Origin of the sequence: Pseudoalteromonas sp. JC3 (assembly GCF_030291895.1) — a bacterium.
Lineage (GTDB): Bacteria > Pseudomonadota > Gammaproteobacteria > Enterobacterales > Alteromonadaceae > Pseudoalteromonas.
The window spans coordinates 749730-807400 of record NZ_CP127856.1 but is presented as its reverse complement, the minus strand read 5'-3'; the positions used below and the strand labels follow the sequence as shown (position 1 = coordinate 807400).

At 44.4% G+C, this 57671-nt stretch carries 32 protein-coding genes (2 of these 32 cut by a window edge); 23 read left to right on the top strand and 9 right to left on the bottom strand.

The window, feature by feature from the left end; genetic code table 11:
- From QSH61_RS22125 to QSH61_RS22115, 3 genes are all read right to left on the bottom strand, one after another.
- Positions 1-605 carry the 5' portion of a phytanoyl-CoA dioxygenase family protein gene (locus tag QSH61_RS22125; protein WP_174169645.1) on the bottom strand. It extends 142 nt beyond the left edge of the window, so only the first 605 of its 747 coding nucleotides appear in the window; it begins with the start codon at positions 603-605; its stop codon lies beyond the left edge, outside the window.
- A 280-nt stretch (positions 606-885) separates the two neighbouring features.
- On the bottom strand, positions 886-1359 hold the full coding sequence (locus QSH61_RS22120; RefSeq protein WP_102058276.1) for a peroxiredoxin: 474 nt from the start codon (positions 1357-1359) through the stop codon (positions 886-888).
- A 68-nt stretch (positions 1360-1427) separates the two neighbouring features.
- Complete coding sequence (locus tag QSH61_RS22115) at positions 1428-3485, bottom strand: winged helix-turn-helix domain-containing protein (protein ID WP_248298673.1); 2058 nt, start codon at positions 3483-3485, stop codon at positions 1428-1430.
- Positions 3486-3821: 336 nt separating this feature from the next.
- Between QSH61_RS22115 and QSH61_RS22110 the strand changes: the two genes are divergently transcribed.
- Positions 3822-6857, top strand: coding sequence for a TonB-dependent receptor domain-containing protein (locus tag QSH61_RS22110; protein WP_174169648.1), 3036 nt, complete (start codon positions 3822-3824; stop codon positions 6855-6857).
- A 46-nt stretch (positions 6858-6903) separates the two neighbouring features.
- Here the strand turns inward: QSH61_RS22110 and QSH61_RS22105 are convergent, their stop codons facing one another.
- Entirely contained in the window at positions 6904-8061 is a 1158-nt protein-coding gene (locus tag QSH61_RS22105; protein WP_102058273.1) for a serine hydrolase domain-containing protein, read from the bottom strand.
- 246 nt (positions 8062-8307) lie between these two features.
- Between QSH61_RS22105 and QSH61_RS22100 the strand changes: the two genes are divergently transcribed.
- From QSH61_RS22100 to QSH61_RS22085, 4 genes are read left to right on the top strand one after another with little or no spacing between them, the layout of a single operon-like run.
- Positions 8308-9099 (top strand): MipA/OmpV family protein, encoded by a 792-nt coding sequence (locus QSH61_RS22100; protein WP_010603906.1) that lies wholly within the window; start codon positions 8308-8310, stop codon positions 9097-9099.
- A 10-nt stretch (positions 9100-9109) separates the two neighbouring features.
- Positions 9110-9481 (top strand): DUF3019 domain-containing protein, encoded by a 372-nt coding sequence (locus QSH61_RS22095; protein ID WP_102058272.1) that lies wholly within the window; start codon positions 9110-9112, stop codon positions 9479-9481.
- Between the two features lie 8 nt (positions 9482-9489).
- A complete protein-coding gene (locus QSH61_RS22090; protein ID WP_174169649.1) occupies positions 9490-10182 on the top strand; it encodes a winged helix-turn-helix domain-containing protein in 693 nt (230 codons plus the stop codon).
- Positions 10182-11435, top strand: a complete 1254-nt coding sequence (locus tag QSH61_RS22085; RefSeq protein WP_174169650.1) for a sensor histidine kinase — start codon at positions 10182-10184, stop codon at positions 11433-11435. Before QSH61_RS22090 ends, QSH61_RS22085 begins: the two co-directional genes overlap by 1 nt.
- Before the next feature lie 92 nt (positions 11436-11527).
- On the opposite strand, the gene QSH61_RS22080 is transcribed toward QSH61_RS22085, so the two are convergent.
- A complete protein-coding gene (locus tag QSH61_RS22080) occupies positions 11528-13531 on the bottom strand; it encodes a beta-propeller domain-containing protein (RefSeq protein ID WP_206471758.1) in 2004 nt (667 codons plus the stop codon).
- 210 nt (positions 13532-13741) lie between these two features.
- Between QSH61_RS22080 and QSH61_RS22075 the strand changes: the two genes are divergently transcribed.
- From QSH61_RS22075 to QSH61_RS22060, 4 genes are read left to right on the top strand one after another with little or no spacing between them, the layout of a single operon-like run.
- On the top strand, positions 13742-14617 hold the full coding sequence (locus QSH61_RS22075; RefSeq protein ID WP_227388037.1) for a MipA/OmpV family protein: 876 nt from the start codon (positions 13742-13744) through the stop codon (positions 14615-14617).
- Complete coding sequence (locus QSH61_RS22070) at positions 14607-14996, top strand: DUF3019 domain-containing protein (protein ID WP_102058268.1); 390 nt, start codon at positions 14607-14609, stop codon at positions 14994-14996. Before QSH61_RS22075 ends, QSH61_RS22070 begins: the two co-directional genes overlap by 11 nt.
- Positions 14996-15685, top strand: coding sequence for a response regulator (locus tag QSH61_RS22065; RefSeq protein WP_010603913.1), 690 nt, complete (start codon positions 14996-14998; stop codon positions 15683-15685). Before QSH61_RS22070 ends, QSH61_RS22065 begins: the two co-directional genes overlap by 1 nt.
- A gap of 7 nt (positions 15686-15692) precedes the next feature.
- Positions 15693-16931 carry an ATP-binding protein gene (locus QSH61_RS22060; RefSeq protein WP_206471757.1) on the top strand — a complete coding sequence of 413 codons (1239 nt, stop codon included), beginning with the start codon at positions 15693-15695 and terminating at the stop codon, positions 16929-16931.
- A 125-nt stretch (positions 16932-17056) separates the two neighbouring features.
- Here QSH61_RS22060 and QSH61_RS22055 read toward each other — a convergent pair whose 3' ends face one another.
- From QSH61_RS22055 to QSH61_RS22045, 3 genes are read right to left on the bottom strand one after another with little or no spacing between them, the layout of a single operon-like run.
- On the bottom strand, positions 17057-18259 hold the full coding sequence (locus QSH61_RS22055; protein ID WP_206471756.1) for an MFS transporter: 1203 nt from the start codon (positions 18257-18259) through the stop codon (positions 17057-17059).
- A 36-nt stretch (positions 18260-18295) separates the two neighbouring features.
- Positions 18296-20047: an ABC transporter ATP-binding protein gene (locus QSH61_RS22050; RefSeq protein ID WP_206471755.1), complete on the bottom strand. Its 1752-nt coding sequence runs from the start codon at positions 20045-20047 to the stop codon at positions 18296-18298.
- Positions 20048-21862 carry an ABC transporter ATP-binding protein gene (locus QSH61_RS22045; protein ID WP_206471754.1) on the bottom strand — a complete coding sequence of 605 codons (1815 nt, stop codon included), beginning with the start codon at positions 21860-21862 and terminating at the stop codon, positions 20048-20050.
- A 518-nt stretch (positions 21863-22380) separates the two neighbouring features.
- Here QSH61_RS22045 and QSH61_RS22040 point away from each other — a divergent pair.
- The 13 genes from QSH61_RS22040 to QSH61_RS21980 all read left to right on the top strand — a co-directional run bounded on the left by QSH61_RS22040 (position 22381) and on the right by QSH61_RS21980 (position 54280).
- Positions 22381-25377, top strand: a complete 2997-nt coding sequence (locus QSH61_RS22040; protein WP_206471753.1) for a salicylate synthase — start codon at positions 22381-22383, stop codon at positions 25375-25377.
- A 3-nt stretch (positions 25378-25380) separates the two neighbouring features.
- A complete protein-coding gene (locus tag QSH61_RS22035) occupies positions 25381-35133 on the top strand; it encodes a non-ribosomal peptide synthetase (RefSeq protein WP_206471752.1) in 9753 nt (3250 codons plus the stop codon).
- Positions 35130-39659 carry a non-ribosomal peptide synthetase gene (locus tag QSH61_RS22030; protein ID WP_206471751.1) on the top strand — a complete coding sequence of 1510 codons (4530 nt, stop codon included), beginning with the start codon at positions 35130-35132 and terminating at the stop codon, positions 39657-39659. The genes QSH61_RS22035 and QSH61_RS22030 overlap by 4 nt, the downstream gene beginning before the upstream one ends.
- Positions 39652-40434: a thioesterase II family protein gene (locus tag QSH61_RS22025; RefSeq protein ID WP_206471750.1), complete on the top strand. Its 783-nt coding sequence runs from the start codon at positions 39652-39654 to the stop codon at positions 40432-40434. Before QSH61_RS22030 ends, QSH61_RS22025 begins: the two co-directional genes overlap by 8 nt.
- A 182-nt stretch (positions 40435-40616) precedes the next feature.
- The gene (locus QSH61_RS22020) at positions 40617-41573 is read left to right on the top strand and encodes an ABC transporter substrate-binding protein (RefSeq protein ID WP_206471749.1); all 957 of its coding nucleotides are present in this window, start codon (positions 40617-40619) and stop codon (positions 41571-41573) included.
- Positions 41574-41592: 19 nt separating this feature from the next.
- Positions 41593-42606 carry a FecCD family ABC transporter permease gene (locus QSH61_RS22015; protein WP_286123923.1) on the top strand — a complete coding sequence of 338 codons (1014 nt, stop codon included), beginning with the start codon at positions 41593-41595 and terminating at the stop codon, positions 42604-42606.
- A complete protein-coding gene (locus tag QSH61_RS22010) occupies positions 42603-43676 on the top strand; it encodes a FecCD family ABC transporter permease (protein ID WP_206471747.1) in 1074 nt (357 codons plus the stop codon). The genes QSH61_RS22015 and QSH61_RS22010 overlap by 4 nt, the downstream gene beginning before the upstream one ends.
- An 8-nt stretch (positions 43677-43684) precedes the next feature.
- The gene (locus tag QSH61_RS22005; protein ID WP_206471746.1) at positions 43685-44515 is read left to right on the top strand and encodes an ABC transporter ATP-binding protein; all 831 of its coding nucleotides are present in this window, start codon (positions 43685-43687) and stop codon (positions 44513-44515) included.
- Positions 44516-44538: 23 nt separating this feature from the next.
- On the top strand, positions 44539-45414 hold the full coding sequence (locus tag QSH61_RS22000; RefSeq protein WP_206471745.1) for an ABC transporter ATP-binding protein: 876 nt from the start codon (positions 44539-44541) through the stop codon (positions 45412-45414).
- Positions 45415-45423: 9 nt separating this feature from the next.
- Positions 45424-48753, top strand: coding sequence for a hypothetical protein (locus QSH61_RS21995; protein ID WP_206471744.1), 3330 nt, complete (start codon positions 45424-45426; stop codon positions 48751-48753).
- A 269-nt stretch (positions 48754-49022) separates the two neighbouring features.
- Positions 49023-51173, top strand: coding sequence for a TonB-dependent receptor (locus tag QSH61_RS21990; protein ID WP_206471743.1), 2151 nt, complete (start codon positions 49023-49025; stop codon positions 51171-51173).
- A 96-nt stretch (positions 51174-51269) separates the two neighbouring features.
- Positions 51270-52406 (top strand): NAD(P)H-binding protein, encoded by a 1137-nt coding sequence (locus tag QSH61_RS21985; protein ID WP_206471742.1) that lies wholly within the window; start codon positions 51270-51272, stop codon positions 52404-52406.
- Positions 52403-54280: a hypothetical protein gene (locus QSH61_RS21980; protein ID WP_206471741.1), complete on the top strand. Its 1878-nt coding sequence runs from the start codon at positions 52403-52405 to the stop codon at positions 54278-54280. Before QSH61_RS21985 ends, QSH61_RS21980 begins: the two co-directional genes overlap by 4 nt.
- Positions 54281-54350: 70 nt before the next feature.
- Here the strand turns inward: QSH61_RS21980 and QSH61_RS21975 are convergent, their stop codons facing one another.
- Positions 54351-55262, bottom strand: coding sequence for an AraC family transcriptional regulator (locus QSH61_RS21975; RefSeq protein WP_206471740.1), 912 nt, complete (start codon positions 55260-55262; stop codon positions 54351-54353).
- A gap of 1497 nt (positions 55263-56759) precedes the next feature.
- Here QSH61_RS21975 and QSH61_RS21970 point away from each other — a divergent pair.
- A protein-coding gene (locus tag QSH61_RS21970) for a DUF3137 domain-containing protein (protein ID WP_174169667.1) crosses the window boundary here: on the top strand, positions 56760-57671 show its 5' portion. It continues 48 nt past the right edge of the window; the window shows 912 of its 960 coding nt (coding positions 1-912); it begins with the start codon at positions 56760-56762; its stop codon lies beyond the right edge, outside the window.

Sequence of the window (57671 nt, the reverse complement as noted above, 5' to 3'; positions counted from 1 at the left end):
CGATGTATCATATTGGCTGAAAATACAAGAAGATCTCCGGCCTTTAGCGCTATAACCTCACTGTTAGGTAGATTGTTATGGTTTCGATACCCTGCCTGTTCTAACCTGACATTTAGCTCTTGAGGTAAGTCCCAACGTTTATGAGTACCCGGGATCAGCTCTATTCCTGGTTCATCTTCCAATGCTAACCGAAAATGAACAACTTCAGGCCCCAACAACAATGCTTGTTTTTGCTCCTCAATGGTTAAATGATATTGAGGATCTCGATGCCAATAATTTAGTTGGCTTGCATTCACGGGATTAAAGAATAGTTGAGTATTCATAAACCCAAACTCACGCGTGAATATCGTTGACGCGAGCTTAAAGAGTGAAGCAGAGGCAATAAATTTAAAAAGGACAAGCCTTTGCTGTTCGTCTAGATACTTTGGTGCGGTAAGATAAGCAGAATTGACTGCCTTATTTTGATAAAAGTCACTATTATCATTCTGCCAGGCTCGATGGAATGCTAAAACAACCTGCTTTATCTTATTAAGCTCAGTGGAGGATATAAACTTGGGTTTTAGAACGTAACCACACTCATCAAAATTATGAACCGACTTTCCCATCACTTATCGACCTCTGACATTGCAGAAAACTCTCCGATAACTAAACCAATTTCATTTTGCCTCATATCGTACTCTTCCATTTATGGAGTGTGTTTAACCTGAGGTTTGGATTACCAACATCATATATCATGGGGTTTATCTGGTGATATAAACAAGGTAATGTTGTTGCAAGAGTCATGAAACAATTGGCTTCAACCTTAGAGCATATAGTTTTAAAGCATCATTTACGGATTGCAGGCTGATTGCTTCGCTGTTTGACTCTAGCTTTTAAATTTTGCAATCACAGCGCGTCTAAAATGACTTCAGCCTTACTTACTTCAAATTGCTTAGGTTGTTCTACATTGAGCTTTGTCACAACACCATCTTCAATAATCATAGCGTAACGCTGCGAACGCACACCGCCAAATGCTGCGGTATCCATTTCGAGCCCCAACGCCTTGGTAAAGCTTGCATCGCCGTCTCCAAGCATCATAATTGCTTCTGCATTTTGTGCATCACCCCAAGCTTTCATTACGAAGGCATCGTTTACTGATATACATGCGATAATATCAACACCTTTTTCAACAAACTTATCTGCATTCACGACAAAACCAGGTAAATGAGATGCTGAGCAAGTTGGTGTAAAGGCACCAGGAACTGCGAAAAGTACAACTTTCTTACCTGAAAAAAGTGTCGTTACTTCATGATGAATCATACCGTCAGAGGTGAGCTCGCTCAGCTCTGCATGTGGTAATTTTTTTCCAACTTCAATCATTGTTTACGTCCTTAAAATTAGGGCTAAATGCCTATATTTTGTTACTTAACCAAAAGTCACTATTAGTGCTACATTTGGATTCGTTTTATATCCACTTGCGGGATTTCATAACCGGTAAATAGCAGCCATTGTTTTTCTGCTATGTATGTAAGACCGCGACTTCGGCTAAAGCTGCGCTCTGGAACTCGGATAATATCTTTGTGCGCATTATTGGCAAAGTCAAAATAGCTAATACGAAAATCACCACGCTGAACATACAAATAATAGAGCCCTGAATCAGAAACAGACCAACTTGCACTTGAGGCCAAATGTGCATTTTTAAATAAAAGCGTTTTGTCTCCAGTTGTAATCTCCATACGCCACATTTCTTGCGGTTCGCTTTTATATACATACAACACCCCATTATGTTCAACTACGGTGGTGCCCGCCGTTAACTTCACTGGTTCGCTTTTTGAATCAACAAAAACGCGAAATACATTATTACCATCAGAAATATAAATTGAGCTGCCATCTTGAGACCAACTGGGTTTACCGTGATATTTAAGCCCTGTTTCTAACCGTGTCACTTGTTGAGTAACCATGTCCAAAAGTTGAAGTTGACTTCCTTTATGTGACTTTGTCGTGAAAATCGCTTTAGTACCATCCGGGGACCAAGCAGGATGCATTGCCTGTAGTCCCAGCGCAGTCAGCTGTTTTCGTTGATCACCTTCCAAATTAGAAACCCAGATTTCATCAAATCCTGATTGATTGGACACGAAAAGTAAACGCTCCGATACCGATGAGTAACTGGGATAACGAAAACTAGTTTGTGACTGTAATAGTGGAAAGGGTGAACTGGCAACTTGCGCATTAAGGTCAAGCTTCATAATGGAGGTATTAATATTCCAATCATGAAAATACAAATATCCAGAACGACTAAAGCTTGGGTAACTTAGGCCATCAAATGGTAGCGTCCCTAACACTTTACCATCGAGCGCCAGTTTATATGCCGTACGAGCACCATGTTCAATCGATGATACAACTAAATAATCATCAGTTGGATGCCAGCTTATTCCCCGTAAATCGTCATGCCCGCTTAGTAGAGTAACTTCCTTCCCAGTCTCTAGACTTTTTAAATATAAATTCTCAAGCCCATTGGGTAGATTTCGACTAATCACTATTTGCTTGGCGTCGGGTGAAAGAGCTATGCTCTCAAGCTCACTCCCCTGACAATCTAACTCACAGCCCAACTCAGTTGCTGTTTTATCATTTAAATTCAATAAGGTTACTTTTGGGTTACCAGCTGGCTGCTTGGCGATAAATCCAAGGAGGTTTTTCTCTGCAGAATAAGTTAAAACGGTTGTTATGTCTGCAACACAGTTTGCTATTTTTGACTTTTTACCCGTCACTACATGTAACGATTTGATGGTACATTTCCCTGCATGTTTCTCTATATAAAATAAGGTTTGATTATCTCGGCTCCATACTGACACGGATGCATTTTCAGGACCATCAGTTAGCGCCTTGAGAGGGGCTTCTGGTTTCAGTAAGTTCTTTAAATATAACCCTGCATGGCTCCCAAACTTACGCCACGCAAATGCCAAGTATCGTTCATCCGGAGAGGTGCTAGGAAATAACTCACGACCTGGGAAGTCTGTTACTTCTTCAAGTTGTTGCTTAGGCTGGAAAACTTGAAAATAAAGAAAGGCAATAAATACAATCAATAATATTGCCACAACACCAACTGCTTGCGTCGATAAAGTCGAGCTTTGCTTAGTGGGTGTATCGCAGGCTTCTATAAAAATGGGTTCAATCTTTAATCTATATCCAGACTTTCTTATCGTTTCTATTATTTCGTAATCTTCCTTGTCACGCCCATCTTCGCTGGCGCTACTCAGTGCTTTGAAAGTTTTGCGAAGATGCCAAATGGCATTGGTAAGTGCTTTCTCTCCAACAAATAGATTCCCTCCCCAAACCTCTTTTATTATTTCTTCTCTCGCAACAACGTTCGGATAAGCACGCGCTAGTACCGTCAGCACTTCAATAAATTTTGGTTGCACGCAACATACCTGTCCTTTACTGGATAGTATATGCCCAACCGGATCAATATTGACATGTAGTAACTGATAAGTCGCGCTGTGCTGCATTTTTCCAACCATGAGTAAACACGATGTAAATCATACCTAAATTAGCGACCAAAAGACAAAATTAACGCGATAAACATCATGATAGAAATTCACTCCCACCCTCAAAAAACAATATAAACAATTGAATTTAATACTTATTTTTCAATAGATATTAAATAGAGATAAAAACGTCAAAGAATAGATGTCGAATTTATTGCGTGAACATTAGCGATAGTCACAATGGGTAAAATGAGAAGCCGTACTTTTTTGTAGTTTAATCAGCACAATAAGATACGTACTTCTTTCTTCAAGCCCCAAAAATAAACAACAATCAGAAATTAAAAAAGAGGGACTCCCGTGTCACCTAACAATAATATTAAATTACTCGCCCTATCTATCGCGCTCGCCTGCAGCAATATGGCAACTGCCGAAGAGCAACAAATCGACCGTCAGCAAGTTGAACAAAATAATGCGGTAGTTAAAGCACAAAATGAAGATAAATCACTAGAAAAGATCGTCGTCACCGGTTCTCGCATCAAACGTGATAGCTTTTCAGTGTCAACCCCTATCGCCACAATGGGAGCCGAGTCGCTAAATGATGCAGGTTTAGGTTCGCTTTCAGATATTCTTTTTGAAGAAATGCCCCAAGTGAGTGAGGGGACCGGTAATGGTAACTCGCAAAGCAGTGTGCAAAATACCGGACTTTCAACTATCGACTTGCGCGAATTGGGTGTTAGCCGAACACTGACTTTGATCGACGGAAGAAGAGTCGTATCCAACAGCTATTCGGGTAACTATGTCAGCCTATCAACCATCCCTAAAGGTATGGTTGAGCGAGTTGAAATTATCACTGGAGGCGCTTCTGCAGCGTATGGCTCCGATGCCATTGCAGGTGTCGTTAATATTATTACTCAACAAGACCAGGAAGGGGCAACATTTAGTGCCCGAGGCGGTGAAAGTACCGAAGGTGGCGCTCAGGAATACACAATAAGTGCGGACTACGGCACAACTTACCATGATGGCAGAGGCTACCTTTTCATTAGTACCTCATACGACGAAGAAAAAGGATTGAGCTACTGGGACAGGAAACGTGCTCAGCAACAAGATAGCTGGGATTATGATGATGATCGTATGTGCAATGTAATGCTCACAGCAAACTACGATCCAGATACCAAAAGCGCTTACCGTTGCATGAAAGATATTGATAAATCACAATGGACTAGTTTGAGCGACTCTATCCCTGGTGGTGTATTTGATGAGTCAAGTAGCACTAAGCCAAACTCAGGTTTTTGGTATGATGGCACAACCTTACGCGACGATTGGCAAGAAGAGCTCCATGGTATCCACATCAACCAGTTCACTATGTTGAGAGTACCGGACAAAGACCTCTCTGCGGCAGTAAAAACAGAGTATGAGTTTGACTCGGGTACTGAAGCTTACTTTCAAATGCAATACAGCCGAAATACCTCGCGCAACGTAAAGTCGCCTGAAAGCGAGGATGAATGTGATGCGATTGTTACCTATGATCCAAATAGCAGTCAATTTGGCTCAGACTGTATGGGTCGGATTCCTTATGATAACCCCTATATGCCAGAAGCAATTCGTGCAGAGGCTAGCTCCAAAGGCGTGAAGTGGGATCGGCTATTCACCGAAGTGGGAAATATAATCACTAGTAATGAGAGAACAACTATCAGATCTTGGGGTGGGTTACGTGGTTATATTTGGAATGACTGGGAGTGGGACGTTTCTGTTGGCTACGGCAAATTTAAGCAAGAGCAAACCCGCAGTAACGAAATTTACGTTGCACGAGTCAAACAAGCGCTAAATGCTGAACGCCTTGATGATGGTACGGTTCAGTGTAAAGATGAGCAAGCACGTAGCCAAGGCTGTGTACCAGTCAACCTTTTCGGCGAAGGCTCGATCACACCTGAAGCGGCGGATTATATTCGCGCTAATCCCGCTATTACGACTGATATAGACCAAGTGACTATTTCTGGCTTTATTACTGGTGATTTATTTGAACTTCCAGCAGGCGCCGTTGCTTCAGCTTTTGGTTTTGAATATCGAAAAGATACACAGAGCGTATCGACCAACGTGCCAAATGGTGGCGTAACGTTTAACTATGTGCCCACATTTGAAGGCGATGTCAGCGTTCGTGAAATCTTCGGTGAATTATCGTTACCGCTATTAAAAGACGCGCCAATGGCAAAATCGCTTAGCGCTGAGGTCTCTGCACGTATTGCAGATTACAGCTGGGCAAATACGGGATTAATCCAAAGCTACAAAGCAGGTTTCATTTACGAACCAATCGAAGGCTACTCTATTCGTGCTAATTGGGCTCGAGCAATGAGAGCTCCAACAATAACAGAGCTAATGTCACCACCTCGTGGAGACTATGATAGCTTTGATGATATCTGTGATGGTGTTACCGCGACGTCAACAGATGCAGGCCACGACAACTGCCGCAAAGATGCGGGAATACAAGCCGCTATCGCCGCTGACGGTACTTTTGAAGACGAAAATAACGGCTACTCACCCAACTCAGGAAATAGCGAGCTGTTTGAGGAAACCGCAGATACCATCACCATTGGTTTATCTTTAGCGCCTTCCTTTGCACCGGATTTTAGAATTGCGCTAGATTACTACGACATTCAAATTGATGATGCGGTAAGCTCACTTGCTAACGAAGACATCATTAAGTTCTGTTATGCATCATCAATGGAATTCGGTGACGGTAACGAGTTTTGTCGTGATGTTAAACGCGATGAAGAAGGCCAGATTTATGAAGTTAATCAACGTGTCATTAATACCGATGAGATCCGCACTAAAGGTTACGACATCGCACTCGAATATGTGTATGACGCTAGCGACTACGGTAGCTTTAAGGTGAAAGCAGACTGGACACATGTTATCGAATACTCAATCACCAGTACGGGTCCTGATGGACAATACGAAGACCTTTATGAAGGCTACCTCAGCACCGATATCTTTGAAGACAAAGGCGCTATTTCACTAACTTGGTATAAGAATGACTGGCGTGTACGCTTTAGCACAAAATATAAAGGTGCAGTGGAAGCCAGCCGTTCGAGATATGAAGACTGGCAAGCTGCTATCGAGAAGAATAATGAACGCTGTGCAACAGGCGAAACAACCTGTATAGCCAATCCAGAGCCCCTATGGCAAGGTGCACTGCCATCAGTAACGACTCATAGCTTAACGGTAAACTACAGCATGGAGCTAGGCGATAACCGCACTCTCTCTGTTTATGGTGGTGTGAATAACCTGTTCGACGAAAAAGGTCCGTTCATCGTCGGCGGTACAGGTAATTTTGATAGCGCCTATGGCTCAGGTGTTGGCCGTTTTGCGTTTATTGGAGCAAAATACCAGTTTTAGACTTCTGCATTGATCCGAGGGGCTACCACTGAGTAGCCCCTTATCTTTACAAACCAAAAAGTGTATCGCGTAACTTATCTGAGATTTTGTCAATCTCTGCATTGCATTGGTTGTAGCCTTGGCAATTAATAATTGCACTCATAACCATGTTTTTTGACGGCAGATACCAATTTAACGTCGCATACCCAATCTCAGCACCGTTATGATGATAAACAGGTTCATTTCCGACGTGCTCACTAAAGATACCCATGCTGTATTGCTGTCCGGTGACATCAGTATCCACCCATACGGATTCTCCTAGCAATTGCTCACGCACATTAGCGGGAATATCTGGGCTCGTTATCATGATTTTAAATAAGTCACCAAGATCCTTAGCCGTCGATACAATCGGTGCATCAGCCACACCAATATTGGCATAGTAAGGTTGCGTATTAATTTCATTGCCCTCATCATCAACAAAGTACCCTGATGCAATTTCACCAAACGCCTTTTCGATCCCTCCATAACTCATACTACTTAAGCCAAATGGTTCAAAGATATACTCACGCATCGCCTTTGAGTGATGCTCCCCCAAAACTTTATCCATAATTAGACCCGCCAATAAATATCCAGTATTAGAATATTTCCACGCAGCTCCGGGTTTGAAATTGGCGTCTTGATTGAGAGCAAACTGCAGTGCAAAGCTGTCCGTTTTTATTAAGTCTGGCTGTTGTAATACTGCAGCAAAAAATTCACCGTTAGCATCATTGAGATAATCATATAATCCAGCCGTATGATTGAGTAACTGCCGAACATACATTTCGTCACTGTTTTCTATCTGTTGTAAAAGTTCGTGAGACAAATAGTCACTTATCGGTGCATCTAGATCTAATAACTGTTGTTCATGCAACATCGCCATTAAGAGCGCAGTTACTTTTTTACCCGCACTGCCATTTGGGATCCTAGCGTCCGTGGTCATGGGTATCGTATTTTCTTTATCTGCTAACCCTGCAGCACCATAAAATTGAAGCGTAGGCGAGTCAATATAGAGCACAATACCAGGGATACCCGCTTCAACACTTTGTTCGAGCATCGCTTGAAAATCAACTTCGGCTACGGGAGGAGAGACAGGGCTCGGTTTAGGGTTAGACGTCGACTGACTATCATTACAGCCAAATAACGACAGTCCACCACACAATAATGTGACCAGTTTTAGTGTTCTCATGAGAAATACCTCGTTTCGTTTAAGTGATAAAACAATAACTAAGGTATGTACGCCATGCTGTCTCTGACTTTTTCAAAATGTATCAAACAGTAACGACTTCCTTTATTTTCATGCATAATGTCAGACCATTATGGAAGGCCAGAACAAGCTTGATACAATTCGATACAACTTGCAGAAAGTCGATACAGCTATACTCGCTTACACTCACTACAGTAACTAGCAAATTAATAACTAATAGAAATTGCTATGAAAACACATTTATTGATTGCAGCCTCACTTATGGCCGCAAGTGCAGCGCAGGCCAAAAGCACTGACGCAAAAAAAGAAGGTCACGGCTATTTGGCCATTGGTTACGGGATCAATTACAACAGCGATATTTACAATAATGCCGAGACCTCGCTTTCGCCCACTGTACATGGCGCCTACTATTTTAGTAATGGTCTATTTGTCGAGTTTCCAGGCCGCGCTGAGAAGTATGACCCAGCACTTGCACTCGGTTATCAGTTTTATGAAACAGAAAATTGGGAATTTGATGCCCTACTCTCAACCGCTCATGGGCGAATAAATTACCGTTTTGGCGGGACTCGCTATGAGCTAAACACTTCGTCTTATCTTGGGGTAAGAGCTACAGGGAATGTATTTGGCTTACAAATTAGAGCTATTGTTGCACCAAAAGTGATTAACTCAGATTATTCAGATGGTCGCTACGCTTCATTATGGATCTCTAAGCCTTGGCAATACAAAAACTGGCACTTTTATAGCGCAGTCGGTGCACAATACCGAAACTCGGCCATGTTAGATTATTACTACGGTGGCGCACCATTTAAAGATTACGATGCCAAAGGTGGGGCTAATCTTGGGGTAAAGCTCGGATTTTCACGAGCTTTAACAGAAAATTGGATAGTCGATGGCCACGTCAGCTACACCAAATATGCATCAGGTATTATGGATAGCCCTATCACTAAAGCAATTGTCAGTTTTAACGATAGAATTGAGCACGGTGAAAGCATTGGCCTGTCACTTAGCTACGTATTTTAAGGAGCTAAATATGAAAAAACGACTATTTGGCTTAGCCCTACTCGCTATGCAAACTCAAGCGAAAGAAGAAATTAAGGTCCCCGTATGGACCGTAAAACCAGGGCAATGTGTTGCGCTCGAACAAGGTCAGCAATGTTTTATCGACCTCTCAGTGACCTGGCAAACCTCTGTGACCGGTAACTTTTGTCTCCATGCCGATGAAAAAGAGCTGGTTTGTTGGCAGCAGCAAAAAACCGCGAGTTGGCAAGGCGAGATTTTAGTTGAGAAAGATTTGCTCATTACCTTAGAAGATAACAAGGATATTCTCGCAAGCTATGCTCTGCAATATGCTTGGGTGTTTAAACAACAAAAAAGTAACGCCGTGCGTTGGCGACTTTTCTAGGAGTAGTTGTGGTAGCCGAGTTAGTCCTAATAGAAGACGATAAAGAGTTGGCCCAGTGGCTGAGTGATTACCTCTCTACCAAAGGATTTTCAGTGCGGCTATATCATGATGGTCAAGACGGGCTGGAGCACGTTTTAGCCTCTCCCCCCGACTTGGTGATTTTAGATGGTATGCTGCCAAGTTTAGATGGCTTTGAAGTCTGCAAGCAACTGCGTCTGTCGCTCAGCATTCCAATATTAATGCTCACCGCACGGGATGAGGAAATTGACGAAATTATCGGCTTAGAAATGGGGGCTGACGACTACCTCAAAAAGCCTGTAAGAGGCCGGTTATTAGAAACTCGTATCAAAGCGCTATTAAGGCGTCATCAACCTCAACACCAAGCGCCCAAAGCAACACTTGAGTTTGGCACACTCTACATTAATAAAGAAGATAGGAACGTTACCCTTGCAAAGCAGCCAGTTAACTTATCCAGCAATGAGTTTGATGCGCTTTGGGTGCTTGCCAGTAAAGCCGGACAAATTGTTACCCGAGATGAGCTTACTAAAGCACTCAGAGGATTTGATTATGATGGGTTTGACCGCTCTATAGATTTGCGTATTTCACGACTGAGAAAGAAGCTAGGTGATGATGGCCAAAACCCATTTAAAATAAAGACGGTATGGGGTAAAGGATATCAGTTGGCGAAGGACGTGTGGTAATGTGGCGCTTTGTGTTTGCTTTACTGACCATCTTAACGCTTACAAGCGTTATCACAGGTCAGGTGTTTGATAAGCTTATCGCCGCATCCTCCGAGAGTAATGAAGCGCATTACGATCCACTTAGCACAACCGCACCAATTATTGCCGCAATGGCTAAAGACAACATACCTGAGTCACAAATTACTGCGCTTCCACTGCACCAAACAATAACCGCTCAACTTATACCAAGGGCCGACTATCCACTCCCTGCGAGTTTAAGCAGCACACTCTCACAACAGCGACTTATTTACCTCGAAAGCGAATCATCAGTAAGCGCTTGCATACTTACAAGCCAAGATAATATCTACATCCTGACAATGCCGAAGCAATTTCAGACTAAATATGGCCTGCTCATGACCTTGTTGTTTTACACTATCGTTCTGATTGTTGTCGTCGCCTTTTTATCCCCATTTATTGCTAGGCTGTTAAAGCTCAAAAATGCCGCACATCAGCTGGGTAAAGGCGAACTCAACGCCCGCGTGCAAGTCGGTACGGTATGGTACTTAAAGGATATTGAGCAAGCGTTTAATCAAATGGTACGACAAATAGCCGGGTTAATGACTGACATGAAGCTATTAAGCAGCGGACTTTCTCATGAACTACGTACGCCACTTGCAAGGGTAAGAATGGGGCTAGACACACTGGTTGAAACTCATGATGATGAGCTGCGGGCACAGTACGAAGATAGGATCAACCAAAACCTTGATGAAATGGAGCAAGTGATTGATGCTATTTTAGATTACGCAAGATTGCAGCACCGCCTTGACGACGTGGAACTTCAGCCTGTTGACTTGAATGCGATGGCTCACCAGTTAGCCAATAACGCCCACCATCATGACTTAACACTAAAACTTTCGTCAAAACCTTGCTGGATAATCGGTGAAGGTCAGTACTTACGCATGCTAATCAATAACTTATTATCTAACGCGATAAAATATGCCAACGCTAAAATATCACTAGAAACCCGAGTCGATAATGACAAGGTTAAGTTTATTATTGAAGACGACGGGATAGGTATAAGTAACGAGGTTCGAGACAAAGTGTTACTACCATTTTATCGCGACGATTCTCAATCACAATCAGGGTATGGAATTGGCTTAGCCTTTGTGCAACGTATAGTCACTCGTTTTGGTGGTACCATCGTAATTCAAAAAAGCCCCGCGCTGGGCGGGGCCAAAATCACTGTTTCGCTGATACAGACTCAGCAAAAGTAACGTTAACTCTGAAGCTGTGGTAAGCAGTGCTACAGTTCACCGCTTGGCAACGAAACAGTGTACAACAACCTAATATTCAAAGGGAGTTAGGATTAATGTGGTCCACTGTTGTCAGCAGGCGTTTGCCAATTACTCTGCCACACGTAGTTGCCATGGATATAAAGCAGTTTATCAGCCTGAATAAGCCCTCTATCTGCTTCGGTATACCCGAGTGCTTTGTCACTCTCTATGGGCGTTGCTACCTCGGCACGGCTACTCCCGCGATAACTGAGTGTTGAGTCCACGCCGTGGATAATTTCAAATGCGGCGAGATCGTTTTGGCTATACCAGTCATAACTACTTTCATTCACTTGCTCTGTATTCCAGTAAACAATCGGCAAAGTGAACCGAGTTACTGAGGCATTGTCTTTTAGCATGGCCAAAGCGCGATAATCATATTCCAGCGGTGTAAACCCCCCTGCAAATGTATGATCTTTTAATAGCTTGGGTTCAGCAGGATTTGCAACATCAAACAAACTCACTTTGGTGCCGGGCTGCACGTTTCCATCAGGGTCTCCAAGGTGCTGACCTACCCCAAGAAGCAAACCGTCACCAACAGGGTGCAAATAAGAAGAGAAACCGGGGATCTCTATACTTCCCGCGATTTTAGGCTGTGATGCGTCAGATAAGTCCAGAACGTAGAGAGGATCTATTTGTCTAAAGGTCACGATATAAGCTGTATCGTTAAAATATCTAACCGCATAAATATCTTCATCCACAAGCCCCGTATCCGGATTAACCTTGCCAATAGGGGTTGGATTTTGGCTATTTGGTAGCGTCGCCACAGTGTTGAGTTCATTCCCTTCTGGTTTGAGCATATACAACTTATGGCTATTACCGATATCTGTATCATACTGACTCGTTACTACGCGCAGAACGCCATCTTTTTCATCAAATCGAGTCGCAGCCATCGTCTCGCTGACACGAGCAAGTTGACCTTCCACCTCACCTGTTGCTTGGTATGTCACCCCTTCGTCCGTTAACAATAACTTATGTAATACTATGCCTGATGGATCCCAGATTGATGTGTTGACATCACCATCACTGCCATTAAACGAGTAATTGTAAAGATACACTGCTGTTGCAGACATATAAAAACCAAAGGTGCGCGTGCTGACGCAAGTTGTTTTCACCTCATCAGGATTGCGAATGTCAATTTCCGTGACTGTTGTTAAGCCATTATATCCATCTTGCGTGGTAGCATCTGCTGGCAAATAACAGCCATCTGCGGCAACCAGTGGCGCTACACTTCCTTGCTTTAAATTTCTAAATTGGGGTAATAAATCGTTAATGTTAGTATCCATTAAGCGATTGTAGCTTGCTACTTTGTCAGCGCTATTAAAACCATTGTAGCGTATAGTGTGGTCGGCGATAACATAGAGTTTGTCACCGATTAATCTGCTGCCAACTAATGAACCATCAATTTGAAAGCGTTTTTCGACCTCAGCCTGTGCGGGTAGGGATACGTTACTAAAAGCAAGCTCAATCACGCCTTGATAATTTACTTCAGGTTGAACATCCAGTTCAGACATACCATCAGCAAAGTCATACTCATAGTCCATTAATACGCTGATGAGTTGATTGTTTTTAAGGTAAAGATTTTGGCTTGCAAACTCTGAATCTGATACCGCTAATTCATTAACTTGTGTAGGGACATCCGTAGCCTCAGTATCCAAGATCCTAACGAAGGTTTTACTGTCTGTATCCGTGTATGCAACGCTGGTCGAGCCGCCGATAAATAAGTAACGGCCATCGAATTTAATCCGGTCGCTTTCTGATACCCCTTCAACCAGTTGATTGGTGCCTGAGTAAGGTGCATTATCTGTGGTTGCTGATGGATTTTCTAAATCATCGCCATTATTCAACCCACCGCTGGCAACGAAAATGCCGTTTTTGATAAACTGACTAAACTGAGCTGATGAAGCTGACTTCAACGGCGCAGAGCTATTATTAAGCGCGTTAAGTTCTGGTAATTTATCTTCATCATTGTCGTTACTACCACCACATGCGCAAAGGCTAGCGGCAAGCGGAAGACTGAGCCAAATTTTGCATCTCATGATATGTTTCCTTGTAAGTTAAGTGCCAACGTAAGCCTAAACTTTCACACTAAAATTTCTGTTATCTTCGCTACTTGTTTTGTTATTTAATGTTACCCTTTCTGGTAATTTGTACAGCGACTGGTAAATTACACTGGTAGTAATAATGCGCTTTGATTGACACCTCTAAAAAGCCAGTGCAAAGCCCAAATTCAGAACTGGAGTTCCAAGTTGAATAAGTTATTAATGGCCTTAACCTTGCTGGTTACCACTCAGGTAAATGCCACGGTGGTGCCATGTGACGCCAATGACAGCGAGTGTACGCCAGTCGATGAATGGCGATTTGGCATTGCGCTTGGCGGCGGCGTGATCTCCAACCCACTCCATGACGGTGAAAATATTCCCTTGGTTGTTGTGCCCTATATTAGTTATTACGGTGAACACCTCTTTCTTGATAATGGGACTTTGGGCTATACCTTTCACTACACTGATAAATTTGATCTTAGCTTGATCGGCACGTTTAATACCGAGCAGGCCTATTTCGAAAAATTTCACCCGAGTAATATATTCGTGCAAAAAATGGGGTTTGATGCCAGCAATGAGCTACCTGGCGGTGAATTTGCCGCAGAGCAAACCGCTATCTCCTTAGACGATATCGAATCGAGAAAATGGGCCATAGATGGCGGCGTTTTAGCCCACTGGATAATAAGTGATAGCGTAAAAATCAGCGCATCATGGCTCACCGATATCACCAACACTTATCAAGGTTACAATGCCGATGTTGGGGTTAGCTATCGTTTTAGGTTCAATAATTCACCTAACACTTATGTGTTTATTAAAGCGGGGCTAAAATGGAAAAGTCGACAACTGGTGGACTATTACTACGGCATAGACAAAGCGGATACACCGAATAGTGAGCTATGGTATAAAGGCAGTTCAAGCTTCCAGCCTTATGTTAGCTTTGCCTACTCTTATCCCGTAAGTGAGTCTTGGACCTTCAAATTTAACGCTAAATATCAGCAACTTGATAGCACAATGACAGATAGCCCGATAGTCGAGGATAGCTATACCGCGACGGTTTTTGTCGGGGGAAAATATGAATTTTAGGCTGTACTTAATCACAATTATAATTTTCAGCGCACCAAGTAAAGCTTTAACCAAACCCAACAATGGCATTAAATTAGAAATAAAACCTATTACATGTATGGTGAAACAAGCAGGGCAACGCTGCGAAATGACGGCAAAAATTGCTTGGCAATCGCCCGCTAAAATGGACCTCTGTTTATTTCAGGAAAAACAAAAATTACAATGCTGGGAGCAGGCCAAGGAGGCAAAATCAACACAAATTATCCATCTCTCAAAATCCATGCTCTTTACCCTAAAAGATGCTAAAAATAACGTTGTTGCAAAACAAAATATTGAAGTACACACAAGCGTCAACCAACAATATAGACGCAAACTCAGAAGCGATTGGAGTGTGTTTTAATGGCCAAGGTATTACTTGTCGAAGATGATGTAAAACTAGCGGAGTTAACCGCAAAGTTCTTAATCCATAATGGCTTTGAAGTCGTTCAATTACACAATGGTATTAACGCCATTAAAGCGATAGAAGCCGAAAAACCAGATATTTTAATTTTAGATATTATGCTTCCAGGCCTTGATGGTTTTTCTATTTGCAAAGCTGCACGCGGTGATTTTAAAGGGCCGGTTTTATTTCTTACCGCCAAAGATAGCGACTTCGACCATGTAAAAGGACTTGAAATTGGTGCTGATGATTACATTATCAAGCCCGTTGAGCCATATGTGCTACTTGCCCGCTTGAATGCGCTATTAAGACGCACACAAAATGATGAAGTTCAGTCTGACTCCATTACCTTAGGGGAATTACAAATAGATAAATCGGACCGTAAGGTCTACTTGGCAGGTGACGAAGTTGAACTAACCAGTTATGAATTTGATTTACTAAAGACATTGGCAGGCCATGCGGGCGAAACGCTGAGTCGAGACTATATCTATAAACATGTTGTTGGCCGCGAATATGACGGATTAGATAGAAGCGTTGATGTACGTATTAGCCGTTTACGTAAAAAACTTGGCGACAATCTAGAGCAACCTGCAAGGCTTATTACCGTGTGGGGCAAGGGCTACCTCTGCTCTAAGTCTGCTTGGGGCTAGTGTATTTGTGCTAAAACTATTGCTCAGCCTCTATTTGGCTGTGTTTACCAGCATTGTCGTTATTAACCAAGTGAGCGAAGCTATTTGGTCTCATTGGGTGCACTCCGCGCCCGATGAGTTACGACACGCAAAAGCAGTTGCTAATACGCTCAAAGCGAGTATTTCCTCACACAACTTACCCCAAGAGTCGGAAACCGTGAAAATACTCAACATGGACGATGTCGCTTGGCTTCCAGAGCAAGCCGGCACTTTAGTTCAAGGTGGTATTTTAACGAGCTTTGACGATGAAGGTAGCGCATGGCTGACTTTCAAAGTACCTGATTCAACATTACTGATGCAGCTAGGGCCATTAGCACCAGCCGCTTCAGCCGCCAATAAACAATGGGTCATCAAATTGCTTTCTTATGCCGTGCTCGCATTTTTACTTATGCTGTGGATACGGCCCTTGTGGCTTGATTTATTGCAACTGAGGTATATCACCGAAAATCTCACTCAAGGTCAACTGCCCAAAGCGACCCGACATTCCCGGTTTTCTGCTATTTCAAATTTAACCGAGCAGATCCGCGATTTGGCATCTCAAGTCGCAAGGCTAATTGAAAATCAAAAACTACTCGTTAATGCGGTTTCTCACGACCTGCGAACCCCACTTGCCAGACTCAAATTTGCTTTAGCCATGTTACCAGAGCAAAGCCGTGAGCAAGCAAACGATATGGCGGATGATGTGGTCGAAATGGAAGCCATGATTGATGAAATGCTAGCCTACGCACGGCTTGAATTTGAAGTAGATAAACTTGAGGTAACACCACTGGATCTTTGCGCGCTTGTCGACGACCAGATAAACAAACTCCGTAAGCTCACCGATAAACAAATAACTCTTAATAAAAAGAGCACGCAGGTTATCGTCTCAGGTAACGCTTACTACCTCTCTCGAGCCATTCAAAATATTGTGCAAAACGCCGATAAGTACGGTCGCTCAAACATCGAAATTAGTCTTGAATGTGACAAAAGCAACGCTTATCTTCATATTGAGGATGATGGCGATGGGATCCCTAAATCTCAGTGGGAATCGGTTTTTATTCCCTTCTCACGCTTAGATGAAAGTCGCAGCAAAGATAACGGTGGTTATGGCCTAGGGCTGGCTATCGTACGCAAAATCGCCACTTGGCATCGCGGCACTTGCCATGTTGGGTTCTCCGAACTCGGCGGTGCTAAATTCACTCTGACTTTGCCCCGCACTTCATCTTAAAACTCTTATCACACGCACACCTGCTGACCTATGTGCGTGTATTCAAGGCATATAGAAGTTGAAGGACGCTACCCTAAGGGATAACAACGGCTAAAGAGCAAGTTACTATCCCAAGTTTTGAGTGATTAAGCGCGAGTGCGAGCTGGGATCAGAGCGACTAATAATTGCATTCCTGCTATTAGTCCATACGGCAACCCAATCTCTATTTCATAAATAACAGTTCCAATAATCGGGCCAATTACAATACCCAGTCCTTGCGCCGCTGATATCGTTCCGGCAGCCGCGCCTTGCTCATCAGCCTCCACCGAATTGGCAGCCAAAGCAGAGACAGACGGATATATCCATCCCATACCAAAGCCAGCGACACCATAGCAAACCCAGAGCAAGATAGGCGCTGATGCAAAAATCGCAGACACAAATCCAGCGGCAGCGATGACTCCACCGAATTGAATTAGTCGCGCAGGCTGCCATTCAAGCTTCTGGAGTGCTACTTGCGCGATAATCAGTGCCACACCAACAGTCGCAAGTGCAATCCCTGCAGCACGTGCAGTGTCAGCAGGGTCAAGCTGAAGCCTATCAAGGACAAAAAAGCCAACTGTGATCTGCGCAACAGCCACACTAAAAGCTGCTATAAAAGCCACGGTAACAGGTCGACGTAGCCTTACATCCGTTAAACGAACGCGATTGTTGCTGGGTTTTGCATGTCGTTCGTACCTTGGCAGTACCCGCCAAAGAACAATCAGGGCAATAAGGGGCAACATTGCGGAAATATACAAAGGCATACTTAAGCTAAGAGGTCCAAGTAGCCCAACAAACCCAGGACCAATCACCATACCAGCCGCACTTGACGCACCAATCCCCGCCATCGCTGCCGCGCGTTGTTTAGGCACAACATGATCCGCGATTAAAGCGGCGCAAGTCGCAGGTACCGCAGCATAAAACATCCCAGCGAATCCACGTCCAACCACTATGCCTGCAAATGCAAGCACGGGCACTAATGCGGTCTGCATCGCAAAGTCGATAAAGACTGCTAAAAATGCATAGCTAATGACAAAACCTGTAAGCCCAAAGAGTATCACCGGGCGCCGACCTTTTCGGTCACTAAGGCTTCCCCAGAACCGTGCCATAATAACCCAAGCAACTCCAGCAACTGTCATCGCCGCGCCAATTTGCCATGCTTTGAGCCCAATCACATGGGCAATAGGACCTGCTAACGCAGTAAACCCCATCACAGCCATAGTGCAAACAAATGTCTCAAACATCAGCGGCTTCAGGCTAAATGCATCACCCGCCTCTGGCATCCCCTCATTGTTGACTAAATTGGTCATTTGGTTTCCTTTTGATGATGGCAATACAAACTCCTTTTACACAAATTGCATAGCCTGCGTATTCCAAAGATATGTATAGTGCCCCCTCTGCGCTAACAAGCGATGGTGACAACCCGACTCCACTACTTTACCTTGCTCAAGTACAATAATGTGATCAGCACCCTCTATACTAGAAAGCCGATGTGCAATGGTCACCACGGTACGATTGTGCAACAGGTTATTCATGGCGATGATTACCTCTGATTGAGTAATAGGATCAAGTGAGGCTGTGGCTTCATCAAGCAGTACAATAGGTGCATCTTTTAATAGTGCTCGGGCAATTGCAATACGCTGTCTTTGACCGCCAGATAGCAATAAACCACCATCGCCTACTCGGGTGTTTATGCCATTTGGTAACTTGTCGATAAACTCTAAGCAGTTAGCCGTTTTGCACGCATCTTTTACTTCTTCATCACTGGCATCTAGCCGACCAATACGAATGTTTTCAACAATACTGGCATCGATTAACTGAATATCTTGAAACACCATACTAACTAACTGATGCACGCCCTTGGAGCCAATATCTTTAAGATCTAGGCCACCGATTTTCACACAACCTGAATTAGGGTCAAAAAAGCGGGCACACAAATTTAATAATGTAGATTTGCCGCTACCAGATGCACCTACAATGGCCATTGTCGTGCCTTGCGGCACACTAAAACTCACGTCATCTATGACCTTTTTAGCCCCGTGTTGAAACGATACTCGTTCAAACTCTATATCAAAATTGCTTGGCAATTGGGGGTTATCTGGCTCTGCCAACACAGGCTCATTTAGAATAACCTCAAGCTTGCGCTCAGACTGCATAGCCTGACGTAAAACCGTTAGATATTCGCCAACTTCTTGAAGGGGTTCAAGTAGTTTGATTAGCAGCAGGGCAAATAGAATAGTGGTAAAATCTACGCCTGAAAAACGCTGCTCGGGTAAGGCTATGGCTAGCATTATCACAAACATACTGAGCACCATATTTAGCACTATGCGATAGGTTAATACGGGGCCGGCTCCCCACATTTCCACTTGTAGGCTATGCTGCTTTGTTTTCTCTAGCTGCTTGGCAAGATGGGACAACCATGTTTGTGCTTGGTCATATAACTTGAGGGTTTTTAACGCTTCAATATAATCGGTAATAGTGCTGGCACTTTGGCGATATGATTGCAGCTTAGCTTTAGCGACTTGCACAAACTTTCGTTTCGACACCTCCATTACCCAAAATGCTAAAGGCAATAGTATCAATGCACTAAGGGCATAAATAGGATTGATAAATAACATCACCACTAGACCAATCACAGGTGTCACCAAAGCAGAAATCAGATCGGGAGCGATATGGGAAAAAATACCTTCAATTTTCTTTATATCCTCAGTGAGCATTTCTAAAAACTCACTGCTATGGGTGCGTCGCACACGACCAAGAGGCAGATGTCGTACATGATTAATCAATTTAATACGATACGCATGAACAACCTGATAACTGCCTACAAAGCTTTGGTATTGGCCTATATATGCACATATCAGTTGCATCACAAAGCAACCACCTAGCGCCATCAAATAATCCATTGGTGTTGAAAGCCAAGGCATCATTTTTGGCGTGGTTAAAAACTGCTGTTGTAGCCAGTGGAAACATAACAGCAACGGTGTAATTGCCACACTGCGTTCCAATACTCGAAAAACAACGCCAGTATAAAAGCGCCACTTGCCAGAGCTTGCATGCTCTATCACACGACCAATACTCAATAATGCTTGTCTGTCCATTTAAATCTCATAATGTATAGGTTGGAAATTTGACGAGTCTTTCATCGGACTTTGTTGCTCTCCTTCGCTTTGTTGTAGCAACCAGCTGTGACGATAATAATCACAATTCGACAACAATTCGCCATGAGTTCCCTGTGAGACAATTTTCCCCTCTTTCAAGACAAGGATCTGACCGATATTTTCAAGACCTAAATACTTGTGGGTGATCACCAAGAAAGTGGTGTTTGGATAGTACGTTTGAATAGCCTGATAGAATTTAGATTGTGTCACATTATCCATTGCGGCCGCAGCTTCATCTAAAATCACCAAAGGGGGCTCGGCCACCAAAGCACGTGCAATAGCAATACGTTGTTTTTCTCCCCCAGACAAATTTTGTCCGCGTACTTGTACCTGGGTTTCGAGGCCATCAGGCAATTGACTTATCCAAAGCTTTAGTTGAGCGACCATAATGGCGCGCTCTATCGCATCGGAGCTAATATGGTTACGGCCAAACAAAATATTGTCTCGTAGGGTACCCTCAAATAAATAACACTCTTGCGTCACCACACTCATAAAGTGTGATCGGACACTGTCACTCATTAAACACACATCCTGCCCGAATAGTTGCACTTTACCTGATGAAGGAGACAATAAACCACATGCCAACATCGCAAGCGTGGATTTACCATTACCAGATGCACCGACTATAACATTCAATGAATTGGGTACTAGCTTAAAGTGCACGCCCGCCAAAACCTGATGAGATTGGTAAGCAAAATCCACGTGATGAAACTGCATCAGCGGCAACCTTTTATCAACTTTAACAGGTGTGCTAGCTGAATTAGAAAAGCGCGCCATGTAGATAGGCGTGATCCGTTTAACGCCAGCGAGCAGCTCGTTTGCTTCCATAAAAAAACGACTCACTTTGATGATTGGGTTAAGCATGCCAACAGCCAATAATATACTTAAAATAACCTGCTCAGTAGTGACACTTTGCGCACTATGTAAACTAATCGCTGCGGGTAGCAAGCAAACAAAAGATCCACTCAGCAATGCGGTGTATAACGTCCAGCCAGGTACCGTTTGGCCGGTGAGTTCGAGTACCAACTTTTGGTATTGATCCAACTTTCGATTTAAAACGGCAAATCGTTTACTGTCTAAATTATATAGCTTCATCAACGGCATATTTTTAACGTAGTCACTTAGTGTCGTGGTCAAATCCTCTGACACAAGGCTAAACCGCTCGTACTGACCTGCTGTTTTATGCATAAATAAACCACTAACAAAAAATGCTAGCGGCACAACAACAACCGCACTGAGTGCAAGCCGCCAATCTATAAATGCGATCACCGTAAAGACGACACAAGGTGTAAGGATTGCGTTAAACAACTCAACACTTTGATGGGCTATAAAGTTTTCAATATGCTCAACATCTTGCAATATATTTTGTTTTAAAACGGCGGGGTTTTGAGCACTGAGCCATAGCAACGACATATTTGCCAATTGGGTTGCGAGTGTCATTCTAACTTTAGTGAGCGCCTTAAAAGAGACTTGGTGGCTGAAGTAATAGGCGCCCATAGCACACCCAGATTTCAATAAAATCGCGCCACAAATCCCTGCAGCAATCCATAACAATTGTTCAATCGAAGCCGATAAAGGATTAAGTAAGGCTTGAATAGAAAGAAATAACAAATACACAGGCACGATTTCAAGCAAAGTGACAAGCACCATTAGGCTAAAAGCTATCAACATTTTGCCTTTATAAGGTGCACAGATAGCAAAAATAATTGACCAGGGACTGCAATGTCCCTCGGTTTCATGCGATTCAACACGCATATACCTACTCCTTTAAATGCGGTTAAAAATCTGTCGTATAAACTAACCCTAAGCGGTATTAAAATCGTGCAACAACGCAAATATGCTCTTGCCGATCCCATAGCTTTTAGAGATATCAGGTTTATTTCAACCAAACGTGCAACTTGAACAGCAGAGTCAATCATTAAAGACTAGAACAAATACCTAGTTTGTATCTCTGGTTTATGCTGCCACTTTTACCACACCGTGATTTATCTAAGCACAATAAAAAATAGCGCTAAGCCTATTGCAGCAACCCTGACAACGCTCCCCTCATCCGTTCAATATCCCCCAGATCGGAAATAAGTATAAGTTCTCTGATATCCACGCAAATTTTCCCGAAAAAATTACCGATAGGGGCATACAACAACTTTTTGGGGTGGGAACAAATTGTCCAAAAACATATTTTTTGGGCAAGAAAACTTCATGACAAATAACACTCGCAGTTGCCTCGACTCAAAAAATAAACCGCGACCGTGCTTCATAACCGGAGAATAATAGTGAAAACAACAACTGATACGCCAGTCCGACCGAAGGTTGAGCAAGACCTCTATATTGAAAAAAATATTTGGCAGCAACAAAGTCTTGGTTCCCTTGTCGCCGATTGGCGGTCTCAATTTTCAGATAACGTCGCCCTGATTGAAGGTGAAACTGAGCTCACTTACGCTCAATTTGAGCAACGCGTGGTAGCGCGCCGTGCTGGATTTTGCAATATCGGCTTAAAAGCCGGCGACCACGTGATGATGCAATTGCCTAATTCTCTCGATTTTGTAATTAGTTGCTTCGCAATGTTCCAATTAGGTGTCATCCCAATTTTAGCCATGCCCGCGCAGCGTGAGTCCGATATTGTAGCGTTGTGTGAACTCAGTAACCCTGTAGCATACGTAGTGCCAAGCAGTTATTTGGGTCACGATTATATTGCCATGGCCCAACGTATTGTGTCCAAATGTTCAAGTATTGAGCATGTCTTGGTCACGAGTGATACACCAAGCGATACCCCGTATACATCCCTTTCTCAGTTAGACAGCACCGAGCCCATGCAGGTTTCTAATATTGATCCAACATCCACGGCACTCATGTTGCTTTCTGGTGGTACTACAGGTACCCCTAAACTTATTCCACGCAGTCACAATGACTATTACTTCAATGCCAAAGCTTCTGCCAAGCTATGTCAATTTGATGAGCAAACCACTTATTTAGCGGTTTTACCAATCGCCCATAATTTCCCTTTGGCATGTCCCGGGATCATTGGCACGCTTTGTCAGGGTGGAACAGTGGTGCTGTGTCCAACACCTGGGCCAGACGAAGCGTTTCCACTTATAGAACAACACAAAGTTACTCACACCGCTTTGGTACCCGCTTTAACGAAACTATGGCTTGAGGCTAAACAATGGGATGAAACCGATATAAGTAGCCTGAAACTGTTACAAGTGGGTGGTGCTAAGTTCACTACCGAGCAAGCGACACAAGTGCCTGATGTACTTGGTTGTCAACTGCAACAAGTGTTTGGTATGGCCGAGGGATTACTGTGTTTCACCCGCCTGGATGATCCGTTAAATGAAGTGATGCATACCCAAGGTCGTCCACTTTGCGACCTCGATCAAATACGCATTGTTGACGAACAAGACAACCCCGTAGCACGAGGTAGCGTTGGTGAGCTACAAACCAAAGGTCCTTATACCATCGCGGGTTACTACAAAGCACAAGCACATAACCAAACAACCTTTACCGCCGATGGCTTTTACCGTACGGGTGATTTAGTACGTATGAACCAAGCTGGTAACCTAATTGTTGAAGGGCGGATCAAAGAACAGATTAACCGAGCAGGAGAAAAAATCGCTGTCGCAGAAATAGAACAACGCCTGCTCTCCCACCCCTATATTGATGAAGCCATACTAGTGCCCGTACCAGACGCATATCTTGGCGAACGTAGCTGTGCCTGCATTATTTCTAGTCAGCCTGTTACCCTCAGTGAAGTTTATCAACTACTGCAAGAACAGCAGGTTGCGCGCTTTAAATATCCAGATCAAATCATTTCGCTCAGCTTTTGGCCACTCACTGCTATAGGAAAGATAAATAAAAAAGCACTAATAAAACGTGCTGAAGATGAGTATGTAGAGACCACCATGAATCAGTTAAAACCAATACCCTATGTTGAAAAAACCATCTCTGTCCAGTCAACTTTAGCGCAGTTAGCCCCGAGTATTTCTGAGCTCAGTAATCATCCATTTAAAGCCGTATACGAGTGTAAATCTGCTTGGTCTGTTGGCCTTGGCAAAGTAGCTGAACTGCACTCTAACGGCAACGAAATAACCTTACAACAAGGTGAAAAGACAAAACACTTTAATGGCAAGCCTTTTCCCGAGCTGATGGCGCAGGCCCTGCAAAGTATTCAATTCGAAAACTGGCGCTTATATGGCGTAGCTAAGTTTGAACTAGCCAGCGTATTTCACGGTATTCAAACATGTACTGAGCATGAAAAGTCTTTGCAATTATTTGTGCCAAAACTAGAGGTACGCCTTGAAGCAAATAAAGCGACATTACGCGCGTTGACTGAGGCTGACCTCAAAGCGCTTGAAACATTAGTGTTAAAAGCAGATACATCATGCCTACAAACGGAAAGTACGGCTGCGCTTAAGCCTCTAAAAACACCACAGATCAACACGCAATATAAAGATGAATACAAAACATCGGTTGCTAAAGCCATCGAAGAAATTTGCAACAGGCAATATCAAAAAGTGATCTTGTCTCGCCGTATTCATGTACCAGACAGCATTTGCTTGAATAAGAGCTTCCGCTACGGCCGTTTACATAATTCGCCTGCACGCTCATTCCTCTACCAGCTAAACGACTTTTCAGTTGCAGGTTTCAGCCCAGAAACCCTACTTGAAGCCAGCAACAAGGGATATATCAGCACACAGCCCCTAGCTGGTACTCGCTCACTTGGTAACTCACCACAAGAAGAGCAGCAGCTGCGAGAAGAACTTCTTAACGACACCAAAGAAATAGCCGAGCACGCTGTATCAGTAAAATTAGCCCAAGAAGAATTGGAGCAAATATGTGAACCCAGTTCAATTTCGGTAAGTGAATTTATGGCTGTGCGCCGTCGCGGCAGTGTACAACACCTAGCCTCTCGCGTCTGCGGTCAACTAAGTAATGGTAAAAACCCATGGCATGCATTTCAAGCGCTCTTCCCTGCGGTTACGGCGTCAGGGATCCCAAAACGTGAGGCCATAGAAGCCATATTGCGCCTTGAACCAAATAGCAGAGATTGGTACAGCGGCTGTGTAATGATTGTAGATAATGACGGGTTTATAGACTCAGCTTTAGTGCTGCGTTCAATTTATCGCGCCAATAACAGTACATGGCTACAAGCTGGCGCTGGTGTCATTGATCAATCTAAGCCTGAGCGTGAATTGACAGAAACCATCGAAAAACTCAGTTGCATCGCCAACTACCTAATTGATGAAAAAACGTTAGAAGAGGCGCAGGGCTAACACATGGCACAGGTAAAGACCCCCCTAAATAAGAAACAGCTGTTAAAACATGTACAAGCGTTTGTGCAAACACCGCTTGAAGACAAGCTAGATGCCAACCTTATTGAACTTGGCTTAGACTCAATGCATATGATGCGTTTGGTCAATCAGTGGCGAAAACAAGGCGCAAAAGTGACCTTTTCAAAACTGATTGAACAACCAGTTCTTAGCGACTGGATAACACTTTTATGTACGCAAATTGATACTGATGTCGAAGTTACTGAAGCCCCTAAACTACCCGATATAGATCCCTACGCAGAGTTTGAGCTCACTGACGTGCAATATGCCTATTGGATTGGTCGCCAAGATGAGCAAGAGCTTGGTGGCGTCGGTTGTCACGCCTATCTGGAAATAGACAATCAAGACATCGATCCAATTAGGCTCGAACAAGCTTGGCATGCACTTTATCACTATCATCCCATGCTACGTGCGCAGTTTACTGAATCTGGTACCCAGCAAGTGCATTCACAGCTTCCCACTCCGGGGCTTGCAATTAACGACTTTAGGTCACTAACTCTTGATGAGGCAACTAAAGCGGCAGAACAAATCCGCAGCCGTCTATCACACCGAAAATTAGGTATTGAGTATGGTCAAACCCTTGGGCTGGAATTGAGTTTACTTCCCGAAGGAAAATGTCGGATCCACTTTGATGTAGACCTACTGATCGCTGACGTGCAGAGCTTAAATATCTTATTAAAAGATCTCGCGGTGCTTTATCATGGCGGTACACTCAACACGGATCCACACTGGAGCTTCGCAAAGTATCTAGCGTTTGAAAATGCACAAAATAAAGATAAGTTTGAAGCAGACAAAGCTTATTGGCAAACGCGTTTAGCAACTCTACCTTCGGGCCCACAGCTTCCCCTTCGTTGCGACCCTCGAGCGATCACTCGACCAACATTTTCTCGCCGTTTGCACACCTTGAGCCAGTACCAGTGGAAGACGCTTAAAAATACCGCACAACAGCATCAAGTGACGCCCGCTATGTTGCTCGTCACTAGTTATGCGTACGTACTTGCCAAATTTAGTACCGAGCAGAAATTCACACTGAACTTACCACTTTTTGATCGCAAGACTCAGCACCCAGGCATTGAAAACGTGGTTGCCGACTTCACCAATCTATTGCTTTTAGATTGTGATTTTAGTGAAGCTAAAGGTTTTATTGATCATACAAAAGCAATACAAAGCCAATTTCACCAAAACGTTGCACACAGTGATTATTCCGCAGTGCAAATCCAACGCGATTTAGTAAAACACGGTTATGCACAGGGTGTGAGCGCACCTATCGTATTTGCCTGTAACTTAGGCACCCCACTTCTGTCGCAACAAGACACGGTATTGGGTCAATTTAACTATATGATCTCGCAGACGCCGCAAGTGTGGTTAGACCATCAAGTGTATGAAGTTGATGAAGGTTTGATGCTGGCATGGGATGCTGTGGATGAGATTTTCCCAGAGTCGCTAATTGATTCCATGTTTGCAAGCTATGTTGCATTACTTGAAAACCTAGCGGCAAATAGCAGCGCATGGCACGCATTACATCTTATTGACCTGCCAGAGTATCAGCAAATCCAACGCAAAGCAGCCAATAACACCGATGCACCTTATACCCCACATACATTGCATGAAGCATTTTTTAGAGGTGCTCAGGTACACCCAGATAAGACTGCATTAATATTCAACACCGAACGGTTAAGCTATCGCACCGTCGCTGAAAAAGCGCTACGCATAGCCGCTTATTTGAAGCAACAAGGGCTGAATGGTGCAGAACCTGTAGCCGTAACATTACCCAGAAGCGCTGAGCAGATCATAGCGATACTTGGAGTACTGGCAGCCGGTGGCTGTTATGTGCCTATAGGACCTCACCAGCCTCAATCACGGCGAGAAAAGATCCATCGAACCGCAGAGGTCAAGCTAGCAATTGCTATTGGTGACGATCCAGAACATGACCCAGCAGTAAAATGTATTGATATTCAACAAGCGCTTTTAGCTGAGCCACTTGAATCAGCTGTTATCACAGACCCTGCAAATCCCGCCTATATCATATTCACCTCGGGCTCTACAGGTGAACCCAAAGGGGTTGAAATGAGTCATCAGGCCACTGCCAATACCATTTATCAGCTCAATAAAGACTATCAAATTGGCCAAGATAGCTGTGCGCTCGGGGTTTCAGCGCTTGATTTTGACCTTTCTGTATATGATATTTTTGGTTTGTTAAGTGTTGGCGGACAGCTAGTCGTTATTGATGAGCAGCAGCGCCGTGATGCACAAGCATGGCTTGAGCTGGTACATCAACACAAGGTAACTATTTGGAACTCTGTTCCGATATTGCTAGATATGCTTTTGACCACGGCGGAACAAGATAGCCGCCAACTGCACTTTGAGCAGGTGATGTTGTCTGGTGATTGGATAGGCTTAGACCTTCCTCCTCGGCTACAACATATCAGCGCCACCAATCCACCTATTATTGCAATGGGTGGCGCAACAGAAGCAGCTATTTGGTCAAACCGATGTGAAGTTCGCTCACCACTGCCACTGCATTGGCATTCAATCCCATACGGTAAACCTCTGCCAAACCAAAAATATCGCGTTGTTGATAAGCACGGTCAAGATTGCCCAGACTGGGTTCCTGGTGAGCTGTGGATTGGCGGTATTGGTCTAGCAACTTGTTATCGTGGTGATAGCATACAAACGGCAGCACGCTTCGTTGAGCAACATGGCGAGCGTTGGTATCGTACTGGCGACCAAGGTCGTTACTGGCCTGATGGCAACCTCGAGTTTTTAGGACGCATCGATCATCAAGTCAAAATACGCGGGCATCGTATTGAGTTGGGTGAAATTGATACAGCCCTTGCCAATATTAATGGTGTTCAGCGCGCTGTTACCGTGACCATTGGCGAGCCTAAAAGCCTAGCGAGTGTTGTGGTCTTAGCTGCTCAAAACACGTTAGATAACGCTGCCATACAACGCCAATTACACAAGCTACTGCCAGATTATATGGTGCCAAGCCATATCGAATTTGCACCGCAGCTGCCACTCAGTAGCAATGGTAAAATAGACCGAAAAGCACTTGTCAACCAGCTGGCTGCCACGCAGCAGCAGTGTGCGTTGAGTTTAACCGCGCCGCAAACAGACAACGAAAAATGCCTTGCCAATATATGGCGGTCTATACTGGGGGTTGAGCAAATCGGTCAGCAAAGCCATTTCTTCGAGTTAGGTGGAGATAGCTTAATTGCGACTCAGCTTATTGCAAAGCTCAAACAACAAGGTTTGGCATCTCCAAAACCACTGCCCGACTTATTCTCATCTCCTCAATTAAGCGCCTACGCAGCGCGTTTAGAAAGCATCGCGCCGATAACAAAACTCGAAATAGTGGCAGATCTAGATAATCGTTATGCACCATTCTCTCTCACCGAGGTACAACGTGCTTATTGGATGGGCCAAACACCGGGATTGCCGCTTAACTGCAGCACTTTGTATTTGCTAGAGTTGGAGGGAGAAAATGTCGATATTCAACGTATGGCAAAAGCTTGGGACCAACTGGTTGAGCACCATGAGATGCTGCGAGCAGTGATCACATCAGATGGTCAGCAACAACTGCTGTCTCATTTACCTGCGGTGTCTATTGCACAAGTGAGCTTGAAATCAGAAACCAATAATCACGCCAATGCTGCTCGGGATCATCTCCACCAGTTTTGGCGTAGAGTTTGTGAACAGGCGCTACAAAGCCACGACCAAAATGAGTCAGTGACGTTACCTAATCACCGTATTTGCGCCGTAAATTATGGTACTAATAAGACCCGTTTAGGGATCATTTTTGATTACTTAACGCTCGATGGATTTAGTATTAAATTGCTGCTAGATCAGCTTGCAAGCCTTTATAACGATCCCGCTTATCACTTGCCTGAGATTAATGTTTCGTTTAGAGACTACGTGATCCAAGTGCAACACAATGATGCAGAGCGTATAGCTGCACAAGCATACTGGCGAGAACAGATTAATACCTTACCACCTGCGCCACAATTACCACTGGCACAAGACCCACAAAATATTACTAAACCTGAATTTGTGCGCCGCGAAGCACAACTAGATGCGACTACTTGGCAAGCACTTAAAAATAAAGCGAGATCCTATGGCATTACCCCTTCAGTACTACTATTAACGGCCTACAGCAATGTGCTGAGACGCTGGAGCGAAGGTGATCACACGCTCAATTTAACCCTGTTTGACCGCCAAGACGTGCACGAGGATATCAATAAAGTGTTTGGTGACTTCACCACATTAGCCCCCATCGCATTTCGTAAAAATGTTGGTAACTCATTATTGGTACAAGCACAGGAAGCGCAGCTGCAAATTGCACAGGCCATTGAACACAAAGCAATTTCATCCATTTGGATCCAGCGCGAACAAGCTCGCCATAGCACACTCACATCAGCAGCGCTGCCTGTGGTATTTACCAGCACCTTGGGTCTTGGTGGCGGCTTGTTTGAAAACTCAAACGGCGATTTCCCCAAGATTGTACCTGGAGGTTTATCACAAACACCGCAAGTTTGGCTCGACCATCAATTATACGAATTTGATGGTTCACTTATTCTATCTTGGGATGCGGTGGATGCACTTTTCCCAGCCGGTATGATTGATGACATGTTCAACAGCTATGTTGGTGCGCTTGAAAAGCTGTGTCATAGCAGTTGGGAAGAGGAGATGTCCTTACCATTACCTGATGCACAAGCGCATACACGTCTCGCGGTAAATCACACCGGACGCCCACAAACACCACGCACTTTGCACCATGCTATTTTTGCGCACGCACAGCAAAACCCCGGCGACACGGCACTAGTATTTGAAAACTCGCATGTCAGTTATGCACAGCTATGTGAGCAAGCGCTCTGTATTGCAGCGCTATTGCAGCAACATCAGCTCGAACTAGCAGAACCTGTTGCAGTCACTTTGCCACGTGGCATAGATCAAATTGCGGCTATTTTGGGAGTTATGGCTGCGGGCGGCTGTTACGTGCCAATCGGGATCCATCAGCCTGCGAGTCGTCAGGCAAAAATACATCGTATAGCAGGGATCCGATTAGTGCTTACTGACAGTGATCACTTAGAAGTCGAATCCATCGAGTCAGTGATAAGGTTGGACGTGGCTACAGCAAGTACACCACAAGCAATGCCTATAGAAGTATCACCAGAACAACCTGCATACATTATTTTTACCTCGGGCTCGACTGGTGAACCAAAAGGGGTGGAAATGTGCCATCAGGCAACCGCAAACACCATAGATCAAATCAATCAACTCTATAAAATTGATAAACATAGCTGTGTATTAGCAGTGTCTGCAGTGGATTTCGACTTGTCGGTATACGATATCTTTGGCTTACTCGGTGTGGGGGGCCAAGTTGTGTTGCTCAGTGATGAAAACCGCCGCGATGCCAGCGAATGGTTACAGCTCGTGCACCAACATAATATCACTGTCTGGAACTCTGTACCCGTCCTGCTGGATATGTTGCTCATCGTTGCAGAGCAAGATGACAGGCAACTGCCTTTCAAACAAGTGATGTTGTCAGGTGATTGGATTGGCCTAGATATTCCACCGCGTTTACAAGCCAAAAACAAAGCCGAAGTTCCACTTATCGCTATGGGTGGCGCAACAGAAGCAGCTATTTGGTCGAATTTCTGTGAGGTAAAGGGCGACATTCCAGCTCACTGGAACTCCATTCCTTACGGTAAACCACTACCGAACCAAACCTACCGTGTCGTCGATGCCTACGGACGCGACTGCCCAGATTGGGTTGCAGGTGAGCTATGGATAGGTGGTGCAGGCCTTGCTAGTGCGTATCGGGGAGATCAAAAGCTCACAGCTGAGCGCTTTGTCAACCACGAAGGTACTCGTTGGTATCGTACCGGCGATAGAGGTAGATACTGGCCAGATGGCAACCTTGAGTTCTTAGGGCGTATAGATCACCAAGTGAAAGTACGCGGTCATCGTATTGAACTGGGTGAAATTGATACGGCTCTCGCCCGTATTAAAGGCATTTCTCGTGGAGTGGCATTAACCATTGGCGAGCCTAAAATGTTGGTTGCTGCACTGGTAATGGATGAAAGCACAGAACTGGCTCTCGATGCAGTAAAAACAGAACTTGCTCTTTCTTTGCCAGATTATATGGTACCGAGTCACTTCTTAGCCTTAAATGCACTGCCACTAAGCGCTAATGGGAAAGTAGATAGAAAACAACTTGCTACCCAGTTTGACGACCAACTTAGCGTTGAAGTGGCTGTAACAGCGCCACAAACAGATAACGAACTTCAAGTTGCACAGCTTTGGAAAGACTTACTTGGGGTTGCCAATGTTGGCCTAGAAAGCAGCTTTTTTGCACTCGGTGGCGATTCGCTGGTCGCGACCCAATTCCTAACTCAGCTCGCCCAACAAGGGTTGTCGACCAAGCAACCTTTACGCACTTTGTTTGCCAGCCCAACGCTTGGTGCATTTGCAGCAACACTTGAGATGCATGAAGCCACACAGTGCAAGCAAATTGTAGCTAGACCCGAACATCAGTTTGAACCATTTGCACTGACTGAAGTACAAAGTGCTTATTGGTTAGGCCAAACCCCGGGCTTCCCGCTTAATTGCGGCACTCACTACTTACTCGAACTCGATAGTTTAACGCTTGATACCGAGCGAATGATGCTCGCATGGAAAAAGCTGTATGCACGCCATGATATGTTGCGCGCCCAAGTGAGCGATAATAACCAACAGGTTGTGTTGCAGCAAAGCGGCATACCAAAATTGGATATCGATCCAATGACTTACACCTGTTTAGACCAAGCACGAACGCAAATTCACGCATGGTGGCAAACTAAAAATAGCCAACATTTACATGATGCGATAACGATTAAAGTTGCAAGGTATCAAGCGGGTGAAACTGAGCGTACGCGTCTTGCTTTGATGTTTAACTACATGACATTAGACGGCTATAGCATCATGCTGTTATTGCGCGAATTCGCTGCTTTATACCAAGCGCCAGATACTGAGCTAACGCCACTTTCCTCAACCTTTAGAGACTATGTCACCCAAGTTCAACATAGCCAGCAAGCCATAGATGAAGCCCAAGCATACTGGCAAGAACGTTTATCTACCTTGCCGGATGCTGCGGCACTACCACTGGCACAAGATCCACTGCAAATTGAACACAGCGAATTCTCTCGCCGCAGTGCAAGATTGCCAAAAGCCAAGTGGCAAGCCATTAAACAAGCGGCTCGCTCGCAAAATGTAACACCAAGTATTTTAGTGCTGAGTGCCTATGCGGAAGTACTCAGTCAGTACAGTGGTGGCCATCCACATACCTTAAATTTAACTCTATTTGATCGTCAAAATGTACATCCAGAAGTTGGCAGTATTGTTGGTGATTTTACGTCTCTGGCCCCCCTTGCTTACCACCCTGACGAGCACATCACAATTGCTCAACATGCAAAGCAACTACAAGAGCAACTTGCTGATGTACTTGATCACCGAGCAGTCTCATCTGTGTGGGTGCAAAGAGAGCGCAGCCGAACTATGGGGCGCACCGCAGCTGCATTGCCCATTGTCTTTACCAGTACATTAGGAATGGCTGACGACTTACTAGCAGACTCTTTCAATGAAGATTTACCACAATTTACCGATGGCGGATTGTCAGCAACCCCACAGGTTTGGCTTGATCATCAAATGTATGAGTTCAGAGGTGAGCTAATTCTATCTTGGGATGCCGTCGATGCACTGTTTCCAGCTGAGTTGCTAGACAATATGTTTAGCCGTTTCTTAACATTACTGGACGAAGTATCTATTTCAACGGATACAGCATTTAGCCACGCATTACCCAAATCTCAACAGTTGGTGCGAGACCGAGTAAACAGCACCAACGCTGAACAAACGCCTCGTACTTTACACCAAGCGATGTTTGACTATGCCCGTCAGCACCCCGATACCGTTGCGCTGATAGCTGATGAGCAAATAGTAACCTATGGCCAATTGGCAGATAAAGCACTGCGTATCGCCCACTTACTTACTCAACGAGGATTATCGCTAAGTGAAGCGGTGGCAGTGAGCTTGCCAAGAGGGGTAGATCAGGTTGCTGCCGTATTTGGCATTATGGCCGCTGGAGGCTGCTATGTGCCAATTGGTATTCATCAACCCACCAGCCGTCAAGCGAAAATTCATCGCACTGCGGGGATCCGTTGGATACTTACGAACGAAGCACACATCAACCAAGACGTTGAGCAGGGTGTCACTCGCCTCAATGTAACGGATGCAGAGGACTTTACGCCACTGGCAACCCCCTTGACAGTAGCAACAGATGCACCCGCATATGTGATCTTTACCTCAGGTTCTACCGGTGAACCCAAAGGGGTCGAAATGTGTCATCAAGCGACTGCAAATACCATTGACCAGCTAAATCGACACTATGCTATCAACAGCAATAGCCGAGTACTTGCTGTTTCTGCATTGGATTTTGATCTCTCGGTATACGATCTATTTGGCTTGTTAAGCGTTGGCGGCAGTGTTGTATTACTCAATGAGGCAAGCCGTAGAGACGCAGCTACGTGGCTTGAACTAGTGCATCAACATCATGTCACTACTTGGAATTCAGTGCCGATATTGCTCGACATGCTACTGGTCGTTGCTGAAAACGATGCACGCCCACTGCCATTTTCGCAAGTGATGCTATCGGGTGATTGGATTGGCCTAGATTTACCGCCAAGATTACAAGCCAAGACTCACTCACAGATCCCATTAATTGCCATGGGTGGTGCCACTGAAGCAGCCATTTGGTCAAACAGCTGTGAGGTAAAAGGTGAGTTGCCTGAACATTGGTCATCTATTCCATACGGTAAACCGCTCCCGAACCAAACATATCGTGTGGTAGACCCATGTGGCCGTGATTGTCCAGATTGGGTTGCAGGTGAACTGTGGATCGGCGGTATGGGCCTTGCCACTGCCTATCGAGGAGACAAAAAACTTACAGCTCAGCGCTTTGTGATGGCTGATGGTAAGCGTTGGTACCGCACGGGTGACCGCGGTCGTTACTGGCCGGATGGCAACCTCGAGTTCTTAGGCCGAATTGATCACCAAGTTAAGGTTCGCGGACATCGCATTGAGCTTGGTGAAATCGACGCCGCCTTGGCTCAGGTTAAAGGCTTAAGTCGCGGTGTTGCACTAACGATTGGTGAGCCGAAAAAGCTCGTTGCCGCCTTTGTTAAGGAAGCCCAAGCCACGCTAGATACACAGGTAATTACTGCACAACTGGAACAGCAACTTCCAGAATACATGGTGCCCAGCCATTTATTAGAACTTGAGACATTACCGCTAAGCGCCAACGGTAAAATTGACCGAAAGCAATTGCTCAATGAATTTATGGCATTGGAGCTAAAGCAAGCTGAGTTCGAGGCGCCTGAAGGTGAGCTTGAAGAACAGCTTGCAAAAATCTGGCAATCACTTTTAAAACGCCCTCAGCTCTCTCGCCACGACGACTTTTTTGCCATAGGTGGTGATAGCTTGAGCGCAACACAGCTTATCCAAACACTGCAACAACAACACATTATTCCAACATCTGTGTCACTTACAGCACTATTTAGCGCCCCAAGTATTGCCAGCTTCGCTAATGCCATAACACAAGCTTGGCGTGACCTAAGCGGCACAACCTCTGACACAGATGAACTATTTGAAGAGGGTACATTATGACAATCGCCAGTATTATCGCTGACTTCGAAAGCCGCGGCGTTTACCTGTGGGCCGATCAAGGCAACTTAAAATTTAAGGCCCCTGCTGGAGTAATGACAGCGGCACTAAAAACACAATTACAAGACAACAAAGCAGCGCTTATCGACTATTTAAGCGACCCTGTAATGGCAGCTATAGAGCCTAATTATGCAGACCGCTATCAGCCGTTTCCACTAACCGATTTACAGGTCGCTTACTTAGTTGGCCGTAACAATGCCGTTGAGTATGGTGGTGTTGGCTGTCATAGTTACATTGAGTTGGACCTACCGAATATTGATGCAAAACGCCTGCAAACGGCTTGGCACAAGTTAGTTGAGCGCCACGATATGCTACGCGCTATTATCAACCTTGATGGTACTCAACAAATTATCGCACAGGTTACGCCAAAAGCGATCCGCGTGCATGAATTTGCAGCGTTTGACCAGCAAACTCGTCAGCAAAAACTATTAGGCCTGCGTGAACAGTTGGCTCACCGCCACTATCAACCGGATAAATGGCCACAATATGACTTACACCTTAGCCAAACCGGTGAAGGGTCAATTCTACATTTTTCTATCGACTTGCTTATCGCCGATTTTGCTAGCATTCAAATTATGCTCGCCGAACTCGGTGAATTATATAACCATCCAGAGCGTGCTCTTGCGCCTCTGGGGGTTTCGTACAGAGATATTGTTATCGCACGCAAAGCCTTGTTAGAACATCCTAAAACAGCACAGCGCTATGAACAGCACAAAGCCTATTGGCTAGAACGCATTAAAACGCTGCCAGCCCCTCCCGAGCTACCAAGAGCAAAAAGTACAAGCAACGAGGAAAGCGTCGCGTTTTCTCGCTTACATTTTAAGTTAGACCCCACCCTTTGGCAGCGCCTTGGCGAACGAGCGGCAAGGCATAAACTAACACCTTCTAGCCTTGTATTAGCCGCATTTACAGAGGTAATTGGACGCTGGTCTCGCCATCCTAATTTTTGTTTAAACCTCACTATGTTGAATCGCGCCAATGTGCACCCAGATGTCCGTGGCGTGGTTGGCGACTTTATCGCAGTAAACGTGTTAGGGGTATCGCCAGATCCGCAAGCGGGTTTCGCCAAGCGGGCAAGTCAGTTACAGCAACAACTTTGGCGTGATTTGGAACACAGCGACTTTACTGGCGTTGAAGTATTACGAGCTATGAACCAAATACAGCAAAGCAATACCATAGTACCAATTGTCTACACTAGCACCCTTGGTTTGTCAGGTGATGAGTTAGACAGCAACCAATTTATGCATGATGCACAGTTGCGTTACGGAATTACTCAAACGCCGCAAGTCTGGCTTGATTGTCAAGCAACGGAGCGCAGTGGAGAGCTGATCGTAGATTGGGATATCCGCCAAGGGATTTTCCAAGCCGGTGTGATTGAGCAAGCACATCAAGCATTTTGTGAACTATTACACGAGCTGGCTAATAATGAAGCACTATGGCAGTCCACCAGCCCGGTGAGTTTGCCAAAGCAAACGCAACTACACATCACCGCGCTAAACGACACCAAAACAGAACAAGCTAAAGGATATTTGCACTCTGGATTTGCACGACATGTTCTAGATACCCCTGATCAAATTGCGGTGATCGACCAAAACGGCGAAATGAGTTACCAACAACTTGCACAGTTGGCACTTCAAATCAGGCTCACCTTTGTCGACTCGGTAAAACCGAACGACCATATTGCAATCGTATCAGACAAAAGCACACAACAAATTGCAGCAGTGTTTGCTGTATTGTTTGCCGATTGTGTGTATGTACCTATTGAGGCAAAACACCCGCTTGCTCGTCAGCAATCAATCATCGCTAACTCAGGTGCCAAAATCGTACTCACAGAGTTGCAATATGCTAACCTAGACTTTGGCTCTGATGTCACTGTTATTGCATTTGATCAATTACTACCGGCTATTCCGCAGCAGGACCTTCAAGGTTTATTGGAAATATTCACGCAACGTCGACAGCAGCAAATTTTTGTCGAAGCGCCAGCTTATGTAATATACACCTCCGGTACGACAGGTCAGCCAAAAGGGGTGCAGCTATCGCACGGCGCAGCACTGAATACCGTGCTGGAAATTAATCGCCTGTATGATATCAACCCGAAAGATAAAACCTTAGGACTGGTGAGCTACGGCTTTGATCTCTCAGTTTGGGATATCTTTGGTACACTCTCAGCAGGGGCGACTTTGGTATTACCAGCTCAAGAGCTGCGAGGAGATCCAAACCACTGGCATCAAGTGATAGCCAAGCATCAGGTCAGTCTGTGGAATTCGGTGCCTGCGCAAATGCAAATGCTGATGACCAGTTTGCCATGGGCGGAAGATCAGACGCTCAGTACACTTAGGCTGGCCATGCTTTCTGGCGATTGGATCCCTGTCCAACTTGCAAAGCAAGTAATCCAACAACTGCCTCATATTGACCTGAACAGCCAAGGTGGCCCTACAGAAACTGCGATTTGGTGTGTCCAGCACACTGTCAAAGACATCGCGGATGATGCTGCTTCAGTACCCTATGGTAAGCCACTAGCAAACCACCAAATTCACATTTTAAATGACCGACTAGAGCCTTGCCCAACTTGGGTCACCGGCGAAATGTATATTGCAGGTGATGGTTTGGCATTAGGGTATTTAAACGATAAACAAAAAACTGCTGAGCTATTTATTAAACATCCACAAACAGGTGAAAGGCTTTATCGCTCTGGCGATTTAGGCTGCATTATGGATGACGGCATCATTGCCATTCAAGGGCGCGAAGATGGCCAAGTCAAAATCAATGGTCATCGTATTGAGTTGGGTGAAATAGAGTCAACTATTGCCGCACACCCAGCTGTAAAAGACGTCGCGGTGGTCAATCTATCTACTGATGGTAACTTAGCTGCGGCACTGGTTGTCAAAGAAGTAACCGATAGCGAAATCATGTTCAGTGAGTTGGGCACCTTACTTAATGACAAGTTGCCTAAATACATGTTACCGACGCATTTCTTTACCTTAGACACACTTCCTCTTAGTCAAAACAGTAAAGTTGATAGAAAACAGCTTAAAGTACAACTGACGCAATTACAGCAGCAACTGACAACACAATATGAAGCACCATTTGACAATCATGTTGAGCAAACCGTGGCGCAAATCTGGCGTGATTTACTCAACGTGACGGAGGTATCGCGTCACGATGACTTTTTCCAACTTGGTGGTACCAGCTTAAATGCCATCAACCTGCTAAGCGCATTTCTAGCAGCAGGCTTTGATGCAGATATTGACCTGATTTTCAATCATGCCGTATTCAGCGAAATGTCCGAAGCACTGGCAAAAGCAAATGAAGCAAAACAAGCATGGCTTGAGAGTATTGATTTAAACAGCATGGCTACTGAAGCACTCGAAGGCCTTGCAGATGCCCTACCGTATGATTCGAATTCCGAACCAAAAACCCTATTTTTGACTGGCAGCACGGGGTATTTGGGTAGCTATGTTTTGCGCGAAATATTGGATACTACGGATTATCGTATTCTATGCTTGATGCGCTGTGATGATATTCAGCATGGATTCTCACGCTTAGAGCAGGCCGCTGCAGAAAAAGGCCTGCCTACAGCTATACCTCACGAGCGTATTCAGATAATCAGCGGTACGATGTCCGAGCCTTACTTTGGTTTAAGCAATACAGACTATCAAGCTCTAAGTGCACAAGTGGATGTGATAGTTCACAATGCATCGATCATTAACCTCATGGATCCGCTTTCTGCTCTTTACCCAACCAACGTCGAAGGCGCCCGTGAAATTATCCGCTTAGCAAGCTCGCATCAAGTGAAGCCAGTGCATTATATTTCTACTATCGGAGTACACCACGCGTTACCAAGTGATGTACCTCAGCCTGTGGTAGAACATACCCAAGTGGTGCCATGGCGTGAAGTGGAGTTAACGTATGAGCAGTCAAAAATTATGGCTGAAACCTTATTTACTGAAGCGAGAAGACACGGCGTACCAGTCAATATTTTACGTCCCGGAACCATCACTTGGGCAACCACAGAAACACCCTTTATTAATGATGATGCATTCTTAAAATTTTATCGTGCTTGCTTGAATATTCACGCCTATCCTGCGTCCGAGCTGGCGGTAAACATTGTTCCCGTAGACTATGTGGCAACCTGCATCACGGCCATAGTGAAAGGTGCGACGGGCCAAAACAGTAACTTCCACTTAGTGTCAGACCAAAGTACCGATGTTGCACAGATCTATAATTGGTTTAACGAACTCGGTTGCGATATTCAACCACTTGATTTTATAACATGGAAAGACAAACTCAATGACAACTTTGTGCGCAGCTTTGTTGAGCTTTACTTCAAGCAAGGTATGGACTCAGGTGGTCACCACCAATACGCCACAGATAACCTAAAATCCATATTGGCCCAATTCAGTCTCCCAAACTTTGCGGTCAGCCGCGATTACCTAAAGCCACTTACACAGAAGTACAACAATGCTTAATACCACATACACCAACAACAGTGCGTGTTACCGCATTTTTAAAGCACGCCCCAATGCCGCTAAACGGTTAATCATTTTGCCTCATGCAGGGGGCAGTGCAAGCTACTTTCGTCACTGGGCTAATATCGCCGACTCAGATTTAGAAGTCGTGGTTGTACAATATCCAGGTCGTGAAAACCGCATGGCTGAGCCTTTGATTTCGGACATGGATCGTTTGGTCGGCAACTTGGCCACAGGTCTTAAAGCAATACTCAACAAGCCTTATATCTTGTTTGGACATAGTATGGGCGGCGGTATCGCTTACGAACTTGCCAAGCGCATTCAGGCCTATCGCTATCCGCCTCCAACTCAACTGGTGGTGTCTGCTGTTGAAGGACCTAGTTGCCACCATGCGACCGAAGTACACAAAGCCCCCGATGAAGTCATGCTTAATGAGCTTAAACGTCTCAATGGTACGGAGATTGATCTCAATGCCCTTCCAGAGCTACTAGAGATGATGTTGCCGTTGCTGCGCAATGATTACCAGTTAATTGAGACTTATCAACCAAACCTCAATGCACCAAAATTGCAGCTTCCAATCTCCGTGATGCTCGGGTCAACTGATACCGAGCTCACCTACGAAGAAGCCCAAGCCTGGCAACAAGTGAGTAGTCAGCCCATCAACATTAAGGTCTACGAAGGTGGCCATTTCTACTTAGCCAATCATGTTGAGGCTATTTTGACCCATTTGGGCACGCTGTTCCCTGTACAAAAAACATGGTTGTGTGCACCTTAGTAATCAATCCCCCTTGAGGATAAAGTTTGTTCAAACTAGGAGCTGCCCCCCAGCTCCTTCTTCCAGCGCTGTTAAAAATTATCTCTTTTGGGGATTACAAATCCGATGTGGGTAGTGCTGGGTTTTTAAGCATTGCAAAATGTACCTATTAAACCAACCCAATTATTCGCAAGGAAACGCTAATGCGTCGCTTCATATTGCTATTTTGTGCATGTTTATCAACATTATCGTCTCTCAGCGTTAATGCTCAGTTTCCTGTCGTAGTGAAAGATGACCGCGACAAACTTGTTACTATTAACACTTCACCCAAAAAGGTCGCCGCGGTCTCAGTATTTGGTGCTGATTTACTCAGTGCTCTAGGTATGCAAGCTGTAGCGATCTCAACACTCAATCATCAGATGTCACCCTACCTCGGTGAGCAAACTAAACATATGCTAGATCTTGGTGAAATTCATGAGACGAACTTGGAAGTGTTGACTGCGCTAAAACCCGATCTCACCATCGGACTGCGTACCTACACCGAGCCATTTGAAGCCAAATTTGAGGAAATCAGTCCCTTTTTAGCTTATGACTTGGTCACCAAATCCGACTCAGATCGGGCTATAATCTCTGCGGCTAAAGCGCTGGGCAAGGAAGCAAAAGGTGCTGAATTAAACCGAGTATTTGCAGATCAGCTCAAGCATTTTGCAGCTACACCTCTAAAAGCACAATCTGTGGTGTTTTTGTGGCATTGGTCAGATGTACCTTATGCATTTTACGACCATCATTTTACCGTTGAAATGATGGCAACTCTCAAAGGTAAAAATAGCGTCGGCACCTCTCCACAGCCGGGCTTAAAAAAACTTGATTCCGCCCCGATCTCAATGGAGTCTTTGCTAAAGCTTAACCCTGATGTAATTATTTCCTTCAAAGGCGAACCTGGGCCCTTTAAATCACATCCAGTTTGGAAGCAGCTCAAAGCCGTTACCAATGGCCGCGCCTACCGAGTCGCAGACCATTACGTGATGCCCCACGGCCCAATTGCTAGAAGGCTCGTCTTACAAGAATTAGCGCATCTATTGCACCCTGACCAATTTGCCCCACCAAGCGACCTAGCTAATAAAGCACGGGCCACACCAATGCAATTTGGTCATTTATAGCAGGTAATGTAAGCACGCTATGATTAACTCAGAGAGACCTCGCTTCGCTACAACGCCCACTGGCTTATATCTAATCGGCGTATGTATGTTATTACTCAGCCTACTGCTGTCTTTAACAATCGGCGACTATCAGCTCACATTAAAAGAAGTTTGGTCAGTACTTATTAACCCATCAAAGTCACAAGCTAGTTTTGTCGTTTGGGAGCTGAGACTACCTCGTCTAACATTGGCTATCATTGCAGGTACAACACTTGGCATAGCAGGAGCCATTATTCAGGCAGTAACACAAAATGAGCTCGCATCCCCAAGCCTCGTCGGCGTTTCTTCTGGAGCCGCATTGGCTATTGTACTGGTCCTCACTTTTACCGGTTTAAGTACCTACTTCCAATTTATAGCGGGTATATTTGGCGGTGCTTTGGCGATGTCAGTCACACTATGGCTTTCTTGGAAGCAAAAACTAGAGCCTGTGAATCTTATTCTATCTGGTTTATGCGTTTCTCTGTTTTGCGCCGCCGCAACAACTTTGCTACTAATCTCGGTAAGCACTGACACTAGAGGGTTGTTTTATTGGTTGCTTGGCAGCGTTGCAAATCGCACTTGGCAACATGTCTCGTTATTAGCTCCTATCGCATTACTCGGTGTTATTTTATGTGCACTTTTAGCCCGTCCGCTCACCGTTTTACAACTCGATAGCGATGTCGTAAACAGTATTGGGGGAAGTGTAAAACGCTGGCGTATTCAAACGCTCACCGTTGCCGTTGTGCTAACATCTGCCACCGTGGCTGTTACGGGCCCCATCGCTTTTGTGGGGCTGGTTGCTCCTCACTTGTGCCGCACTTTACTGCCCAAGCACTTGGCTTATGAGTACCGCTATGTCTTATTTGGCAGCGCGCTAAGCGGTGCTGTGCTTGTCAGTCTGTCCGACTTACTGGCAAATTATCAGGAGATCCCTGTGGGTATACTATGCGTGCTGTTTGGTGGACCAAGCTTAGTTTGGCTCATCCAATCTCGCTATCAGCAGGCGTCTATATGAATCGAACAATGACTATGCCCGCTTGCCGAGAAATTAAGCCTTGGCCTTTTTATGGTCTATTAACCTCACTCATCGCGCTACTTATTTGCTTATTCTTTACCGCGCTATGTATGGGGTCTGTACCACTGTCGATGCAATCTGTTTGGCAGATACTAATTACCTCAATACCACAAAATAGTGATTCGAATATCCTATGGCAGCTGCGTTTACCTCGCTCATTGTTAGCCATGTTGGTTGGGATCCATTTTGCTCTGGCAGGACTAATTTTACAGGCCGTGATCCGCAATCCTCTTGCCGACCCTAGTATATTAGGAGTCAATGGTGGCGCGAGTTTAGCTATCGTACTTTGCTTACTTGTAGTGGATTATATTCAACTTCATGCATTCGGCTTCAGTGATCTCAATTTTAACTTTGCTTGGCTTCCCGCTGTAGCATTGCTCGGTGGGGTACTAGCTACGGCTTTGGTGTTGAAACTTAGTTGGCGACAGCAGCTACAGCCTAATCAATTGGCACTTAACGGAGTGGCGATAGGCGCAATATTGAATGCTTTAGTTATGTGGGCCATTTTGGCATGGGGAGGGAATCGTACAGAAACCAGTTTGATTTGGTTGGCAGGTAGCCTGTATGGCAGGGACTTTAGCCAATTGTTTTTGCTTCTTCCTTGGACATTTGTTGGCGTGCTTGGTTGCTTCGCATTATTAAAGTATTTGTCGATACTGCAATTAGATAGCGATGCCGCACGAACTTTAGGGCTAAACGTCACTAGGTGGCGTTTAATTAGCTTATTGATTGCGGTAGCACTGGCGGCCAGTGCCACCGCAATCACGGGTCCACTCGGATTCGTTGGTTTAATTGTGCCACACTTTGCCAAAGTGCTACTTAACCGACTCGGCTTAGGTACCAGCCTCCCCCACCTGATGGTGGTCTGTATGTTAGCTGGGGCTTCATTAACGCTGGCGGCAGACATTGCAAGCCGAACGCTCATCTCTCCTTTGGAGATCCCCACAGGCACGCTAACCACCTTGATGGGCATTCCCATCTTGCTGTTATTGATCCGCCGCCAAAATTAGGATTTATCATGTTAAATGCAGATCAAATAACCTTACATTATCAACATAGGCCGGTGCTAAAAGACTTGTCGGTCTCTATTGCACGTCATCAGATCACCGCAATTGTCGGTCCAAATGGCAGTGGTAAGTCCACCTTACTTAAACTACTTGGCGGACTCATTCAACCGCAGCAAGGGACTATCTCTTTGGAGCAACAGCCGCTTCACCAATGGTCCCCTAAAACGCTAGCAAAGAAACTCGCATTACTTGGCCAAAGTCCACAAGCTCCAAGTGGTATGCTCGTTAAACAGCTTGTTGGTCATGGTCGGTTTCCCTATTTAGGAATGTTCAAGACATTATCGCAACATGATCAGGATGCCATTACTTGGGCGCTCAAAAAGACCAAACTTGACGCGTTGCAACATAAGCCGTTACAGCATTTATCTGGTGGTGAGCGCCAAAGAGCATGGTTAGCAATGGCCTTGGCACAGCAATCTGAAATTTTACTCCTAGACGAACCCACGACTTATCTAGACTTAGGTCATCAGTTTCAGCTTTTAGAATTACTTAAGCAGTTACAAATTCATGAACACAAAACCATTGTGATGGTGCTACACGATATCAATCAAGCCAGTCAATTCAGTGACCGAATTATCGCTCTTAACAATGGCTCGATAATAGCTGATGGCACACCGCAACAAGTCGTCACAGAGCAAATCATTAAACGGCTGTTCAACATTGATGTTGCAATTGTGTCTCAGTGCTATGGCCAGATAACTAAGCCGCTGTGCTTACCACTTGGAACAGAGGATCAATTTACCTCTAATTCAGCGGCACCACTGCGCAGTGTCGCAATCTAAAATCAACAACAGAAGCTAATGAAATGGAATTAGAAATTCGTGACGTATCAAAAACGTATGCAAACGGTGTTCACGCACTAAAAGATATCAATTTAACCATAAGCAAGGGCATGTTCGGCCTGCTTGGTCCCAACGGAGCTGGTAAAAGCAGTATTATGCGCACCATTGCCACCCTACAAACGCCCGACAGTGGCAAAATATATTTTGATGGGCAAGATATCTTCACAAACCCTGCTGAGTTCCGTCGTCAACTGGGCTACTTGCCTCAGGATTTTGGTGTTTATGCAAATGCATCCGCCACCGATATGCTGGACTATTTCGCTCGTTTAAAGGGTATTCACAATGCCAAGGAACGAAAAAGTCGAATTAATGAATTGTTGGAGCTGGTTAACCTCACAGAGCATTGTCATAAAGCGGTAGATACATACTCAGGTGGTATGCGCCAGCGGTTTGGTATAGCGCAAGTTTTATTGACCAACCCTAAGGTCATCATTGTTGATGAACCAACCGCGGGACTAGACCCAGCAGAGCGCAACCGCTTTTATAGTATTTTGCACCAACTCACTGACAGTGCCATCGTGATCCTCTCCACACATATTGTAGGAGACGTCACTAACCTTTGTGATGATATGGGGATCCTCAACCGAGGAACTCTACTGGCACGCGGCAAGCCCGATGAGCTCGTCGCCTCAATAGAGCACCAGATTTGGCACAAATCAGTATCAAGAAATGAGTTGAAAACACTACGAGACAATTACAAAGTGATTTCGACACGTATTGTTAAAGGCAACATCCAAGCCACTATCCAAAACGACACCGCACCCACCGCAAACTTTATTCAAAGCACTGCGGACCTAGAAGACTTTTACTTCAGCTACGTCCCTGAACTTGCGGTTTAAGGAGCATGTATGTTCACCAGTTTTTTGTTTGAGTTAAAATATCGACTACGCTCCATAGCCACTTGGGGTTGTTTAATAGCCATGATAGCCATGGGCTACCGAGAAATGTTAGGCGGTGAATGGGATACACTCATGCAAAGTGGCAGGGTTGCACGCAACTCGCCATATGCAATCTACTACTTGTTTATGTACTACACATTTTGGGCTGCCACGGTGGGTAGCGCACTGGTAGTCCCAACATTACTCAGGGATCTTAATTCTAAAACTGCAGACTATTTGTATAGTTTTGATATCAATAGCAAACACTATTTTATCGGTAAATATTTAGCGAGTTTAGCTATTGTGCTGTTAGTCATGAGCTCAGTTGTCATCGCCATGGTGACTTTACCTCTGATCTCAAGCCTCTTTGGACTCTACCCAGATAGTGATTTTATAGCAACTTCATTGCCCCATATTTTACACGCTATACTGCTTTGGGTACTCCCAGCTTGCATTGTTTATACCGCTATTCCGTTTGCGCTCACGGCACTCACTGGACGCGCTACACCAGCTTATGCAGCGATGATGATAGCCGTTGGCTCGTTTGTCATTATCACCGCTTTGTTTGGTGACGGCGCACCACAAGCCCCTTGGCTGCAAGTTGTTGATCCATTGGGTAAGGTTACAGTTGAAGGACAAATCTTTTACTGGACGGCACAGCAAAGAATGACCCAGTTTTTAAGTTTAGATGGGGCGTTACTTTACAATCGTTTGCTTTATTTAGCACTAGCATTAGCTTTGCTAGTATTTGCATGGTGGCGCTTCGATTTAACGAAATTTAGAACCAGTAACAACAAAAAAGCCTCAGCAAAACCCGTTGCAAAAGCGCAACAACACACGCACAGTTCAAGCAAACTAAATATGAACCCATTAACCTTGATAACCAATAAAGCCACAGTCTACTGGCTTAAATTCAGCGCCTACTCCGGTTATCTTCAAGCTCGCCAAATCATTACTAATAAGGCGTTTTACCTATCAATGTTGACGCTTTCGTTGATGCTGATCATCGCCGGTTTAAGCTACCGTTTGCCGGGCATGGAGGGCAGCGCAGCTATTTTGCCAAGAACGCACACGCTGCTTCCCGTGTTAATTTATCCCAGTTTGATTTTTACCATGCTTGCCGCCGCTTTTTTTATAGTTGATCAGTGCCACAAAGACCACCAGCTAAATACCGCACAGCTGGTCGCTGTGTGCCCAACGCCCGATTGGCAAGCTCCTTTGAGCCATATAATCTGCGCTGTTCTTGTTGCGTTCGTATTAATGCTAGTGCCTATTTCAGGCTTATTGGGTACACAATTTATACAAGGTTATTTTGACCCCGATTGGCAAAGTTTATTGCATTTGAGTACGCTTGTTTTGCTGCCATTAATGCTCGCTTACGTGTTTATAGCCATCATTAGTTACGGGCTATTGCAGTCTAAAGTTGCCGCACAGGTATGTGCCGTGGTGCTCTGTATTTCTCCTGCGATATTCAATGAAACTCACGCGATAGAGAACTTTATGTATTTATGGGCATGGCCATCTATTGCTCAACTCTCCGAAATTGCATCTACCGAGCAATTTATCATCAGAGATCTCAATCTTATGCTCTACTGGCTCAGTTTTTATTGTGTATTGCTAGTATTAAGTAGCTGGCTGTGGACACGAGGAGTGCTTGCACCTTTTAAAGAAAGATTAATAGCTTTACCACAAAAGGTTACACCGCGATCACTGGCTATTATGCTGTTGTCAGGCACAGTTTTTGGCTATCAAGCCTATTCAATTCATCAAGAGATGATCATTAACGGTCAATTTGAAACACAAGCCGATGGTTATGCTGTGCAAGCCGACTACGAAAACCAATACCGGCAATTCGATACACAACCGCAGCCTAAAATTCGCCACGCTGAAATTGCCATATCGCTACACCCAAATCAGCGCGCTATACAATACACGGCCAACTTAACGCTGGTTAATTCACACCAGAATGCAATCGAGCAGTTGCTACTCAACACCAACAACTATACCGCTTTTGATGAAATCTTACTTTCTGGTCAAGCGCTTTCACTGCTCGCTTTAGACAAAACGCATCATGCCTCGGTTTGGGGCTTGAGTACGCCTCTCATTCATGAGCAACAAAGTCAGCTCAGTTTTACGGCTTCAGTCAAATATCAAGGCTATAGTAATCACGCAACTGATTACATTGGCAAAGTGACAAAAAATGCCAGCTATATTGATGCAAGTTTTTGGCCCTCCATTGGGTTCGAGAAAAACAACATCATCAAAGACAACGTGTTACGAGAGAAGTTTAACCTCGACCCGCTGGCACCAGACTTTTTCAGCCAATCACAAACACTAGACTTGTACCAACACGACGACGCCGATCTGCTCACCTATAAACTAAAAATTGACGCCCCCAACAATCAAGTAGTTGTGGCGCCGGGGGATCTGCAGAAACACCAAACACAAGGACAGCGCCACAGCTATGAATTTCAAACAATGACCGCGAGTCATTGGGATCCTGTCATTGTGAGCGCCGGATACAAAATTCACCAGTCTACATGGACAAGCGCAAAAACCGGCAAAGATATTCCCATAGAACTGTTTTATCTTAACACCGATGAAGCCATTCTACATTCCATGACACAACGAGCAAAACATGCACTTGAACAAGGCGAAGCAATATTTGGAACCTACCCATACAACAGCTTAAAAATAGCAGCGTTACCTCAGGGTATGGGAGAACAAACGGTTAGCGCAAATTTAGTGCTTATCCCCGAAATGTCCGCTTGGCAACACAATTATCATGATCCATCCAGTTCCGACTGGTTAGAATACACCGTACACGATGCAGTTGCTCAGGTTTGGTGGCAGAATATCGCAATCGCAAACACCGCAGGTTACCCCATACTGTCTGAGGGAGTGCCAACTTGGTTTGCGCTGACCAAATCAAGATTGAGTAGCAAAGCAACACAACAACTATTGGCTAGCATTAAAAATGACTACTTATTAGCACGTACTAAAGAGTCCGGTGTGGAGAAAAACGCCTTAGCATTGACGCACCAACCATACGCCAAAAGTAAATCGCAGCTTGTTGTTTATGAAGTGTCACAGCTCATTGATAATGAGCAATTTAGCAATGTGATCAATGATACCCTAGCACATTATCGAGTGCAGAGTGCTTCACAGCCCATATCGGCACAACAGTTGTACCTGAAGCTGTTGCAAGCCGTAAATCAACCTAAACATGAAAAACAACTAGATATATTATTTCACCAAATGACGCTACATGACGCAAAAGTGCAAAATCTATCTCTGTAAACCCCCATTACAAACGATTAGGGCTGCCACATAAGCGCCCTAATTACTATCAGCCTTGTTCGCTACCTTTAAAAAAAACCGCACAGAGGGGTAATGGCCGTTTTCGGGTAGTGGCTTTCCTTGCTTATTCAGACAATAACGGGCAATAAAAACAGGGCCGACCAAATGGTCAACGCTGACGAGAAGTAAGCCTAAAAACCCATTTCTAGCGCAGCATAACTCAATGCCCAACTACTCTACTATTCGTTGTTACTAGGAGCTAAATTACTATGTTTCGTTATAAGCTGACGTCTGCGGCCAAATCTCTCTTCTCCACTTCTAAACTCAACTATCACATTTCGCGTACCTTGTTAGCAATGAGTTTAGGCGTTTTCTCTTCAGCAGTATTTGCTGATGATCAAGCCAAACATATCGACTTGGAACGAATTGAGGTTACTTCTGAAAAGCGTACCGTGAATATTATGGAAGTTGCTTCTAGCGTAACGGCTATTTTTGGACAAGAACTAGTCGACTCTGAAGCCTATTCAATCACAGATCTTGGACAAGCGATCCCGAGTGTTCACGTTTATAGCTGGGGTGGCCGAAGAGACAGTAATGTATTTATTCGTGGCATAGGCCCGGGTTTATTCACCGAACCCACCATAGGTTTTTACGTCGATGGCGTGAATTATAGTAGCAATAGTATTTTTGATTTGGACCTTGTGGATATAGAGCGTATTGAGGTCCTAAGGGGCCCTCAAGGCACACTATATGGGGGCAATTCTCTGGCTGGTGTTATTAATATCATCACCAAACAACCAGACGAAATGCCGGAGTTCAAAGGCGCCTTTTCTGCAGATAACTTTGGCTCAAAGCGGGTTAGATTAGGTGTGAATACCCCCTTGACTGCGGATAATCTATTTCTCGGCTTATCAGCTTCGGCATACAACACCGATGGACATCTTGAAAATACCTACTTAGATAAAGACTTTGGTGCACGCGACGATCTGAGTGCAAGAGCTAAACTTAGATGGATCGCGTCAGACAATCTTGAAGCCAATTTTGTGGTGGATTATGAACGTTTTCGTGGCGATTCGTATGCGATGGGACAACTTGAGCGTATCAAAGCCAACCCAGATCACATAGAACATGATTTTGAAGGAGTTGACGATCGCGATGCACTTGGGGCTTCGGTTACACTGGATTATAGCGGTGACAATGTAAACTTCATCTCGATCACAAGCTGGCGTGACTGGGATAACCTGAACACCGCGGATCAAGATACAGGCAATGACGCAGGATATCAGTTCCATAGTCACTCTGAGGACGACTTTGATCAGCTCTCCCATGAAATGCGTTGGAGCTCTAAAAATACTGAAGACTACCATTGGCTAGTCGGGTTCTATGCCTATCAATCAGATACCCAGAGTACGACAAGAAATGATCTAAACTTCTCCTCTATGTACCCAGGTAGTGGACCCATGATTGATCGTTCGATTATCGGGAAAGATGACCAAGCTTGGGCAGTATTTGGCCTGGTTGACTACGCAATCACTCAGGATATTACCGTCATTGCAGGTTTACGCTACCATAAAGAACAGCGAGAAGCCGATATTAACATCGACTCTCAGTCCACTGGAGTAACCTCGCAACACGGTGGCAAGGAAGAATTCAGCGAAGTTCTACCCAAATTAGCCCTCTCTTATCAAACTGCCAATAATGACCTTGTTTACGCGTCTTGGAGTAAAGGTTACCGAGCAGGAGGATTTGACACTTTATATCCCAACTTAAGCAAGCCTAGCTTTGAGCCTGAATACAGTAATAACTATGAAATCGCCTATAAAGCACTAGCGCTAGAAAACCAACTGAGCTTTTCAATCACTGCATTTTACGTTTCTTTAGACGACCAACAAGTGCAACAGATGTTAGAAAACACAACCATTATCACTGATAACGCTGGCGAAAGTACCAGCCGGGGTGTTGAATTTGAGTCGCGCTACCAGCCTCACCCGGATTGGACCATTGGCTTCTCAAGTAGTTATGTTGACGCCACTTATAGCGAGTATGAAAGTGTGAACTTTGCAACTGGTGCAATAGAAGATTATTCCGATAATCGTTTACCAAACACGCCTAAGATCAGTGCCAACCTGTCCATTAGCAATCGTACAGAACTCAACAGCGACTTCACCTTATTCACACAGTTAGAAAACATTTATATGGGCGATCACTACTTTGATGCAGGTAACCAAATGAAGCAATCTGCATATCACCTTTTAAATGCCAAAGTAGGACTTGAAAGCGAAAGCTGGTACGCGCACTTATGGGTGAAGAATGCGCTTGATGAATATTACTCAAAAGTTGAATTTAACTTTGGTTTCGGTGTCACGGCAGAAGCAGGAAACCCGAGAACCATAGGCCTCACTGTAGGTACTAATTTCTAAACCAATGACGAGTGGAAAGTGGCGCACGCACTAAGCGCCACCGTGACGTTGTATAAATAATATCAATGCGTTGATACGCTTATTAAGGGAGTTACCATGCAAGCTCAATCCGTGTTATTGCTCGGTGGTACAGGTCAAGTAGGCTTAAAAGCAGCTGAGTATTTACTTGAGCATACACAAGCCGCACTTACGTTTGCTTCACGTAGAAAAGCCTCATTACCCAGTGCAATTTCGCAACATCAAGACCGAATAAATACAGTACAACTAGATATCCAAAACACCGACGATTTAAAAACTCAGTTAAAGAATACAGATCTGGTCGTCGCCTGTGTTGGCCCCTCAGGCATTATTGGCGATCAAATAGTATTGGCCTGTAAAGAGTTAGGCGTACCAATTATTGATGCTGGTGGCTACGATCCAGTGTACGCGTCTCTCCACGAGCATGAAAAGAAGCACATTAGTGAAGTACCGCTCATCATCAACGTCGGTTTGCTACCGGGCTTATCAGGCGTATTCCCCGCCTATCTTATTCAACAATGTAGCCGTGGAGCGGACATCAAATCCTTAGAAGTGCAATACGTTGGCCGAGACGCTTGGAGCTACAATTCGGCATGGGACATTATAAATGGGTTAGGAGACTTTGGTCACGAACGTGGCTTTTGCTACTTGGAAAACCAGCAAGTTAAACGTGAAAAGTTCTCAAAAGCTGGTACTAAAGCACACTTTCCTGCTCCCATAGGCACCGCATCTACTATGTTGATTTATGCAGAAGAAATTGTGCAACTCGCCAACGAACATGACATACAAACAGCTAAAGTCTACGGTGCTAATCTAGGACCACGCGCTATGTTTGTTTGCATGATTGCCAAGATATTCAAGATGTACAAAAACCATAAAACTATCGCTCGTGCGGCGCGATGGTTATGTAAGGCCTCAGCTAAAGATATGCGTAAGCTCGACCCAATTTACGCCGTCGATGCCCAAATTAAATGTGCTGACAACCGCGTACACCATGGCCAAATCATTCTAGAAGATACCTATCAGGCTACAGGCTTTATCATCGGCATAACGGCTAAGCAATTATTAAACAATCAAATCACCAAAACAGGTCCAATGATGCTACATGAAGCTGTTGATGCCAATCATTTTATAAAAGATCTCGAACAAGCAGGTGTCGTTGCAGGGCTTATTCTTTCTAAATCAGACAACAACACCAAACAGGAGGCTGCATGAGTAAAAATATCATCGTCTTGGGAGGTACAGGTGAGTCGGGCAGGCGCATTATCAACTTACTCAGTGAACGCCTCTCAGATTTGAAAATAAGCTGTGCGGCACGGCGAACACCAAAAGCGGGCATATTGCCAGAGCATATTAACTTTGTTCCTTTTGATATAAATGACAAAGCCAAAAGCATTGAAACACTCAAAAAGTTCGACTTAGCTGTGATTGCTTTGGGTCCAATGGATAAATTTGCCCTACAGGCGCATCAACTGTGCTTGAACGCGAATATAGATGCCCTCGACATTAATGATAGCCTACAGGCTGCAGATCAAATACACGCACTGAATACTGAGGCCCAATCAAAACAACGTTTGCTACTCACAGGTATGGGCTTCTCCCCTGGTATTTCAACACTACTGTTAACTGAGCTTGCGCATAAAAAAGCATCTGCAACGGGCTATTATCAATGTCGTTTGTATATGGGCGCAGCCTATGGTGGCGGCGAGACCAGTCCACAAGCGATTTTAGCAAGCTTTACCAATCACTTAACCTGCTGGCGAGAAGGGACTCGCAAGCAGGTTGAGACGCCTTGGCAGGACGCACAACACCAGTTTGCTTTTCCAGCATTGAAAAAGCCAGCCGACCTAATTCCATTTGCAACACCTGAAGTCGCTGGGCTTGGTTGTGAGTATGTTGCTGAAGACCTAGACATAAAGCACCTAGATAGTCGTTATCACATCCAACACCTAACGCTTGGATTTGCAAAGTTTATGAGTAAATATCGCTTAGGCGAACGTAAAAATACATTTTTCTCCAAGATGTTTTTTAACAATGGGCAAAAGCTCAAAACCAAAAAAGAGTCAGATCCCGATACTTGTTTATGGGTTTACCCAGACAATAATCCGCAATCAGGGCTAATGTTACACGGGGTTATTTCTTCTTATGAACTAACCGCCAAGATGGCATGTGTTGTGGTTGAGTGTTGGCTAAACAATGTGTTCTTTGACAGCTATGGCGTCAAAGCCGTAGAGCATTTGTCTTATAAAACGCGCCAAAAGCTACTGCAAACATTGGCTTTATATGGTGTCACGGCAAAACCTGCAAACACCCAGAACACACATCGAGCAGATCAAGAGTTTGGCTGGGTAGACAGCGTATCATCAGACATCAATAGTCTCAGAAATTTGGGGTTAAATTGGTATACAGTAACAAAGCAACATCCAAAAATGGCCAAAAGGCAACAAGAATATCTCTATAAATCAGAGATATGGCGAGCACTTAAAGAGGCCACCAGTAGGTATAGCTTTGCAAAGTTTGTAATTTCTACGCTGTTAGCATGGCGTCGAGATAATAAAGGCTTACAGCACTGGCGCGATAGACACCAAGGAGAATATACCGAAATCTGGAAGTCCATCACTAAAGATATGAGTATGTTTAGCTCAGGTTATGGCAACGCGAGGAAACTACTAGGGCAGGATAAAGCCTACCGATTATATCGTGACATGTTTCTAGAGACAGGCAAAATGGAAATGCGCTGGCTATGGCCTAATCCTGAATCCTTTAATATATTCGAAAACAAAGAGGATGTGATTTTAGAGTACTGGCTCACTTGGCTTAGAAACTACGCCAAACTTGGCCTATTTACACTAAGCGAATCACAGGCTGACTCCACAACGATTTGCATTTCTATCACCGACTGTGCGTATGCTGCTATGTTTAAAGAGCTCGGTTGCCCTGAGCTTGCAGACATGGTGAGAGAAATGGAGCAAGAAGCACTAGCCTTTTTAGCCAGTCAGAGTAATTTGAACATAACTTGGAACTTTAAAGGTGAAGGTGTTGTTGACATCACTTTGAGTAAAACGCTAACGCTCCAAGCCATGGGCTAACGGAAAAAGGCGATGAAGAATGGATTTATGTGTTGCGGGCAAAGCCCGCAGGACATACTCTCAAAAGTGATTAACCACAAACAATACTGGGAGCGAGGTTCAGTCTCGCTTCTTTAGGCAACACCCCAAACTGTTTTCTAAAAGCCACGCTAAAATGACTTACATTGCTATAACCCAGCGAGACGGCTGTTTCGGTTACATTATTGTCTTTTAATAGGTTCATTGCTTTGTGCATTCTTTCTTCTTGGAAACAACCATAAACCGTATTGTTAAATAGTACCTTAAAACCTTTTTTTAGCTTACACTGGTTTAATCCAACCACCTTAGCCACATCTGAAATGGTAGGTGGGCAACTAAGATCGGATAATAAAAAATCTCTAGCTGCAATAAGCTGCTTTTTCTCTCGAAGCGGAAGTTGGTTGCTCGTGTCAACTGATTTCAGTGCAGTGAGATGCCAATATAGATAGTCTAACGTAGCGGAATGCAGCAGCAGAGGGTTGGCTTCTTGATCTTTTATCAACTTATGAATACGGTTCGCACATGTGCTGACTTTTCTACTGGGGCCACTTTGCTTCACAAAGAATGACATACTTTTCCCTAGATCTACCCCACTGAGCTCTTCACCAGCAAGCTCATTAAGCACTTCGGGTTTTATCATGATCTCTAAGTTACTAAAATCATTACTATGGTAAGCACAAAAATTCTCCCCACCCGAAAAACCAATATTAAAGTCTCCGCACTCACATTGTAAAAGCGTATTACCGACCGTCGCTTCAAACTTCCCCGCAAGAACATTGTTAATGTGAATATATTGGTCATCGCCAGGAAATACATGTTTAGTATCTGCCGCCCCCAAATCCTGCGCTGAAGATAGGCTCACAGAAAGCCCTGGCATCAACTGCACAAAATTCTGCCCAACCACATTATCAATATGCTGCTGTTTATTCGCTGTACTTATTTCAATGTCACTACACATAGTCATTTTTAACCCCCCTTCCAATCCCCGTATCACTCAGGCATCTGTAGCTAATACTTCCTTTAGAGAAACATGTAAGTTACCGAGAACAGCCGGATGTTTCACCATATCAACAAGTCAGATAAGAATGAATTTCACTTTTAGTTATTCAGTCGTATATAGCTATCTATTACATCACCCATTATTAACCGCATCAGAACAACAAAATATTAACAAATGAAAAACGATAAAAACAAATTCTGAGTTATGTTCCCTAAGAAGTTAACACTAATAAAAATCATTCTCAATAAGAAATTCCAAAAAATACAATTTTCAACCAGAGATTTGCATAAGGAAAGAGTTAGAGCATTCCTTCTTTTACTAGAGAGTTTTAGGGATAGTTTCGCTCTCGTGTCCTGCCAAAGTCTAGGTACCAAATCTGAGGTGTTATACCAATTTCAGCTGTTGGCGCCGAAACAGGCTGCTATAAATGAGTTAGTTATCCATAGTCACGACTACCCAAACTAAAAGACTGTGTGCACCTGTATAATAAGCGGTAATTTGACTGCCAGCCTTGATAAATAACCTGAACTCGGGATAACAATATGTTTTCTAGCAGCTGTTATCCCTTTCTACTGCGTTAAATTTGTTGCAATAGGCCAGAGGTTAAATAAGTCGTGTATCTAAGCCAAGGTGGGATGCTGTGCATTGTTTTAGTAATAGCCTACTGGCATTTGAGCGACACTATCGCCTTGAGTGTTGACTACAACCATTAGTTTGTTTCAAAAGTAGTATTAGTAACACCGCGGTATTTGTCAGTTATCATTTTTAATCTTATCCAATTTATATAAATAAACTAAAAGCCCGACGCACCTAAAGTTATGCGGGTTTTTAATATTTCCTTATGAAATTTTGGCCCTTTACCATGACGCTTCTATAAGGTGTAGATTGACCATAGAGTGTTTTTAACAACAATAGGCAAGGAAAATAACGACCTTAGAACCATATGCCAATGTGAGATGATGACTTTTTCAGATACTTTTGTGATCATAGATTTCGCTGCCTGTGTCGAAGTGCCAAATCAAACCTCACTTGACCATTGACAATAATAAAAAGGGATTAAGCATCCAGAAAAATTTGCGTCATTCATCTTGATACCGTCCCATTTCCTATCGCGAACAAGCCATTAAAAGCAACGGGGAATCCCGAGGTTTTATTGACGAGACGATAGTAAACAACACTCAGGTATTCGGATACTCAATTTATGTTCGACATGGGTTTGAGTTAAATAGGCCAAAGCTTGCGTACGAACTGGTTTATGCCCTGCAAGTCGAGTGTCGTGACCAAAACACACTCAGAAGAATAAAAAATCAAACAGCAAAGGTCAAAACGCCCTAGTGAAAGACGTCACGTAAAAAGTTGAACTCGCCTTTTATTATATTCACCACTCTTATCACTTACTTTATAAAGTATTACAAGGTACAATTTTTTCTCAATCTCCATTGCGACTTACAAGGAAAAGTTATGCCATTATTAGAACAGAGGTCTCTGCATCATATTGATCCACGCCTAGCTGGCGTTGAGATGCAGTTAAAAGAGGCCTATTACAATTTAGATAAAACCACATCCAGCTTTGATAGCGATCTTGACAATAAATTGAAGTCGTTTAAGCGCTATAAATGGTGGGCGGTTGGTATTGCAATCCCCTTACTATTTCTTGCGCCTTTTCTCTTAATCTCAATAATTCCTATTTACTTTTTGTTAAAACATTCTCTTAAGTCTTTCACTAAGGGTGTGTTAACTAGAGCTTATATGATGGCGCCAATTGCTTCAGCACTTAACTTAGAATATTCAGTCGGCGGTAATTTACTTATCTGCGAGGAAGCTATCAGTGCAGGTATATTAGCCAAAGGAGGCCGAGCTGTGGCTGAAGATGGATTTAACGGCGAAGTAAATGGCATTCCCTTTTACTTTACTGAAGTGCATATACGCACGCATCACCAGAACAATGACAGCAAACGTTTGTTTAATGGTGCAGTTATAAAACTGAGTATGCCTGAACCTGTAGATACTCCAATCGTAGTGTTACAAGATGCGGGGCTTTGGAACATGCTGATAAATCGACGTCAATCTTTAAAAGGATTACAGCGAGTTAAATTTGAACAAAAAGACTTTGAAAAAGAGTATCAAGTCTATGCTAAAGATGAAGAAACCTGCCGCGAAGTACTCACGCCAGAATATATGGCGCAATTGTCGCAAGTCAAAACGTTCTTCTCATCCAGTCACCTACCAAAAGGGTTAAAAATCCCCGAAGTAAAAGCCCAAATGTTTATAGAAGGTAGCGATATACTGATCTCTCTTGACTATGGAGCCAACCTATTTAGCCCTAAAAAGCTACAAAAAGAATACGATCCCAGCTGGGCCGAAGACATAGCC

Bases quoted from the DNA above. Each gene is read 5' to 3' on its own strand.
- QSH61_RS22120 (WP_102058276.1), bottom strand. From the start codon at position 1,359: ATGATTGAAGTTGGAAAAAAATTACCACATGCAGAGCTGAGCGAGCTC.
- QSH61_RS22115 (WP_248298673.1), bottom strand. From the start codon at position 3,485: ATGCAGCACAGCGCGACTTATCAGTTACTACATGTCAATATTGATCCG.
- QSH61_RS22105 (WP_102058273.1), bottom strand. From the start codon at position 8,061: ATGAGAACACTAAAACTGGTCACATTATTGTGTGGTGGACTGTCGTTA.
- QSH61_RS22100 (WP_010603906.1), top strand. From the start codon at position 8,308: ATGAAAACACATTTATTGATTGCAGCCTCACTTATGGCCGCAAGTGCA.
- QSH61_RS22095 (WP_102058272.1), top strand. From the start codon at position 9,110: ATGAAAAAACGACTATTTGGCTTAGCCCTACTCGCTATGCAAACTCAA.
- QSH61_RS22085 (WP_174169650.1), top strand. From the start codon at position 10,182: ATGTGGCGCTTTGTGTTTGCTTTACTGACCATCTTAACGCTTACAAGC.
- QSH61_RS22080 (WP_206471758.1), bottom strand. From the start codon at position 13,531: ATGAGATGCAAAATTTGGCTCAGTCTTCCGCTTGCCGCTAGCCTTTGC.
- QSH61_RS22070 (WP_102058268.1), top strand. From the start codon at position 14,607: ATGAATTTTAGGCTGTACTTAATCACAATTATAATTTTCAGCGCACCA.
- QSH61_RS22065 (WP_010603913.1), top strand. From the start codon at position 14,996: ATGGCCAAGGTATTACTTGTCGAAGATGATGTAAAACTAGCGGAGTTA.
- QSH61_RS22055 (WP_206471756.1), bottom strand. From the start codon at position 18,259: ATGACCAATTTAGTCAACAATGAGGGGATGCCAGAGGCGGGTGATGCA.
- QSH61_RS22050 (WP_206471755.1), bottom strand. From the start codon at position 20,047: ATGGACAGACAAGCATTATTGAGTATTGGTCGTGTGATAGAGCATGCA.
- QSH61_RS22045 (WP_206471754.1), bottom strand. From the start codon at position 21,862: ATGCGTGTTGAATCGCATGAAACCGAGGGACATTGCAGTCCCTGGTCA.
- QSH61_RS22035 (WP_206471752.1), top strand. From the start codon at position 25,381: ATGGCACAGGTAAAGACCCCCCTAAATAAGAAACAGCTGTTAAAACAT.
- QSH61_RS22030 (WP_206471751.1), top strand. From the start codon at position 35,130: ATGACAATCGCCAGTATTATCGCTGACTTCGAAAGCCGCGGCGTTTAC.
- QSH61_RS22025 (WP_206471750.1), top strand. From the start codon at position 39,652: ATGCTTAATACCACATACACCAACAACAGTGCGTGTTACCGCATTTTT.
- QSH61_RS22020 (WP_206471749.1), top strand. From the start codon at position 40,617: ATGCGTCGCTTCATATTGCTATTTTGTGCATGTTTATCAACATTATCG.
- QSH61_RS22015 (WP_286123923.1), top strand. From the start codon at position 41,593: ATGATTAACTCAGAGAGACCTCGCTTCGCTACAACGCCCACTGGCTTA.
- QSH61_RS22010 (WP_206471747.1), top strand. From the start codon at position 42,603: ATGAATCGAACAATGACTATGCCCGCTTGCCGAGAAATTAAGCCTTGG.
- QSH61_RS22005 (WP_206471746.1), top strand. From the start codon at position 43,685: ATGTTAAATGCAGATCAAATAACCTTACATTATCAACATAGGCCGGTG.
- QSH61_RS22000 (WP_206471745.1), top strand. From the start codon at position 44,539: ATGGAATTAGAAATTCGTGACGTATCAAAAACGTATGCAAACGGTGTT.
- QSH61_RS21995 (WP_206471744.1), top strand. From the start codon at position 45,424: ATGTTCACCAGTTTTTTGTTTGAGTTAAAATATCGACTACGCTCCATA.
- QSH61_RS21990 (WP_206471743.1), top strand. From the start codon at position 49,023: ATGTTTCGTTATAAGCTGACGTCTGCGGCCAAATCTCTCTTCTCCACT.
- QSH61_RS21985 (WP_206471742.1), top strand. From the start codon at position 51,270: ATGCAAGCTCAATCCGTGTTATTGCTCGGTGGTACAGGTCAAGTAGGC.
- QSH61_RS21980 (WP_206471741.1), top strand. From the start codon at position 52,403: ATGAGTAAAAATATCATCGTCTTGGGAGGTACAGGTGAGTCGGGCAGG.
- QSH61_RS21975 (WP_206471740.1), bottom strand. From the start codon at position 55,262: ATGACTATGTGTAGTGACATTGAAATAAGTACAGCGAATAAACAGCAG.